Raw genomic sequence first — 57,671 nt, forward strand, 5'->3', positions numbered from 1 at the left:
CACGCGAGAAATATACTCTTCCGCCTCTTTGTGCGGGCCGGAGTGATCCAGCAGCGATCCCAGCTCGGACACCGAAATCGAGATATCCGACTTCATGGTATTCGGGCCGAAGAAATCGTAGAACAGGCTGCCGACCGGGCTTTTCTGGAACGCGGTGCCGCCCATGTGGCCCGGCGTACAGAAGGTGTACTTGCCTTCGCGCACGTATTTGAACAGCGCCTTGGTCAGCGGCGGCAGGATGGTGTCGATATATTCGTCGGTATTCTGTTTGATCTTGGCGGCGATGTCGGTTGCCGCGCCGAGCGCATATTCGAAGAAGCGCACCTGCATGCGCAGATCGTTCAGGCTGACGTCCAGCGTGGAATAGGTGTTGGCGAACGCGTACAGCGGCATGTACTCGTTCAGTTGGCTGATCTCTTCGCACAGCTCCAGGTTGTATTTGTCCCAGTCGAAGATCACCCCACACAAGCGGGCATTGTTCTCGATCAGTTTCAGCAAGTCTTCGCGATCGTTAGGGTAAACGATGCGGAAATCCAGACTTTCCAGCGCCTGATGCAGTTCACGGATAGGCTCTTCTTTGAAGTAGACACCCATGTGATTCATGATGGCGATAACGTTCATATACATTTCTCCTGGCAAAGCAAGCCCCTTCCCGTCGCGGCTGACAGGTCGGAAAGAAAGGGGCTGGGTAAATTCAGTCGGTCAGCGGACGCGAATCAGTGCGCTTTGGCCGTGGTGTTTTCATCGACCGCCGCTGCGCTGGCAGCCTGGCGGGTATTCATTTTCCGGGCGTAGAACATCAGGATAATCAGGCTGATGATAAAGGTGCCGGACAGTTCGAAAGAGTTGGCGCCCATCAGCGCGATGAAGCAGAAGCCGCAGCCGCACACTGAAGCGATCAGGCTCAGCAGGTTGCGTACGTTGACCCCTTCAAAGCGGATCAGGTCTACGCAGGAGTAGAAGTAAGGCAGCATGGTCAGCAGCACCGCGATACCGGTCAGCTCGCCGAACAGGTCGGACGCTTTGCCGCCGGCGGAGCTCATCAGGGTGATCAGCACCATCAGCGCGGTCATTTTGCAACCGGCCAGCAGCAGGCCTTTCTTCGGAATGCCGTTTTTATCCAGCTCGCCGTACACTTTCGGGAAATTGCCGTCGTTGGCGGCGCGTACCCCGGCCTGGCCGACCAGCATCATCCACGAACCGAGCGAGGTCAGGCAGGCGAAGGCGGTGAAGGCAGAAACCATCGGCGCCGCCCAGTTACCCATAATCGCCGAGGCGCTGATGGCGAACGGCGCGCCGCTGGCGGCCATTTCAGACGCCGGGAACATGCCGCTGATCACCTGGGTGGCGGCGATATAGATGATGCCCGCCAGACCGGTGCCGAGCATGGTCGCCAGCGGTACGGTGCGTTTCGGGTTTTTCACCATGCCGGTGCTGACCGCCGCGGATTCCACGCCGATGAACGCCCACAGGCACAGCAGGATACTTTTGATGACCGCATGGCTGTCGGTGGTGCCGGAGGTGTTCCAGTTAGCCTGGTAGGTAGCGGCGTCAAACCAGTGCCAGCCGATGGTGGCGGTCACGATCACCGGGATCAGCACCAACACCAGGCCCAGGGTGGTCAAACGGCTGACCCAGGTCCCGCCCAGCATGTTCACGAAGGTGAAGATCCACACGATGGCGATACAGGCAATACCGGCGGGCACCGGGTTGTTCAGCGCCGGGAAGAAGGTGGAGAGATAAGAAACGGCGGTAATGCCGATGGCCAGGTTACCGATCCAGTTGGCATGGTAATAAAGCACGCCGGTCTGGAAACCGAAGGCCGGAGAAATTTCACCGGCATAGGCGATAGGGCCGCCCTGCTGCGGGTTTTTGGTGGCGAGGCGGGCATACACATAGGCCAACGACATCGCCCCGATAATCGAGATCACCCATCCCCAGATGGCGATGGATCCGAGACTCGCCAGGTTGGCGGGCAATAAGGCAATCCCGCTCCCCATCATATTACCGGCGACGACGCCGGTGCAGGCAATAAGCCCTATTTTCTTGGGTGAAGCCATGGTCAGTTTCTCCTGATTTACGTTTCTTATAAGCCACACCCATAAATAAAATATTTTAATGAGCCGGCTTGATAGTCAGGATGCTAACCATCGACGGGAATAAAGTCCTAAAGATAAAGTGAGATTACGCTCATGATCATACAAATGATAATTTGAGGTTTTTCATTAACACATCAAGATAAAAATGTAAGCTAAAGAAAAGATAAACATCATTTCAAAACAATAAGATGCAAAGGTTAAAAACGAATAACAAACGGCAAAAAAGAGATAATATCGCGCAGCAAAATAATACATTCATGCAACATGCCTTCACCAATAAATAACGCCGCCATGATCCCCAAAGAATAATGGCGGCGTGATATCGGTTAATTATTGGCGCTGATAGTTATTTAAATAAGGCACGACGTTGGTCAATGACGTCTGGAATACGCCGTTGGTAATCCAATGCAATGTATCTTCGCCGGGACGCAGGTTGAAGGCAGTGATATAAGAGTCCGCCGCCAAATGGTTCTGCCCCTGCATTTCATACACCTTGCCCAACAGCACATAGTTCAGCCACGACATTTGCAGCTCAATCCCCAGATCGATAGCCCGGTGCGCTTCGTCAATGCGCCCCTGCGTCAAGGCATCTACCGCCAGAACCTGCTGCATAATCGGCGTGTTCTTCAATTCGGGGAGCGTCGCCAGATGGCTGATATCGGCCCGCAATTGCGCCAATGCCTGGCTGTCGAACGGTTGATAAGAATTGCGCAGCACATCCACCAGCGCTTTTTCCGCCAGCAGGTAGTGGAAATTCGGCGCGCTTTTAATCAGATCGCTCAACTGAACGCTGGCGCGGGTCAACGAATCGGCGTCGCCGTGGATCAACAATTGATGTGCCTGGTAGAAACGCTGCAGCAGCGGTCCGTTGTCGGGCAACAGCTGCGCCAGACGCTGCTCCAGCTGCGGTGGCCAGGGCTGTTTCAGCGCCGCGGACAGGCTGGAGAGGAAGTCGCTTTGGATCTTCAGCTGGTTATCGGCGGTGATGAAGTAACGCTTGTCCAACATGATCGAACTGTCGGCGTTATCCACCAGCCGCACGGACAGGAAACACTGCTGGGCGCGGTAGTGGCGCTGATTAACGAACTCGATATACAGCGACTTACCCGAGTTGCTGGGGCCGGAATAGTTGTAGTTGGTCTGGTCGTGCACCAGGAAGGTCGAGTAAGTGTTCAACGAATCGGTAATCAGCTCGCTGACGCCCACCACATAAGAGAGCTGCGGCATCCAGTTGCTGCAGCTCTCGCCGCCCTGAATGCGGATATCGATATCGCGCGGGTTGAGCAGCACCGGCATGCTGGAGACCGGCACGCGCTGCGACAGCGTGGCGATGCCGACAAACGCCACGCAGACGCTCAGCGCACTCAGAAACGCCAGCCACACCCAGAACGTCGAGCGGCGATAAAAACGCGGCTTCTTCTCGCCGGGCGCAGCAGCCGGCGCGCTCATCCGGCGCGGCGGCACATACGGCGTATCCTCTTCATCATCGCTGCCGTCTTCCGGCTCATGCATGATCACCGCGATCTGCGGCGCCTGAGCCAAAGCGGGCTGCGGCTCCCCTTCTTCACACCAGATCACCGAAGCCGCCAACTTATAACCGCGTTTGGGCACGGTAATAATGTATTCCTGACTGTCGCTGTCGCCGTCTTTCAGGTATTTGCGCAGTTCTGAAATGCATTGGGTCACCACGTGGTTGGTGACGATATTGCGCGTCCAGACATTGTCGATCAGCTCGTCGCGGCTCAGCACCACGTCAGGATGCCGGGCGAAATAGCACAGCATGTCGATCAGGCGCGGTTCCAGCGTTTTTTGGCGGCCGTCGCGGCTGATAGTGTTGTCGGCAGGGGTAACCAGCCACTCCCCGACGCGAAAAGCAGGCTCTTGCATGGCGGAAATAACTCTGTAGGCATGTAGGGCAAGGGCGCGATCATAGCATAACCGCCCCCGGCTGTGGCCGCCGGGAGGCGATTAAGCCGTTAACTCTCGTATAATTCTAACGGTAAACCATCGGGATCGCTGAAAAAGGTAAAGCGAGATTGGGTGTAAGGATCGACGCGCAGCGGTTCACAAGCGACGCCGGCCGCCTGCAGATGGGCGATGGCCTGCTCGATATCGTCGACGCTGAACGCCAGATGGCGCAGGCCGCAAGCCTCCGGGCGGCTGACCCTGGCCGGCGGCGAAGGGAAAGAAAACAGCTCGATGGTGTATTGCCCGTTGAGCGCCAGATCCGCTTTCCAGGAGTCGCGCTCCGCACGGTAGACTTCGCTCAGCAGGGTAAACCCGAGAATGTCGCAGTAAAAACGCTTGCTGGCGGCGTAGTCCGCGCCAATGATCGCGATGTGATGCACCTGACGTAACGCCAGCATAGAAACCCTCTTCTGTTCGTTTTGGTGGGGCACGGTATCCGGCGGCGGCAATGCCGTCAATGAGAAAGCCCGGCGCATCTTGCCAAACCGCCGGGCGCATTATGCCATTATGGCTGCGGCGCTTTCAGCACCTTCACCAGATAACGCCCGTCTTCCGTCAGTTTGGCACCGTGGATGTCGGTTTCAAAGCCGGGGTAACGCTCGCCGATCGAACACAGCATCAGCAGGAAATCGAGTACCGCCCTGCTCTCTTCGGTGATCATTTCCCCCGGCATCACCAGCGGCACGCCCGGCGGATAAGGCAGGATCATATTGGCCGCCACCTTGCCCACCAACTGATCCAGCTCGCAAGTTTCCACATTGCCGCGCACCTGCTCCTGGAACATCTGGTGCGGCGTCAGCTTCATTTCCGGCAGCACGTCGAACGCCCGCTGCATCAGGCGTGGCAGATCGTGTTGGCAGATCAGGCGATGGATGCCGGCGGCCAGATCCTGAATGCGCATATGGCGATAAAAATCCGGATCTTCGGCATACAGATCCGGCAGCATGTTCTTCACCCGCAGGTTGAGATCGTAGGCGCGCTTGAAATCGGTCAGCCCGCGCAGCAGGCTCATCGCCTTGGTTTTATCGATGCCGATGCTGAACAGGAACAGCAGGTTGTAAGGCCCGGTCTTCTCCACCACGATGCCGCGCTCGTCGAGGTACTTCGCCACCAGCGCCGCCGGGATCCCCTCCTCCTCCAGCGCGCCCAGCTCGTTCATGCCCGGCGTGAGGATCGTCACCTTGATCGGATCAAGATACATATGATCGCGATCGGTCTGGCCGAAACCGTGCCAGTTGTCGTCGGGATCCAGCGGCCAGCACTGCGCCTCATCGATCTCTTCCGGCTGCCAGATATCGAAGAACCAGCTGTCGCTCTCCTCGCGCAGCCGCTGTACTTCACGGCGGAAATGCAACGCGCGCTCCACCGAACGGTTGATCAAACGCCGCCCCGGGTTGCCGCGCAGCATGGCGGCAGCGGTCTCCATCGACGCCACGATGCCGTAGTGCGGCGAAGTGGTGGTGTGCATCATGTAGGCTTCGTTGAAAGTGCTTTCGTTGTAGTCGCCCTTGATATGAATCATCGAAGCCTGCGAGAAGGCCGCCAGCAGCTTGTGCGTCGACTGGGTTTCGTAAATCACCTTACCGGGCACCCGCTCGCCGCTCATGCCGCTTTTGCCGTCGTAAATCGGGTGGAAGTTGGTGTAAGGCACCCAAGCGGAATCGAAGTGGATCGACGGCACCTCCAGCGTCTGCTTGATGTAGTCGGTGTTGTACAGCAGGCCGTCATAGGTGGAATTGGTGATCACCGCGTGTACCGGCCAGGTGGCGTTCTGGGTCTCCTGCACCCGGGCGGCGATGCTGGCGCGGGTGAACTCGCGCTGCGGAATACCGCCGAGGATGCCGTAGGCGTTGCGCAGCGGGCGCAGGTAGATCGGCACGATATCGCTCATCATCAGCAGGTGGCACAGCGATTTGTGGCAGTTACGGTCGATCAGCACCGTGCTGCCCGCCGGCGCCGAATACATGCCGACGATCTTGTTGGCGGTGGAGGTGCCGTTGGTGACCAGATAGCTCTGCTCGGCGTTGAAGGTGCGCGCGATATACTCTTCGGCCTCGAGGTGCGGGCCGGTGTGATCCAGCAGCGAGCCGAGCTCGGTGACCGAAATCGAAATGTCGGCCTTCAGGGTATTGGCGCCGAAGAAGTCATAGAACAGGCAGCCCACTGGGCTTTTCTGGAACGCGGTGCCGGCCATGTGGCCCGGCGTGCAGAACGTGTACTTGCCTTCGCGCACGTAGTTGAACAGCGCCTTGGTCAGCGGCGGCGTAATGGTGTCGATGTATTCCGCCGTGTACTGCTGGATGCGCTGCGCGATATCGTCCGCCGCATTCAGACCGTACTCGAAGAAATAGAGCACCATGCGCATTTCATGCAGGCTGACGTCGAAGGTGGAGTGGGTATTGATAAAGGCGTACAGCGGCAGGTATTCGTTCAGCTCGTTGATCTCGCTGCACAGCTCCAGGCTGTAGTCGTCCCAGTCGAAGATCACCCCGCAGATGCGGGCGTTGGCTTCGATCAGTTTCAGCAGGTCACCGCTGTTTTTAGGATACACCAGCTGGAATCCCATGGCGGCCAGCGCAGCGTGGAGCTCGCGAATCGGCTCATCTTTGTAGTAGACGCCCGTCGGGCCCATGATGGCGATGATATTCATCGGCAGCTCCTGTCAGTTAACGGCCAAGTCTCTATAACACCACGAAAATCCGGCGGTGTGTAGCCAAAAAAAAACCGCCCGAAGGCGGTTTCTTGCAGCGAACAACAGAACTCAGCAATAGCCGTAGTTCATCAGACGCTGATAGCGACGGTTGAGCAACTCTTCGTCGTTCAGACCGTCCAGATCTTTCAGGTCGGCCAACAGCTGCGCTTTCAGCGCGGCCGCCATCGCCGGCACGTCGCGGTGCGCGGAACCCAGCGGCTCCGGGATCACCGAGTCGATCAACTTCAGTTCTTTCAGACGCGGCGCAGTGATGCCCATCGCTTCTGCGGCCAGCGGCGCCTTGTCGGCGCTCTTCCACAGGATGGAGGCGCAGCCTTCCGGCGAAATCACCGAATAGGTGCTGTACTGCAGCATGTTCACCTTGTCGCCCACGCCGATCGCCAGCGCGCCGCCGGAGCCGCCTTCGCCGATGACGGTGCAGATGACCGGGATGTTCAGGCGCGACATCTCGCGCAGGTTGCGCGCGATGGCTTCGGACTGGCCACGTTCTTCCGCACCCACGCCCGGATAAGCGCCCGGGGTATCGATAAAGGTAATGAGCGGCATCTTGAAGCGTGCGGCCATTTCCATCAGGCGCAGCGCCTTACGGTAGCCTTCCGGCGCCGGCATGCCGAAGTTGCGGCGGATCTTCTCTTTGGTTTCGCGGCCTTTCTGGTGCCCGATGATCATCACCGGGCGGCCATCCAGGCGCGCAATGCCGCCGACGATCGCTTTGTCGTCGGCGTAAGCGCGATCGCCCGCCAACTCTTCGAAGTCGGTAAAGATGTGTTTGATATAATCCAGGGTATAAGGACGGCGCGGGTGGCGTGCCAATTGGGCAATCTGCCAAGCCCCAAGATCGGCAAAAATCTTGCGCGTCAGCTCAACGCTCTTTTCACGCAGGCGCTGAACCTCTTCGTCCAGATTAATATCTAATTTTTCGTCTTGACGGCTGACTGCAGTCAGCGAGTCAATTTTCGCTTCCAGCTCTGCAATCGGCTGTTCAAAATCAAGAAAATTCAGACTCATAGCATTCCTATTTTAGTCAAATTCCAAGTCCACCTGCTCATTGCCTACCAACGTCCGCAAGTCTATCAACAAGCGGTCGGTGGGCGTCACGCGCCAGGTTGCGCCAAAACGCAGCTTGGCTCGCGCATCTTCCCGTTGATAGTAGAGATGCACTGGAATCGTCCCCGAGCGATGGGGTTCCAACGACTGACGGAGACGGTTCAAAAGCTGGTCATCAATTTGCCTGTCAGTCAGCGAGATAGCAAGCCCGCGAGCATATTTTTCCCGGGCTTCACTGATGTCCATTACCTCGCGGGCCATCATTTTAAGCCCGCCGCTAAAGTCATCAAAGCTGACCTGTCCACTGGCGATAAGGATACGGTCTTTTTCCAACAAATGCTGGTATTTTTCTAACGCTTCGGTGAATAGCATCACTTCCAGACGGCCCGAACGGTCATCCAGCGTACAGATGCCGATGCGGTTGCCGCGCTTGGTCACCATCACCCGCGCGGCGACCACCAGCCCGACGGCGGTAGTCATTTTGCCCCGGTCCGTCGGGTGCATGTCTTTCAAACGCTGGCCACCGGCGTAACGTTCGATCTCCTTCAGGTACTGGGTGATCGGGTGGCCGGTGAGGTACAGCCCCAGCGTCTCCCGTTCACCGTCCAGCACCACCTGCTCCGGCCAGGGCGCGATATTGGCGTAGGATTGCTCCACCTGCTCCGGCGCTTCCGCCAGCACGCCAAACATATCCACCTGGCCGATAGCTTCGGCTTTCGCATGCTGATCCGCCGCTTTCAACGCATCGCCAAGCGAATTCATCAGCGCGGCGCGGTGCGGCCCAAGGCGATCGAACGCCCCGGACATGATCAGTTTTTCCAGAATGCGGCGGTTCAGTTTCTTGATGTCGGAGCGCGCGCACAGGTCGAACAGGTCTTTGAAGTAACCTTGCTCACCGCTGTTGCGCGCCTCGATAATCGCCTCGATCGGCCCTTCCCCCACGCCCTTGATGGCGCCGATGCCGTAAACGATCTCGCCGTCGTCGTTAACGTGGAAGTGATAAAGGCCGCTGTTGATGTCCGGCGGCAGGATCTTCAGCCCCATACGCCAACATTCGTCCACCAGCCCCACCACTTTGTCGGTGTTGTCCATATCGGCGGTCATTACCGCCGCCATAAACTCGGCTGGGTAGTGCGCCTTCAGCCACAGCGTCTGGTAAGAGACCAGCGCATAGGCGGCGGAGTGCGATTTGTTAAAGCCGTAACCGGCGAATTTCTCCACCAGATCGAAGATTTTCACCGACAGTTCGCCGTCGATGCCGCGCGATTTCGCGCCGTCTTCAAAGCCGCCGCGCTGCTTGGCCATTTCGACCGGGTTCTTTTTACCCATCGCACGACGCAGCATGTCTGCGCCGCCCAAGGTATAGCCCGCCAGCACCTGGGCAATCTGCATCACCTGCTCCTGATACAGGATGATGCCGTAGGTCGGTTCCAGTACCGGCTTGAGCGACTCGTGCTGCCACTGGATATCCGGGTAGGAGATCTCTTCGCGGCCGTGCTTGCGGTCGATGAAGTTATCTACCATGCCCGACTGCAGCGGCCCCGGGCGGAACAGCGCTACCAGTGCGATCATGTCTTCGAAGCAGTCGGGCTTCAGACGTTTGATCAGGTCTTTCATGCCGCGCGATTCAAGCTGGAACACCGCCGTGGTTTCCGAGCGCTGCAGCATGTCGAAGCTTTTCTTGTCGTCGAGCGGAATGGCGGCGATGTCGATCGGTTCCAGCCCGGTCTTGGCGCGCCGGGCGTTGATCATCTCCAGCGCCCAGTCGATGATGGTCAGGGTACGCAGACCGAGGAAGTCGAACTTCACCAGCCCAGCGTATTCCACGTCGTTCTTGTCGAACTGGGTCACCGGGTGGTGCCCTTCGGCGTCGCAGTACAGCGGCGCGAAGTCGGTGATCTTGGTCGGCGCGATCACCACGCCACCGGCGTGTTTACCAGCGTTGCGCGTTACCCCTTCCAGCTTGCGCGCCATGTCGATCAGCGCCTTGACCTCTTCGTCGGCCTCGTAAATTTCAGGCAGCTGCGGTTCGGCGGCGAAGGCTTTTTCCAGCGTCATGCCCGGATCCGGCGGCACCAGCTTGGAGATGCGATCGACGAAACCGTACGGGTGCCCCAGCACCCGGCCCACGTCGCGGATAACCGCTTTCGCCGCCATGGTACCGAAGGTGATGATCTGCGATACCGCTTCGCGGCCGTACATCTCCGCCACGTGCTCTATCACCTGATCGCGCTTCTCCATGCAGAAGTCGACGTCGAAGTCGGGCATCGAAACACGTTCCGGGTTCAGAAAGCGTTCAAACAGCAGGTCGAACTCCAACGGATCGAGGTCGGTGATTTTCAACGCATAGGCCACCAGCGAACCGGCGCCGGAGCCGCGCCCCGGGCCAACCGGCACATTGTTGTCCTTCGACCACTGGATAAACTCCATCACGATCAGGAAGTAGCCGGGGAACCCCATCTGGTTGATCACCTTCAGCTCGACGTCCAGACGCTCGTCGTATTCCGGGCGGCGCTGCGCGCGCACTTCAGGATCGGGGAACAGGAACTCCAGACGCTCTTCCAGCCCCTCTTTCGATTTGAGCACCAGGAAGTCCTCGGTGCTCATATCGCCGGTCGGGAACTGCGGCAGGAAGTATTCGCCAAGGCGAATGGTGACGTTGCAGCGCTTGGCGATTTCGACGCTGTTCAGCAGCGCTTCCGGGATGTCGGCGAACAGTTCGCACATCTCGTCTTCGCTGCGCATGTATTGCTGCGGGCTGTAGTTGCGCGGCCGCTTGGGATCGTCCAGCGTGAAGCCGTCGTGGATGGCGACGCGAATCTCATGGGCGTCGAAGTCATCTTCCACCAGGAAGCGCACGTCGTTGGTGGCCACCACCGGCAAACCGCGCTCGGTGGCCAGCGCCACCGCCGCATGCAGGTAGTTCTCTTCGTCCGGGCGGCCGGTACGGATCAGTTCCAGGTAGTAACAGTCAGGGAAGTGCTGCTGGTAGAAGTCCAGGCACTGATCCACCTGCGCCTGGTTGCCGCGCAGCAGAAACTTGCCGACGTCGCCCTGGCGCGCACCGGAGAGCAGGATCAGCCCTTCGCGGTGTTCGATCAGCCAGTCGCGATCGATGGTCGGGCCGGCGGCGCCATAGCCACGCTGATAGGCGCGGGAAATCAGCAGCGTCAGGTTCTGGTAGCCTTCATTGTTGCTGGCCAGCACCGTCAACTGAGCCAGTTCATCGCCCAGCTCTTCGCTTTGCACATGGAAATCCGCACCGATGATCGGTTTGATCCCGGCGCCGTGCGCGCTGCCGTAAAATTTCACCAGCCCGCACAGGTTGGTGAAATCGGTGATTGCCAGAGCAGGCATGGCTAACGCGGCAGCTCTTTTCACCAGCGGCGCCGTCTTGGCCAATCCATCAATCATGGAGTAGTCGCTGTGGACGCGCAGGTGAATAAAACGAGGTTCGGCCATCTCCAGATACCTGATTGAAGGGGTTCAGCAGGCTGAACCCGGGTTAATGCTATCGTCGGGCCTGGTCAATCAGGCCCGCAGACTACAGCGCCAGCGCCCTTTTCACCGGCGCGAAGCTGCGGCGGTGATGCTCGGTGGCGCCCAGCGCGGCCAGCCGCTCCAGGTGGAAGGCGGTCGGGTAGCCTTTATGTTGCGCGAAACCGTAATCCGGGAACTCGCTGTCCAGCTCGGCCATTTCGCGATCGCGCGTGACCTTCGCCAGAATGGACGCCGCGCTGATCTCCGCCACCCGGCTGTCGCCCTTCACCACCGCCTGCGAACGCATCGGCAGACTCGGGCAACGGTTACCGTCGATTAAAACCATGTCCGGCGCGATATGCAACCCTGCCACCGCGCGCTGCATCGCCAGCATCGTCGCATGCAAAATATTCAACTGGTCGATTTCCGCCGGCTCGGCGCGGCCCAGGCTCCAGGAGAGCGCTTTGGCGACGATTTCGTCATACAGCGCCAAACGGCGTTTTTCACTGAGTTTCTTGGAGTCCGCCAGACCGACGATCGGCTGCGCCGGATCGAGGATCACGGCGGCGGTGACCACCGCGCCGACCAACGGGCCGCGGCCCACTTCGTCCACACCGGCAATCAGCGTGGCAGCGGGATAGATAAAGGGTTCAATCATGCTTTCGCCAGCTCCAACACAGCCTGAGCGGCCTGTTCGTCCGCACCGCAACGGATGCTTTGGTGCAAGGTAAGGAAAGTCTGTTTCAGCGCTTCGGTTTGCGGGCTCTCTTCCAGCAGCGGCATCACGGCGGCGGCCAGTTTGTCCGGCACGCAGTCATGCTGCAGCAGCTCGGTGACGATCTCGCGCCCCGCCAACAGATTCGGCAGCGAAACGTAAGGCGTTTTCACCAGCTTCTGCGCCAGCCAGAAAGTGAACGGTTTCATGCGATACCCCACCACCATCGGACACTTGGCCAGCATGCACTCCAGCGCCGCGGTGCCGGACGCCAGCAGCGCCGCGTCGCTGGCGATCATCGCTTCACGTCCCTGGCCGTTCAGCAGGTGTACGGTCAGATCCGGCGCTACTTCGGCCTTAATGCGCTCAAACTGCTCGCGCCGTTTGGCATTGACCAGCGGCACCACCACTTCCAGCTCGGGATAACGCGTGCGCAGCAGCTGCGCGGTTTTGAGGAAGTCGGCGCTCAGCATCTCGACTTCGGCGCCGCGGCTGCCCGGCAACAAGGCCAGACAGCGCGCCTGCGGAGCGATGCCAAGCTGGGCGCGTGCCGCCAGCCGATCCGGCTGCAACGGCATGGCGTCCGCCATGGTGTGGCCGATAAAGCGGCAAGGCACGTTGAAACGATCGTAAAACGCTTTTTCGAAAGGGAGAAAGGCCAGCACCAGATCGGTGGCTTTGCCAATTTTGAAAACGCGCTTTTGCCGCCAGGCCCATACGGATGGGCTGACGTAATGGATGGTGCGAATGCCGCGCTGCTTGAGGCGGCCTTCCAGCGTGATGTTGAAGTCCGGCGCGTCGATGCCGACAAACACGTCCGGCCGCAGCTCGCTGAAGCGGCGAGTGAGATCTTTGCGGATCTTCAACAGGCGTGGCAAGCGCTCGAGCACTTCCACCACGCCCATAACCGCCAGCTCTTCCATTTCGTACCAGGCTTCACACCCTTCGGCCTGCATCAGCGGGCCGGCGACGCCAACGAAACGCGCGTCGGGGATCTGCGCCTTGAGCGCGCGGATCAAGCCGGCGCCGAGAATGTCACCGGAGGTTTCTCCGGCGACCAATCCGATAGTCAATGGACGATTCGACATAACTCAGCGAATGATGCCACGGGTGGAACGGGTGAAGAAATCGAGGTACTGCTGCACCACCGGCTGCTCTTTAGCCAGGGCTTCAATTTCCGCTTTCGCTTCATCCAGCGTTTTCTCGCTGCGGTAAAGGATTTTGTAGGCGTTGCGAATCGCCTGCATTTCATCCTTGTCAAAACCGCGACGCTTCAGGCCGACCGCGTTGACGCCAAATGGCGTTGCGTGGTTGCCCTGAGCGATGACGAACGGAGGCACATCCTGAGCGACGCCGGAACAACCGCCTACCATCACATGCGCACCGATAATGCAGAACTGGTGGATCGCGGTCATGCCGCCGATGATGGCGTGATCGTCGATTTCCACATGCCCTGCCAGCGTGGCGTTGTTGGCCAGCACGCAAGAATTGCCGACCACGCAGTCGTGGGCGACGTGCACGTTGACCATCAGCAGGTTGTCATTACCCACTTTGGTCAGGCCGGTGCCCTGCGCGGTGCCGCGGTGAATGGTGACGCTTTCGCGGATGCGGTTGCGATCGCCCACTTCCACACGCGTCGGCTCGCCCGCGTATTTCAGATCCTGATTCACTTCGCCGATGGAGGCGAACTGATAAATCTGATTATCGCGGCCAATCTTGGTAATGCCGTTTACCACCACGTGGGATTTCAACACCGTGCCGGCGCCGATTTCCACCTGGGAGCCGACGTAGCAGAAAGGGCCGATATGCACGTTGGCGCCGATCACGGCGCCTTCTTCGACTATCGCGCTTGGATGGATAAAGGCGGTTTGGTCAATCACGGATTAAGCCTCCCGGCTGCGGGCACACATCATGGTTGCTTCGCAGACAATTTTACCGTCAACGGTCGCCACGCCTTTGAAGCGAGTCAGACCGCGGCGCGTTTTCTCGAAGGTGACTTCCATGACCATCTGATCGCCTGGCACCACAGGGCGCTTGAAGCGTGCTTCGTCGATACCGGCGAAGTAATACAGCTCGCCCGGCTCCAGTTTGCCGACGCTTTTAAACGCCAGGATACCGGTGGCCTGCGCCATGGCTTCCAGGATCAATACGCCTGGGAAAATCGGTTTGCCAGGGAAGTGGCCCTGGAAAAACGGTTCATTCACCGATACGTTCTTCACCGCACGCAGATATTTGTGCTCTTCAAACTCGAGGACGCGGTCGACCAGCAAGAACGGGTAACGGTGAGGAAGCAGATCCAAAATTTCTGCAATATCCAGAGTATGAGTGTCAGTAGTCAAAATACTCTTCCTGTCTCTAAAAACTGATGGCATCAACAACACGGCCTGCGCTGACCCCAAAAGGAGATCATCATGCAGGCCGCAAATTAACATCTCTTTGCGCTTTTGGTCTCACGACCAACGCGTTTCGTTTTGTACCCGCCGGGGCGGGCGGCAATGACTAGTCTTTTCCGACTTTACGTTCGACAGCTTTCAAGCGCTTGCTGATCTCATCGATATTCATTACCAACGCAGCGGTTTTACGCCAAACCTTGTTAGGCTGCAACGGAATGCCCGAAGAGTATACCCCAGGTTCGGTGATTGGTCGCATAACCATTCCCATTCCGGTAACAACAACCTTGTCGGCAATCTCCATGTGACCGTTGATCACGCTGGCGCCGCCGATCTGGCAGTAGCGGCCGATTTTCAGACTGCCGGCCATGATCACACCGCCGGCGACGGCGGTATTGTCGCCAATCACGACGTTATGTGCAATCTGGCATTGGTTGTCGATGATAACACCATTCCCGATTTGGGTGTTATCCAAAGCGCCGCGGTCAATGGTGGTGCAAGCGCCGATTTCGACGCGATCGCCGATAATCACCGTGCCCAACTGAGGAATTTTGATCCACTCGCCGCGCTCGTTCGCATAGCCGAAACCGTCTGCGCCGATCACCGTTCCGGACTGGATCAGGCAGCGCTGGCCGATTTCGACCGCATGATAAATCGTGACGTTCGCCCACAGACGCGTTCCCGCACCGATGCGTGCGTGTTTGCCGATGAAGCAGCCCGGGCCGATAACCACGTTATCGCCAAGCACCGCACCCGACTCGATCACCGCGTTCGCCCCAATGGCGACGTTCTGCCCCAGCTGCGCTTCAGGCGAGATAACCGCGCTTGGCGCGATATCCTGGGCCGGCGACGGCGTGGTGTCCATCAGCTGCGCCATGCGCGCATAGGTCAGGTAAGGGTTCTTAACCACCAGCGCCGCACTGCGGCAGTGTGGTAAATCCGCTTCGGTAAGCACCACGGCGCTTGCCTGGCAGGAAGACAGCTGCTCTTGGTAGCGGCTGTTTGACAAAAACGTGATTTGGCCAGGCTGTGCCGAATGCATAGAAGCAATGCCGGTGATGACGAGATCGCCATCACCGTGCAATTGTGCATCCAACTGCTGCGCTAAATCAGCCAGTCGAATTGAAAGCATGTGTTATTTAACCTGTTTCAGCACGTCAGCAGTGATGTCTTTGGAAGAGTCTGCATAGGCAACGGCGTTGGCGTCGATCACCACGTCATAACCGCCTTTGCTCGCGACAGACTTCACCGCGTCCTGGATGCGGCTCAGGATCTTGTTACGCTCTTCCATCTGGCGACGACGGTTGTCCTGCTCGAAAGCCTGAGCTTTCTGAGAGAACTGCTCGCGCTGCGCCATCACGTCTTTTTCCAACTTGCTGCGGTCGCTGGCTTTCATGGTAGCGCCGTCACGCTGCAGACGTTGCATTTTGGTCTGCAGGCTACGTTCCATGTTCTGGAGTTCGCTTGCACGGCCTTTAAACTCGTTTTCCAGCTGTTTAGCGACCGCTTCGCGGGCCGGCAGCTGTTGGAAAATGCTGGAGACGTTAACGACAGCGATCTTATCTGCTGCCTGAACGCCAGCTGAAGCAGCCATTGCTAAACCGAGGCCTGCGGCACACAACCACTTTTTCACTATAAACTCCTTACCATCACCCATTTGTGTCATATGACACTGAAGTACACAATTTGCCAGACTTGTCCCACCAAACAATGAGAATCATCTCCCTCTGCCGGCGGGCGCCTGGCCATTGCGATTCTTAATAACTGTTATGCCCAGAGGCGAGACCCGTTACCAGGTCTTACCGATGTTAAACTGGAACTGTTCGGACTTGTCGCCTTCGTATTTCTTGATCGGGTTGGCGTAAGAGAACACCAACGGCCCCAGCGGCGACATCCACTGCAGCGCGATACCGGCTGAGGAACGAATATTGCTGGCCTTGCTGTAGTCCGGCACGCCATACATCAGCGTTTCGTTGGTATTCTTCCACTTGGTATCCCACACGGTACCCGCATCGATGAACAGCGACGTGCGCACCGAGTTGGCGTACTTCTCGCTGATGAACGGCGTCGGGGTGATCAGCTCCAGGCTGGCGACCGCCATGGCGTTACCGCCCACCGCGTCATCCGAGCTACAGATGCTCTGACGATCGGTCGTGCTGCCGGCGTTGAACTGGCACTGGTACGAGTTGGAGTTGTAATACACCGCCTTCGGACCGATGGTATTGGACTGGAAGCCGCGCACGGTGCTTGAACCACCGGCGTAGAAGTTCTCATAGAACGGCATTTCCTTGCCGCCCAGCCCATCCGCGTAACCCAGACGTCCGCGACCCAACAGCACCCAGGTGCGGTCGTCGTTGATCGGCACGTACTGTACGCTGTCCAGCGTCACCTTGTAGTATTCGTTGTCCGAACCCGGAATGGTGACCTTGCCGTTCAACGTGGTGCGGTTGCCCGAGGTCGGGAAGTAGCCGCGGTCCAGGTTGTTGTAGGTCCAACCCAGGTTCAGGGTGAAGTCGTCCGTCGAGTAGCTGGCGCGGTCGGTTTTGTTCGCATCCACGCCCATCGAGTCGAGATAACGCCACATGGCGATCTGCGGCTGCATGTTCGACAGGCCGTTGTGGACATAGCCCAGACCGGTGCGCAACGAGTTGTTTTCGTTGATCGGGAAGCCCAGCGTGCCGTCAACACCATAACTCTTGTTGGTGTAGTCGGACAGGTCCGCGTTATCCGCTTTAAAGTCGTTGTAGAATACGCGGCCACCCAGGCTCACACCGTCAACGGTGAAGTACGGGTTGGTGACCGAGAATTCGGTATAGGTCTGGTAGTCGTTCTTGGTGCCGCTGATGCCGACCGAGTAGCCGGTACCCAACCAGTTGTCCTGCTGCACGCCGGCCTGGAAGCTGACGCCGCTCTCGGTGCCGTAACCGACGCCGAAGTTAAAGGTACCGGTGTTGCGCTCTTTCACCTTGTAGGTCACGTCAACCTGATCGGCGGTGCCCGGCACGCGCTGGGTTTCCACGTCAACCGTTTCGAAGTAACCCAAGCGGTTCAGACGCTCTTTACCCTGCTCGACCTGCTCGTTGCCGAGCCAGGCACCTTCCATCTGGCGCATTTCGCGGCGCAGTACGGAATCCTTGCTGGTGTCGTTGCCTTCGAACTTGATGCGGCGCACGTAGAAGCGGTTGCCCGCGTCGACGTTGACGTGCAGCTTGACAGTTTTATCCGCGTCGTTGATCTCCGGCTGAGTGCCGACGCGCGGGTAGGCGTAACCATAACGGCCCAACATCGTTTTGATGTTGTCTTCCATTTTGGTCACCTTGCTGCCGTTGTACAGCTCGCCCGGTTCGATTTTGGTGATCTGCGCGACTTCCGCCGAGTGACCGGCCAGGTTGCCGTTTACCACGACATCGGAAAGCTTGTACTGATCGCCTTCGGTGATGTTGATGGTGATGTAGATGCCTTTTTTATCCGGCGTCAGACTCACCTGGGTAGAATCGATGTTGAAACGGGCATAGCCGCGATCCAGATAGAAGCTGCGCAGGGTTTCGAGATCGCCCGCCAGTTTCTGCTTCTGGTATTTGCGATCGCCGACCAGGTTCCACCACGGCACTTCGTCACGCAGCTGGAAGCGCGAGATCAGTTCGTCATTGGTGAAGGCATGGTTGCCGACGATATTGATTTGTTGAATCTTGGCGGAGACCCCTTCCGTGAACACCAGTTTCAGGTCGACACGGTTACGCGGCAACGGCGTGACCACGGCTTTCACCGAGGCGCTGTATTTACCGACGCTGTAGTAGAAGTCTTCCAGCCCTTTTTCAATGCTGGAGATCGTGGTGCGGTCGAGCGCCTCGCCCACCCGGACGCCGGAGGCTTCCAGGTTCTGCTTGAGCATGTCATCCTTCACCGACTTGTTGCCGGAGAAAGTGATGCTGGCGATGGTAGGACGTTCCTTCACCTGAACGATCAGGGTATTACCATCGCGCAGTACGCGCACGTCCTCGAAGTTGCCGGTGGCAAACAAGGCACGGATGGTATTACTGATGTCATCGTCAGTGACGGTATCGCCGACGCGAACCGGCATGTTGAGTAACGCCGCACCGACGGCGACTCGCTGCAGGCCTTCGAAATGAATGTCTTTCACTACGAACCCGTCTGCACCGTATACGGTGGCGCTGCCAAACAGCAGCGACGCTATGAGCAACTTTTTCATCGCCATCGTTGTTATGCGTTCTTCCTAACCTATCCCCGCCCCTAGAGGCGGGAAAAATCATTGAAAAGTGCAAGACCCATCAACAACACCAGCACGATCGAACCTATGCGGTAGCTGTAGTCCTGTACTCGCTCGGAAACCGGCCCACCCTTCAGCTTTTCTATCGCCAGGAAGAGGAGATGCCCACCATCTAACACCGGTAATGGGAACAGGTTGATGATACCCAGGTTGACGCTAATCAACGCCAGGAACATCAGATAATACACGAACCCGACTCCGGCTGATGCCCCTGCTCCCTGTGCAATCGAGATCGGGCCACTCAGGTTGTTCAGCTTTACATCACCGGTTATTAATTTGCCCAGCATGTTGACCGTCAGCCGCATCAGCTGCCAGGTCTTGTCGCCGGCCTGATACAGCGCCGAGAACGGTCCATACTGACGAATCGTCTTATACTCGTCCGGCAGCGGCAGCACTTTTGGAATGATGCCTGCAAACCCCACCGATTTGTCTTTTCCCACCGGCTTTGTATCCGGTATCAGCGTCAAAGACAAGGGGGCGCCGTTTCTTTCAATCTCCAAAGCCAACGGTTGGCCCGGGCCATCGTGAATACGCTTCACCAGCGTCTGCCAACGACCCAGCGGCTGACCATCGACTTTAACGATCCTGTCCCCCGCTTGTAAACCCGCCTTTTGCGCCGCCGAGTTCGACTGCACTTCCGCCAGCACGGATTCAATCTGCGGGCCGCGCGGCATAATGCCCAGCGCGACAACGGGATCCTGCTTGTCCGGTTCAAAGTTCCACTGGCGCAGATCCAGAGTTTTGGTCACCACCTGCGACGAGCCGAACGGCGCGACGCCGACTTCGGTTTGCGCATCGCCAATCTTCGCCACCAGCGCCAGGCGAACTGACTCCCAATCAGGCGTTTCGATGCCGTCAACCGACTTTAGTTCCATGCCAGACGAAATTTCGGCCCTGGCGGCGATCGACTGCGGCGCGATTTCGCCTATCACCGGACGGAAACTCGGCACGCCGATGATGAACACCAGCCAGTAGGCAAGGATAGCAAACAGGAAGTTGGCGATGGGGCCGGCGCTGATGATAGCCGCGCGCTGCCAGACGGTTTTGTTGTTGAAGGCCTGGTGGCGCATTTCCGGCGCCACCGACTCCACGCGCTCGTCCAGCATCTTCACGTAACCGCCGAGCGGAATCAGCGCGATAACGTACTCGGTGCCCTGACGATCGGTGCGGCGCCACAGCGCCCGGCCGAAACCGATGGAGAAGCGTTCAACGCGCACGCCGCAACGACGGGCAACCCAAAAGTGTCCGAACTCGTGCACGGTAATCAAGATACCGAGCGCAATCAGAAACGCCACCAGGTTCCAAAGCACGCTGACCATCATCCCTCACTTTCCGTCATCGACGGATTAAAACACCAACAGCATCAGGCAGGCAAACACCGGCACCGCCGCAGTCAGGCTATCGATACGATCCAGTATGCCGCCATGACCGGGGATCAAATGACCGCTGTCCTTGATGCCCGCTTCGCGTTTGAACATGCTTTCGGTCAAATCGCCCAGCACCGAAGCCAACGCGGCAAGCACCGAGCAGGCAAGCAAGGTGGTCGGCACCACGTTCAACGGCGCATAGCGGCCGAACAGCCAGGAAATGACCGCCGACGTCAACAGCCCGCCGATCAGCCCCTCCCAGGTTTTGCCCGGCGAGACCTTAGGCGCCAGCTTGTGCTTGCCGAACAGTTTGCCGAACATGTAGGCACCGGAATCCGCGCCCCACACCAGCAGCATCACGTACAGCAGCCACCAGGCGCCGGTAAACGGGTTTTGCTCGTAGCCGAACTGGCGCAGCGCCAGCATGCCCCAGAAGAAAGGCACGATGGTCAGCAGGCCAAACAACAGGCGCAGCGGGCGCGAATTGCGCCAGATAGCGGCCGAGCCGGGATAGAACAGCACCAGCAGCAGCGCCGCCAGCCACCAGGCCAGCGACAACCACAGCGAGCCGCTTATCTGCGGCACGGATTGGTGGTAAGCGGGGACGCTGATCATCATCAGCGCCAGCAGAAAACCGCACAGCATCGCCAACCAGATACGCTGCGAACGGGAGGTAAAACCGGCCAGTTGGCCCCACTCCCAGGCTGCTAACATGCACACGACGAGCGTTACCAGCGCAAAGGCCAGCGGCGGCAGCAGGAACAGCGCCGCGATAACGATCGGGATTAAAATCAGAGCAGTTATGAGGCGATACTTCAGCAAAAGTTCTCCCTAGGACGCATCGGCGCCGATAGGTGTGGTTCCCCCGAAGCGGCGCTCACGTTGTGCAAATGCATTCAGCGCACCTTCAAAGACAAGTTCATCGAAATCAGGCCAGAGTACATCAGTAAAGTAAAGTTCAGCATAGGCGATTTGCCACAGCAGGAAGTTACTGATGCGATGTTCACCGCCGGTGCGGATAACCAGATCCACCGGCGCCAGGTCGCTCATGCAAACCCGATCGCTCAATAATTCCTCGCTGATCTGATCCGGGCGCAACTCCCCTACCCGCACCTGTTCGGCCAGCTCTCTTACTCCCTGAATGATATCCCAACGGCCACCGTAGTTGGCAGCGATATTGAGCGTCAGGCCATCGTTATTTTCCGTCAGTGCTTCAGAGCGGCGGATCCGCTCTTGCAAACGCGCGCTGAACCGGCTGATATCGCCGATCACCCGCAGCCTGACGTTATGTTTATGCAGGCTTTTTACTTCACTATCCAAGGCGCGGACAAAAAGCTCCATCAGTGCGGAGACTTCCTGCACCGGACGGTTCCAGTTTTCGCTGCTGAAGGCATAAAGCGTGAGTGCATCTAAATGGTTGCTGGCGGCAAAGCTGACCGCGCGGCGAACCGATTTCACCCCTGCTTTATGACCGAAGACACGTAACTTGCCCTGACGTTTGGCCCAGCGTCCGTTACCGTCCATGATAATGGCGACATGGCGCGGCCCCGGGGAAGATGGATTAGCCTCTTGTTGGTTTGCGGACGACATAACTCGTACTTATTTCCTCAATAGAAATATAACTGCCTTTCCGGAACATCAGGCCCTTGCGCGCAAAAAAAGCCGTGTGCCCGACACGGCTTTCAGCCTGCCCTCGCGATGCCCGGCGCGGCCGGGCCGCTATTGACGCACAGGGCGCCAATCGGGCCATAATTCAACGGTATAACCGCTGACAGGTGGCGCAGACTATACCACCTCAGCGGGGCATGAACAAACGGCCCCGCTGCGGCACACGTGAATTACGAGCAAAATCGGATAATCGCCGTGCTCAGTTGCACAACGCGCGAACACGTTCCTCGGCGGCGGCGCGCGCCTGACGGTCAATGTCTAAGACCGCTTCGATGCACGTCGGTTCCTGCAACGCCAGACGCTCGACCACCTGGCGGTTGACCGCCGCGATGTCGGTAAAGCGAATCTGCTGCTGCAAAAATGCCGCCACGGCGATTTCGTTGGCCGCGTTCAGCGCGGTAGTCGCCGCCTGGCCGGCGTCGAACGCTTCGACAGCCAGGTACAGACAAGGATAACGTTCACGCTCCGGTTCGGAGAAGGTCAGCGAACCGATACGGCAGAAGTCCAGCGCTTCCACGCCGGAGTTCACGCGCTGCGGATACGCCATCGCATGGGCGATCGGCGTGCGCATATCCGGCGTACCCAACTGCGCCAGCACGCTGCCGTCGGCATAACGCACCATCGAGTGAATCACCGACTGCGGGTGCAGGATCACTTCCATTTGCTCGGCCGAGGCGTTAAACAGCCAGCGGGCCTCAATGTATTCCAGACCTTTGTTCATCATGGTGGCGGAATCCACCGAGATCTTGCGGCCCATCGACCAGTTCGGGTGGGCGCAGGCTTGATCCGGGGTCATCGCGGCGAACTGCTCCAGCGGCGTGGTGCGGAACGGGCCGCCGGAGCCGGTAAGCACGATGCGCGACACACCATGACTGTCCAGTGAAGAGTATCCCAACTGACGCTGAATGCTCTCAGGCAAACTCTGAAAAATCGCGTTGTGCTCGCTGTCGAGCGGCAGCAGTTGCGCCTGGCTTTGCCGCACCGCGTCCATAAACAGACGGCCGCAGGTGACCAGCGACTCCTTGTTGGCCAGCAGTACCTGCTTGCCCGCGCGGATCGCCGCCAGCGTCGGCAGCAGCCCCGCGGCGCCAACGATCGCCGCCGTCACTTGATCGACGTCATCCAACGCGGCCAGTTCGCAGGCCGCTTGTTCTCCGGCCAAGACTTCGGTAGCGACGCCGTTTTCCGCCAGGATGACGCGCAGCTCGCGCGCAGCGCTTTCATCCGCCATCGCGGCAAAGGCGGGCCGGAATTCCATGCATTGCTGCGCCATGACCGCAACGTTGCGGCCGGCCACCAGTGCTTTGATCGCAAAACGGTCGGGATTCGCCCTGACCACGGCCAGGGTGCTGGTCCCTACCGAGCCGGTCGAGCCAAGAATGGTCAGTTGCTTCATGAGTTCACTCTGAATAACTGTCTGATGAGATCGGAGGTGCTCCAGTGTGGAACCTTGGACAACGCTTGTCCATGATCTTTCAGTACGATGAAACGGGATCTGCGCCACAAAAAACAAAGCGCCGCCCAGGCGACGCTTTTTTTCTGCGCGATGCTGATTAGAATTCCATCAGCTCTTTTTCTTTCTCCGCCAGCGCGGCGTCGACCAGTTTGATGTAAGCGTCGGTCATTTTCTGAATCTCGTCTTGCGAACGACGCTCTTCGTCTTCGCTGATCTCTTTGTCTTTCAGCAGCGCCTTGACCTTGTCGTTGGCGTCGCGGCGCACGTTGCGCACCGCCACACGGCCCTGCTCGGCTTCGCCGCGCACGATCTTGATCAGATCCTTACGACGCTCTTCGGTCAGCGGAGGCAACGGAACGCGAATGTCGGAACCGGCGGAAGACGGGTTGAGGCCCAGATCGGAACTCATGATCGCTTTTTCAACCGCCTGGCTCAGGCTGCGATCGAACACGTTGATTTTCAGCGTGCGGGAGTCTTCCACGGTCACGTTGGCCAGCTGACGCAGCGGGGTAGCGGCGCCGTAGTATTCCACCATGATGCCGTCCAGAATGCTTGGAGAAGCGCGGCCGGTGCGGATCTTGCTGATTTGGTTTTTGAATGCTTCTACGCTTTTTTCCATGCGTGAATCAGCATCTTTTCTGATTTCATTAGTCACGTTGCAAACCCTTGGAAGCTGGTTACTTGGCAGGCGATACTCAAGTATAGCCCGTAATCGTACTCGGAGAGCGCGCGGCGCCTGGCGTCACGCGCTCCGAAAAAGGGGTGTGAACAGCCTTATTTGCTGATCAGCGTACCTTCGTTCTCACCCATCACCACGCGGCGCAGCGCGCCAGGCTTGTTCATGTTGAACACGCGGATCGGCAGACCGTGATCGCGGGCCAGCGTAAACGCCGCCAGATCCATCACTTTCAGCTCGCGCTCCAGCACGTCCTGATAGGTTAATTGTTCATACAGCGTCGCATCCGGGTTCTTCACCGGATCGGCGGAGTATACGCCATCCACTTTGGTGGCTTTCAGCACCACGTCCGCTTCGATCTCGATGCCGCGCAGGCAAGCGGCGGAGTCGGTGGTGAAGAACGGGTTGCCGGTACCGGCGGAGAAGATCACCACGCGGTTGTTGCGCAGCAGGCTGATAGCCTCTGCCCAGCTGTAATTATCACATACGCCGTTCAGCGGGATCGCTGACATCAGGCGGGCGTTCACATAGGCACGGTGCAGTGCATCACGCATAGCCAGGCCGTTCATCACGGTAGCCAGCATTCCCATGTGGTCGCCCACTACGCGGTTCATGCCGGCCTGCGCCAGGCCCGCGCCGCGGAACAAGTTCCCGCCGCCAATAACTACACCTACCTGAATTCCCAGTTCGACCAGCTCTTTCACTTCCTGAGCCATGCGATCCAAAACGCTGGCGTCGATACCAAAACCTTCTGCACCTTGCAGGGCTTCGCCACTCAGTTTAAGCAGAATACGCTGATATACGGGTTTTGCATTGGTTGCCATGGTGTTCTGTCCTAAGAAGCAGTATTAGTATTGGGGATTTCAGCCGATGAAACGCGCCTGGGGTGAATATCACGCCGCAGGGCCTGCCACCGGTGTAATTCTGGCTGGATAGTATGGAACCGCCAGACGGCGGTTCCATCGACAGTCATTAAGACTGTTTGCTCATCGCGGCAACTTCAGCAGCGAAGTCGGTTTCGACTTTCTCGATGCCTTCGCCCACTTCGAAGCGAATGAAGTTGGTCACGTCAGCGTTGTGCTCTTTCAGCACCTGAGCAACAGACTTGCTCGGATCCATAACGAAAGGCTGACCGGTCAGAGAAACTTCGCCGGTGAATTTCTTCATGCGGCCTTCAACCATTTTCTCTGCGATTTCTTTCGGCTTGCCGGACTGCATGGCGATGTCCAACTGAACCTGGTACTCTTTTTCTACCACTTCAGCAGACACGTCTTCTGGCTTCACGAACTCTGGCTTGCTCGCCGCAACGTGCATTGCGATTTGCTTAACCAGCTCTTCGTCAGCGCCTTTAGCCGCAACCAGAACGCCGATACGCGCGCCGTGCAGGTAGCTGCCCAGCACTTCGCCTTCCAGGGAAGCAACGCGACGAATGTTGATGTTTTCGCCGATTTTTGCCACCAGCGCTACGCGCTCTTCTTCGAACTGTGCTTTCAGCACGTCAACGTCAGTGATTTTGCCGGCCATAGCGGCATCCAGCACTTTGTCGGCGAACGCCTGGAAACCGGCGTCTTTTGCTACGAAGTCAGTCTGGCAGTTAACTTCCAGAATGATGCCGTAGTTGCCTTCGATCTTGGTTTTGATCACGCCGTCAGCAGCCACGTTGCCTGCTTTTTTAGCGGCTTTGATCGCACCGGACTTACGCATGTTTTCGATTGCCAGCTCGATGTCGCCGTTGGATTCAACCAGCGCCTTCTTGCAATCCATCATGCCAGCGCCGGTACGCTCGCGCAGTTCTTTTACCAGGGCAGCGGTAATATCAGCCATTTATTTTTCCTCGGTTATCTCGCGTGGAGACAGTTCTCATTCAGATAAGCAAAGGGGGCCTTTACAGGCCCCCCTAACCAACATATGTCAATACCTGGTTAATAAGGGCTCAGTGACGAGCTTGCCTTATTATTCAGCTTCTACGAAGCCTTCTTCCGCCTGAACGGCCAGATCTTGAGAACGACCTTCACGCACAGCGGCAGCAACGGCAGTCAGGTACAGGTTTACTGCACGGATTGCATCGTCGTTACCAGGGATGATGAAGTCAACGCCGTCTGGGTTAGAGTTGGTATCAACGATAGAGAATACCGGGATACCCAGGTTGTTGGCTTCTTTGATCGCGATGTGTTCGTGATCGGCATCGATAACGAACAGTGCGTCTGGCAGGCCGCCCATGTCTTTGATACCGCCCAGGGAGTTTTCCAGCTTGGCCAGTTCACGAGTGCGCATCAGCGCTTCTTTCTTGGTCAGCTTGTCCAGGGTGCCGTCTTGAGACTGGATTTCCAGATCTTTCAAACGTTTGATGGACTGACGAACGGTTTTCCAGTTAGTCAGCATGCCGCCCAACCAGCGGTGGTTCACGAAGAACTGGTCACAGCTGTTAGCAGCGTCTTTTACCGCTTCGCTTGCTGCGCGCTTGGTACCAACGAACAGGATCTTGCCTTTACGGGAAGAGATCTTGGTCAGTTCAGCCAGAGCGGCGTTGAACATTGGTACGGTCTGCTCCAGGTTGATGATGTGAACCTTGTTACGAGCGCCGAAGATGAAAGGCTTCATTTTCGGGTTCCAGTAACGGGTCTGGTGACCGAAGTGAACACCAGCCTTGAGCATGTCGCGCATGGAAACAGTTGCCATGATTAAACCTCTATAGATTAATTGGGGTTATGCCTCCACGTATCCCATAACGCCGACCCTGGCGGCGACAAGTCACCTCAGGGCACCCCGGCGGATGTGCCGATACGTGTGTGTTATTTACACAAAATGAGTGCAGTTAAAGTATTTTCGGCCAATTCCTGCCTGGTCACAAGAACCAAGACACGGATCGCCGGCGCGCTTTATACCATAAACCCGCTGCCGACACCAACTTTTGTTGCTTTGCGCCGCGCGCCGGGAAATGAAATTTGGCAGCCCCCGGCCGGGCTGATACCATAAGTCACTGCTTCTTATTGTCGACGATAACGACACCTGCGGACGAATTTCATGGCAATCTCAATTAAAACACCTGATGACATCCAAAAAATGCGCGTGGCAGGCCGCCTGGCCGCCGAAGTGCTGGAGATCATCGAGCCGCACGTCAAACCTGGCGTGACCACCGGCGAACTGGACCGTATCTGTCACGAGTACATCACCAACGAACAGCAGGCCATTTCCGCCTGCCTCGGCTACCACGGCTTCCCGAAATCCGTGTGCATCTCGGTGAACGAAGTGGTGTGCCACGGCATCCCGAGCGACGACAAAACGCTGAAAGACGGCGACATCGTCAACATCGACGTGACCGTAATTAAAGACGGTTTCCACGGCGACACCTCGAAGATGTTCATCGTCGGCAAACCGACAATTCTGGGCGAGCGTCTGTGCCGCGTCACGCAAGAGAGCCTGTACCTGGCGCTGAAGATGGTCAAGCCGGGCATCCGCCTGCGCACCCTGGGCAAGGCTATCCAGCAATTCGTCGAAGCCGAGAAATTCTCGGTGGTGCGCGAGTACTGCGGCCACGGCATCGGTGAAGTGTTCCACGAAGAGCCGCAGGTGCTGCACTATGACGCCGACGACGGCGGTGTGGTGCTGCAGGCGGGCATGGCCTTCACCATCGAACCGATGGTCAACGCCGGCGATTACCGCATCCGCACCATGAAAGACGGTTGGACGGTAAAAACCAAAGATCGCAGCTTGTCGGCGCAGTATGAGCATACTATTGTGGTCACTGATAACGGCTGCGAGATAATGACGTTGCGCAAGGATGACACCATCCCCAACATCATTACGCACGAGATGTAAGCACCGCGGCGCACGCCGCGTGCAGAATGTCACCAGGCCGGCTTATGCCGGCCTTTTTTATGGGCTGCGCACTATGTCTGACAATCTCCTTCAAACGGCCGCGCCGATGCCGCCCGCCTCTCCCAGCGTCTACGGCGACGACGATCTCACCTGCCTGGTGCTGAAACAGCGGCTGGAGCAGTTCCAGCTGTGGCTGGCGGCGGCGTTCGACGCCGGCTCCAGCGCCGAAAGCCTGGTGGCGGCGCGCAGCGACTTCATCGATCGCCTGCTGCGCCGGCTGTGGACGTTTTACGGCTTCGAAGATATCCCGGAAACCGCGCTGGTGGCGGTCGGCGGCTATGGCCGCGGCGAGCTGCATCCGCTGTCGGATATCGACGTGCTGGTGCTCAGCCAGCGCCGACTGACGGAGCAACAGTCGCAACGGGTCGGCGAGTTCATCACCCTGCTGTGGGATCTCAAGCTGGAAGTGGGCCACAGCGTGCGCACCCTGGAAGAGTGCCTGTTGGAAGGGCTGGCGGATCTGACCGTGGCCACCAACCTGATCGAATCGCGCATGATCTGCGGCGACGTCGCGCTGTTCCTGCAGATGCAAAAGCATATCTTCAGCGACGGCTTCTGGCCTTCGCCGCAGTTTTTCCACGCCAAGATCAACGAACAGCAAGAGCGCCACCAGCGCTACCACGGCACCAGCTATAACCTGGAGCCGGATATCAAAAGCAGCCCCGGCGGCCTGCGCGATATCCACACGCTGCTGTGGGTGGCGCGTCGTCACTTCGGCGCCACCTCGCTGGACGAAATGGTCGGCTTCGGTTTCCTCACCCAGGCCGAGCGCAACGAGCTGAACGAGTGCCAAAGCTTCCTGTGGCGCATCCGTTTCGCGCTGCACCTGGTGCTGCCGCGTTACGACAACCGTCTGCTGTTCGATCGTCAGCTCAGCGTAGCGCAGCTGCTGCGCTACGAAGGTGAAGGCAACGAGCCGGTCGAGCGCATGATGAAAGACTTCTACCGCATGACGCGCCGCGTCAGCGAGTTGAACCACATGCTGCTGCAGCTGTTCGACGAAGCCATCCTGGCGCTGGACGCCACCGAAAAGCCGCGCCCGCTGAACGACGATTTCCAGCTGCGCGGCGATCTGATCGACCTGCGCGACGAAACGCTGTTTATCCGTGAGCCGCAAGCCATCATGCGCATGTTCTACCTGATGGTACGCAACCGCGAGATCAAGGGCATTTATTCCACCACCGTGCGCCAGTTGCGCCACGCGCGCCGCCACCTGAAACAGCCGCTGTGCACCATCCCGGAAGCGCGCGATCTGTTTATGGCCATCCTGCGCCATCCCGGCGCGGTGTCGCGCGCGCTGGTGCCGATGCACCGTCACAGCGTGCTGTGGGCCTACATGCCGCAATGGGGCAAGATTGTCGGGCAGATGCAGTTCGACCTGTTCCATGCCTATACCGTCGACGAACACACCATCCGCGTGCTGCAGAAGCTGGAGAGCTTCGCCGAGCCTGAAACCCGGCCGCGCCATCCGCTGTGCGTGGAGCTGTACCCGCGCCTGCCGCACCCGGAACTGCTGCTGCTGGCGGCCTTGTTCCACGATATCGCCAAAGGGCGCGGCGGCGATCACTCGATCCTCGGCGCGGAAGACGTGGTGGAGTTCGCCGAACTGCACGGCCTCAACTCGCGCGAAACTCAGCTGGTGGCCTGGCTGGTGCGCTGCCACCTGCTGATGTCAGTCACCGCGCAGCGCCGCGATATTCAGGATCCGACGGTGATCCAGCAGTTCAGCAGCGAAGTGCAGAGCGAGACCCGCCTGCGCTATCTGGTGTGTCTGACGGTGGCGGATATCTGCGCCACCAACGAAACCCTGTGGAACAGCTGGAAACAGAGCCTGTTGCGCGAGCTGTATTTCGCCACCGAGAAGCAGCTGCGCCGCGGCATGCAAAACAGCCCGGATCTACGCGAACGCGTGCGCCACCACCGCCTGCAGGCGCTGGCGCTGCTGCGCATGGACAACATCGACGAAGAGGCGCTGCACCGTATCTGGAGCCGCTGCCGCGCCGACTATTTCCTGCGTCACTCGCCGAATCAGCTGGCCTGGCACGCCCGCCATCTTCTGGCCCACGACTCCACCCAGCCGCTGGTGCTAGTCAGCCGCCAGGCGACGCGCGGCGGCACCGAGATCTTCATCTGGAGCCCGGATCGCCCTTACCTGTTCGCCGCCGTCGCCGGAGAGATGGATCGCCGTAACCTGAGCGTGCACGACGCGCAGATCTTCACCAACCGCGACGGCATGGCGATGGACACCTTTATCGTGCTGGAGCCGGACGGCAGCCCGCTGGCGCAAGATCGCCACGCGGCGATCCGCCAGGCGCTGCTGCAGGCCATCACCCAGCGGGAGTACCAGCCGCCGCGCGTGCGCCGGCCATCTTCCAAGCTGCGCCACTTCAGCGTGCCGACCGAAGTCACCTTCCTGCCGACCCACACCGATCGCCGCAGCTACCTGGAGCTGACCGCGCTCGACCAACCCGGCCTGTTGGCGCGGGTGGGCGAAGTGTTCGCCGATCTGGGGCTGTCGCTGCACGGCGCGCGCATTTCAACCATCGGCGAGCGGGTCGAGGATTTGTTTATCCTGGCCGACGGCGAGCGGCGCGCACTCGACCAAGAAACGCGCAGAAAGTTGGAGCAACGGTTGACAGAGGCCCTCACCCCAAACGATAAAATGTGATACAAGTAACTTTTTACCGACAACATCAGGAAAGAGAACAGCATGCAGCAATTACAGAACGTTATTGAAAGCGCCTTCGAACGCCGTGCGGACATCACCCCGGCGAACGTAGACACCGTAACGCGCGAAGCGGTAAACCAGGTGATCGGCCTGCTGGACAGCGGCGCCCTGCGCGTCGCCGAGAAGATTGACGGTCAATGGGTCACCCATCAGTGGCTGAAGAAAGCCGTGCTGCTCTCTTTCCGCATCAACGACAACAAGGTGATGGACGGCGCGGAAACCCGTTACTACGACAAGGTGCCGATGAAGTTCGCCGACTACGACGAAGCGCGCTTCCAGAAGGAAGGTTTCCGCGTCGTTCCGCCGGCCACCGTGCGCCAGGGCGCGTTCATCGCACGCAACACCGTGCTGATGCCGTCTTACGTTAACATCGGCGCCTACGTCGACGAAGGCACCATGGTCGACACCTGGGCAACCGTCGGTTCTTGCGCGCAGATCGGCAAAAACGTCCACCTGTCCGGCGGCGTCGGCATCGGTGGCGTGCTGGAGCCGCTGCAGGCCAACCCGACCATCATCGAAGACAACTGCTTCATCGGCGCGCGCTCCGAAGTGGTGGAAGGCGTGATCGTGGAAGAAGGCTCGGTGATCTCGATGGGCGTGTATCTCGGCCAGAGCACCCGCATCTATGACCGCGAGACCGGCGAAATCCATTACGGCCGCGTGCCGGCGGGTTCGGTGGTGGTTTCCGGCAACCTGCCGTCGAAAGACGGTTCTTACAGCCTGTACTGCGCGGTGATCGTCAAGAAAGTCGACGCCAAAACGCGCGGTAAAGTCGGCATTAATGAGTTATTGCGCACTATCGACTAAATTGAAATAGCGGGTGATTCACCCGCTATTTTTTTGTCTGCGTTTCGCTGGCAGTCACAGTCGCAGATCTCGCTTTCCGCCATAATCGCAGTCGTGGAATATAACGATCACATCTAAAGAGGGCGCAGTATGTACGATAACTTGAAGAGTTTGGGCATCAATCAACCGGAAGACGTCGATCGCTATAGCCTGCGTCAAGAGGCCAACAACGACATCCTCAAGATCTATTTCCGCAAGGATAAGGGCGAGTTCTTCGCCAAGAGCGTGAAATTCAAGTACCCGCGCCAGCGTAAAACCGTGGTGGCGGACAACGCCGGTCAGGGCTACAAGGAAATTCACGAGATCAACCCGAACCTGCGTTATGTGATCGACGAGCTGGATCAGCTGTGCCAACGCGATCAGGTGGAAGTGGATCTGAAGCGTAAAATCCTCGACGACCTGCGCCATCTCGAAGGCGTGGTGTCGCACAAGATTGCCGAGATCGAAGCCGATCTGGAAAAACTCACCCGCGGCAAATAATGCGGATCGGTTGACCCGCATCATCGCCAAGGCGCCCTTTCGCGGCGCCTTTTTACTTTACGATTGCAGCAGCGTGCCCCACTGCTCGACCCACGGGCAGGCGGCCACTTCCGGCTCCGGCTGTTCCATCGCATCGATCTCCAGCACTTCGCCAACGCGGGTGGCACCCTGCTCCTGCAGCAGCGCATCGAACGCGCGCCCGGCGCCGCAGAAGTTGTCATAGCTGCTGTCGCCCAGGGCAATCAGCCCATAGCGCAGCTCCGGCTGGTAGCCAACCTGGTCGCGAATGGCGTGGAACAGCGGTGCGATGCTGTCCGGCAGATCGCCCTGCCCGGTGGTGGAGGTGATCACCAGCGCGTAGTGCTGACGGTAAAACTGCCAGGCCTCCAGCGTGCCCTCTTCGAACAGTTTGACCTCATGGCCCTGCTCGCTGAGGATGTTTTGCGCTTCTTCCGCCACCAGCAGCGAATTGCCGTAGACCGTTCCCACGAAGATACCAACCTGAGCCATGGCTCCTACTCCCTTCATTACCTTTAAAAATTGTCAGCTATCCTGACCGTTAGCCGCGCTAAACTCAACCCCGCCGAGTTCAGGGAATAGCCCCGCCCAGCCGAACTGCGTCATCACCCCCTGCCAGTCTTCGTCCCAGCGCGCCGTCACCTGCAGCGGTTCGCCGGTCACTGGGTGCGTCAACTGCAGGTGGCTGGCGTGCAGCATCAGGCGCGGGCGGCCGAAATGTTGCGCCATACCGCGGTTCTGCCGCAGATCGCCATGCTTGCTGTCGCCGATGATCGGATGGCGCAGGTGCGCCATATGGCGCCGCAGTTGGTGCTTGCGGCCGGTTTCCGGCTGCAGCTCCACCAGGCTGTAACGCGCGCTGTCGTAGCGGCCGACGGCCACCGGCATCTCCACCTGCGCCAACGGCCGGTAGTGCGTCACCGCCGGCTGCGGCCCCTTATCGGCATCGGCATGTTTATCGGCGATTTTGTCCAGTTCCGCCGTCAGCGGATAATCGAGGGTCGCCCCCTCCTGCACGTAACCCCGTACCACCGCATGGTAGGTTTTCTGCACCTGATGTTGCTCGAACTGTTGCGACAGCAGGCGTGCCACCTCGCTGGACAGCGCCATCAGCAGCACCCCGGAGGTCGGGCGATCGAGACGGTGCACGGTAAAAACGTGCTGCCCGAGCTGATCGCGCACCGTCTGCATCATAAAGCGGGTTTCATGACGATCCAGCCAACTGCGGTGCACCAACCAACCCGACGGCTTGTTCACCGCCACCAGATGCTCATCCTGATATAAAACCTCAATCACATCGCTTTCCTCGCGTTAAAATTAATGGCTGCAGTAAAGTCAATGTGGCCTGAAGCTAGTGAAACCGCAGTGAAATCAACCTGATAGTGGTGCCATGCATTTACTACCGAGGTATCATAATTGACCTCATGCCGGATAACCACTCTATTCCACCCAGCCATTTGGCGGGTTTGCGCATTGAACATCGGTGCCGGAGGCATGAATAAAACAATGTCGAAAAGGGAAGTTCCCGACAGTGGGAACCTCCCGTTATAACGCCAACGCTCGGCGAGGCGCTGCATCTAATGCCGCATGAAATTACTGAGGGCAGACGTATTTTTTCGATAAATTGTTTATATCAAAAATCCCTTTATCGGAAAACTCAATGGCCATCATATGTTCGGTATTAAACTCGGTCCATTTTTCTCTCACCGGTGCTCCCTGATTAGGATCGCCGTTCTTAATAAAGTTACTTAAATAAGAAACAATATTATCTGATAGGCGTTGCTGTTCTTTGGTTAAGGCCTGCTTCACGCCGGTGGCGCCATGAAATCCGTCAAAGAAATAGATTAGCTCACTGGTGTGCGCCGCCAGATAAGGCCTCGACATCTTTGGTATGTATTGAGGCGCGGTCTTATCGTTAAACACGTAGGCATATAGCCTGTTTTTCTTGGCCATCTCGGCGTTGAACTGAAGGGATGGACAAATAAATTTATACTTTGTCAGATCGTCGCTCAGTTTTGCCGTAAAATCGGTGTTATCATCCGTTTCCTCTACGGAGGAGAATGATTTTCCGTATAAGGTCATCATCGACGCTGTATAGATTTGCTTGTCGATTTTCTTGCCGGCATCGTTTTCTATCACGCCAGCAAAGAAAGTCCCTTCATTATTCTGAAAACCATTGATAATATCAACCTTATTGACTTTTCCTTTCGCGATCGCCTCATTAAACGTATACGGAATGATATCGCCATCAATAGTAAATTGATCGTTATACAAATTGGATATTGCCGTTGTCGCTAGTTTGGCGACGGGCGTTTTCTTTAAGCAAGCCAGCTGCCCGTCCGGCGTGCCATCATCGCAGCCCACCGCTTTTGCCACCTCCAGACCGACCGCGTTGGCCTGCGCGATATTTTTTTGGTCCAGGTTATAAGAACCGCTTGAGATTATCGCTTTCTTAAATAACCCTGAGGACAGAGGGGAAACGATGTTTGCAAGCACGCTATGCCCTCCCGCTGATTCACCGAACAACGTGACATTGTCAGGATCCCCGCCAAAGCTGGCTATGTTGCGTTGAACCCATGACAAGGCTTTTTGTTGATCCAAAAGGCCATAGTTGATTTTCTTACTCTCATGGTTAAGCGCTGGGTGCGAGAAAAAACCAAAAACGCCCAATCTATAGTTTATTGTTACGACTACGATATCTTTCTTGATAAAATTAGACACGTCGTACTCATCACCCGACCCGGTTCTTAAGCCACCGCCGGGTATCCAAACCAAAACCGGCCGCTTTTTACCCTCATTGTCTTTTGGCGCGTAAACATTCAGGTAGAGGCAATCTTCCGACTGGCTTATTTTACTGAATCCGGCCAGGCTAACCGTCGTCGCACAGCTGTTGCCAAACTTACCGGCAAAATACACGCCCTCCATGACGCTTTTATTTTCCGGCGCTTGCCAGCGTTTTTCACCCACCGGCGGCTCCGCATAGGGAATGCCTTTGAATTGTAAATAACCCTCTTGCTCCAGGCCTTGGTACTTCCCGCTCGGGCTATTGACTATTTCGGTAAGCTTATACTCTATACCGGCATAGGAGGATACGGATAAAAACAACAATGACAAAGGAATGAGTTTCATATAATAACCTTGACACATAGACATTGGGTTATTCCCAGAGGAATTATGGCGCAGCATGTTCAACGCGGAGCATTCACCCCTCGCGCTACGATTTTTAAAATTCAATTGAAAATTTTGCTATTACGCGTCATCTACCCGAGAGATAAATGTCGCTGTATATAAAACTATTTATCATAGACACTAAGACGATAGATACCGCGCTCAATCATCATCTCTATTTGTTTGCTCAGAACGTTTTCCTTGTATTCCTTATGATTTCCTTGCGCATGGTTAAGGTAAATATTTTTGGGATACACTGGCTTTTCATAAATCAATTGCGCGCATTCGGTTCTGATATCTTTTAACCAATTGGTTACTGATGAATGCGTTCGATGATAACGCTGCGCCTCGATATCAATGACGGCATGCACGTAGCTTGAACCGTTGGTATCTTTTTGTTTACCAATAATCTTGCCTTTGTAATCAACGATCAATGAACTCCCACCACCGCAATCTATTGGGGCCAAAGAGTGGGGAAAGGTGTACACAGGGGCGATGTTCGGCGCGACGATATACAGGTTGTTTTCCAGTGCGCGAGCCCTGTTGGAGATTTCGAACATATCATTTTCGGTAAATGGCGTGGGCAGTGAAGCGCGATACACGACCTCTGCCCCATTCATCGCCAAACCGCGCCCATTTTCCGGGAAGTTCCCCTCCATCGCCATCATCACGCCCAGACGGCCAATTTCGGTATCGACAACAGGCCAGAAAGATTGCAGCGTGCGGCCATATTTCTCGACCCATTTGTCAAATAAGTCATGCGGTGATGCGGAACGCTCGCTCGGCAGCAACGCTGACATTTTATGGTGTCTGAGTATAATGTCGCCCTGAGGATTGATAACAAAGCCGACGTTGAACATGATGTCCGGCCAATCAGGCTCCCTGACTTTGGCCTGCGCCATAATGAAGAGATTATGACGTTGCGCCAATTGGCCGAGTCTTTCGGTCTCAGGCCCTGGAATATCAATAGCCCCATCTTTTAAAAACTCAACCATCGGCATATCCAATACTTCATCGGTGAATCCCTGAAGTGCGCCCTCAGGTAAAACCAGCAGGCGAACCGGGATATCCAATGCGCAAAGTGACAAGGCGCCGTTGGTCAATTCTTCGATATGGTCCAGATTCTTCGAAATATCCGCTCTTTTCTGAATGCCCCATGCGGTAGGGCTTAGTCCAATGACGCCATAAGGTTCTATCATAATCAACCACCTATGCATTATTGAGAAACTGCGAATGTTGCAGAACAAGGCCTATCCAGTATTGAAAAGCAGAGCGATTCACATAATCATACGGGATAGCTCACTTGCCATGTTATCAGCACACTGATAACTCACAAGGATTGAAAATGAAAAAGAACGTAAAAAACAGTAATGATATGTTTGATTGCGAAGCGGGAATTCTCGGCTACCTGCTGCGTAAAGCATCCGGCGCTTATAAACAAAAAATGGAAAAGGAATTAAGCCAATATCAAATAACCGCACCTCAATTCGTTATCATGAGCATTATTTCTAATTTTGAAGGGTGCTCTAATGCCGATTTAGCCCGATTGGCACTACTGACCCCTCAGACCGTCAGCTTAATACTCGTCAGATTGGAAAAACTCGAGCTCATCGAGCGTCTGCCGCACCCTCGTTATAAACGCGTTCAAATCATTAAGCTTTCCACACATGGCGAAACGCTTTTTGCATCCTGTGACAAGGTAATCAACAAGTTAGAGTCAACGCTGGAAGATGAATTTTCTGCAGACGAGATAAAAGTCATTCGCCGCTGGTTAGGGAAAATAATCAGTGAATAATGCCTAAGCGTTCCCTGTTAAACATTACCGGATTAGGTCGCAGCACGCTGGGTTGTTTTTATTTCCAGTGAAAGGGCGGGAAATATTGTTTCTCGAATCCCGGCATCAAAAAGGTAAAAATACCCACGGCGTGCTTATTCTTATCCATGATCCCCGCTGCCGTTCTCCCCGGTTATACAGGCATAACCGAGGCGCCCCAACCTCAGTTAACCCACTCGATGGTCACCAGCCGCGTATCGGCGCGGCCGCGATCGTCCACCGCCCGGATGCGGTAGCGCCCGTTGTTGATCGGCCGCCAGTCGATCGGCTTTTTGCTGGCGCTGCTGCCGAGATAGATATCGTCGACGAACCAGTACACCGTTTTGCTGTCGGCGTCCGTCACCGCGCTGAAGGCGATTTTATCCCGACCCTGCTGCGACTGACGCAGGGTATAGGTGGTGTTTTTCAGCGGTGAGGTGATGCGCGGCGCGTTGCCGCCGACGGCGATGCCGTTATCCTTGCAGCGATTAACCGGCGGCGTGCGTTTCGGTAGACCGGCCTGGGCGAACACGTTGGCCAGATCGGATGGCCAGAACTCAAAGACTTCGGTGCGGGTCTGCGCCGCATCATACGGCGGGCAAACGACCTCGCCGCTGTGAATATCCAGCACCACCGGCCGGTAAACGCTGTCGACTTTGATCGGCGACTTGCCGGGAATGAACCAGGTCTTGCCTTTTTGCTGGCACCACGGCGTCGGCAGATCGCCGCTGGCGAGGCAGATCTCCACCCGCCGCAGCCGTTTAGGGAACGGATGTTTCGGTTCTCGCAGGCCGGGGTAGCTGGCATTAACGCTGTCGATGATGTTGAAAAACAGCGGCGCGGCCGCTTCGGCGCCGACCAACGCATTGTTGCCACGCCCGTCGAAGTTGCCCTCCCACACCACCAACACGTAAGGGCCGAAAATCCCGACGCTCCAGGCGTCGCGGAACCCCCAGGAGGTGCCGGTCTTCCAATACACCGGCAACGCCGAAGAGCGCTGCGCCAGCGTGTCGCCCGGCCGCCGGTGCTGGCGCAGCATATCCAGCGTGATGAAACTGGCCTCCTCGCTCAACAGCCGCACCGGCGCCGATTCAGCCGCGTTAACCTGCATACGCAGCGGCCGCAGCTCACCGCGGTTCGCCAGCAATGCATACAGCTTCGCCAATTCCTGCGCCGTCACCTCGCCGCCGCCCAGCACCAACGACAGCCCGTAGTGGCTTTCGTTGGCCATATTGGCGACGCCGGTCAGGCGCAAAAACTGATAAAAGGTCGGCTGACGCAGCTGTGAAGCGACATACACCGCCGGAATATTGCGGCTGAAATTCAGCGCGTCGGTGGCGGTCACCGGGCCGAGAAAGCGCCGGTCGAAATTCTCCGGCGCATAGGCCCCGAACGACGAAGGCACGTCTTTCAGAATAGTCATCGGATGCAGCACGCCCTGCTCCATGCCCAGCGCATAGATGAACGGCTTCAGCGTCGACCCCGGCGAGCGTTTGGCGTTGGTGCCGTTCACCTGCCCCTGAATAGGGCGATTGTAGTAGTCCGCCGATCCCACCAACGCACGCACCCCCATATCGCGGCTGTCCACCAGCAGCACTGCGGCGTTCTGAATGCCGCGGCTGCGGTTGCGGGCGATAAAGGCATTGACCTGCCGCTCGACCAGCCGCTGCAACCCGGCGTCCAACGTGGTATCGACGCGGGTATCGCGCTGCACCAGTTGCTGCGTCTGCAGGCGCAGCTGTTCGATAAAGTGCGGCGCGATATAGGGTACTTGCTCAGGCTGGCGCAGCGCCAATGGCAGGCGGAACAGCGTTTGCTGGCTGGCGTCGGTCGGGTAAACCTGCTGCCAGCGCTGGAACAGACGATTGCGCGCCTGAGTCAATGCGGCGCCGAGCACGCCGGTTTTCGGCTCCAGACGGTAGCTGGGCGACTGCGGCAACACCGCCAGCGTCAGCGCCTCCGGCAGGGTCAAATCCTTCGGCGACTTGGCGAAATAGATCAGGCTGGCGGCGCCGATGCTTTCGATGTTGCGGCCGTAGGGAGCGTAATTCAGATAGGCTTCCAGGATATCGCGCTTGGAATAGCTGAGCTCCAGCTGCACCGCACGCAGCACCTGCAGCAGCTTGCCACCCGGCGTGCGGGTATTGAGATGCCAGCGCATACGCGCCAGCTGCATGCTGATGGTCGAACCGCCCTGCATCTTGCCGCCGGCGACATAGCTGCGCCAGAAGCCGCGCATCAGGCTGACGGGGTTAAAACCGGGGTTGTAGTAGAACCAGCGATCTTCGTGCAACAGCAGCCCGCGCACCGCCAACGGCGACACCTGCTCCAGCGGGGTCCACAGCCGGTAGCGATCGTCGTTGGCCAGCGTAATGCGCAGCAGCGCGCCGTGCCTGTCGTAATAGACGGAAGACTGCGGCAGCCCCTGCCACAAAGGCGGATGCGGCCACAGCCGAATCGCGCCCAACAGCAGCGTCAGTAAAAACACCGCCATCAAGCCGTTTTGCAGCACGCGCCCGGTCAGGATCTTCATACGCTCTCAGCATCCCGGCACCAGGCGTTGGCCTGGCGCCGGATACGGCCTAATCGTTGCTCGCCGGCACGACCACCAGCTTGCCGCCGCCTGCCGACATGGCCTGCACTTCACGGTCGTACATGGCTTCACCGTAGGCCGGTGGAACAATAAAGCTGCCGGTATTGGTGGCCTTGATTTGATAAACGAACTCCTGCACTTCGGTGCCGGCGCTACCGTAGATAATCACCCGATCTTCGCGGATATCGCTGTAGTCCGGCGCCCAGGTGGAGCCGGACGCGGCCAGCGGCGACTGCCAGCCGCCGCGATCGTCGCTCTCTTCACCGGCATCGGCCGGCTCCGGCGGCGTCTGCTGCACCACTTCGAACCCGCCCGGCAGCAGATCGACGATCGCCAGGTTGCTCTGCCCCTCTTTCGAGTTGGCGCGCACCTTCAGATGGACGTTGATCTTCTGCCCCAGCGTCACCTGCGTTACCGGCTTGCCCTGTTCGTCGGTGTAATCGCGAACGATCTCAATCCCGCGCGACAGCGCTTTTTGCGGCGCATTCAGGTCGTAACCGGCCTGCGTCACCACATACCAGGCCGGCGCGCTGCCGCCGTTGGTGAAGCGCACCGCGGTGGCATCGGCGTTGAATTGCCCCTGAACGAACAGCCCCTGCAGCTCGCTGATGCGCTGCGGCTCGCCGCCGGCTTTGCCTACCTGCACGATGCCTAATGCATCCGCATTGGCGGACTGCGCCGCCACCTGGGCCGAATAGCTTTCCAGCGCCAGAATGCTCATCGCGGAGGAGTAGGTGGTGTAACGCTCTTCTTTCAGCGCCTTGACCATATTCTCCAGCACCTGCGGTGGGATCGACGCCACCTTCTCCGGGAAGTGGCGGGTAATCAGATACAGCCGCGTCGCATCCTGCACCAGCGGATCAAAATAGTTCTGCGTCCACCAGGCGCTGTCATACGCCTTGCTCAGCTGCTGCCAGCTCGGTTGCAGCAGCGCGGCGGCTTCGTCGTCCATCTTCAACAGGCGATAGGAAGAAGCCAGATACAGCGCGCTCAGATCGGTTTTCCACCCCTCGCCATAGCGTTTTTGCAGCGTATCCTGCACCGCCGCCAGCGAGTTGGTGGTCACTTCGCCCTGCAGCGTCAGCAGGTAAACCGCCCAGCTGCGCAGACGCAGCAGATACAGATCGTCGAATCCGCTGGCCGCCAGCTCGCGCAACGCACCGTTGGCCTCGTCCAGCATGCCGTCCGGCAGGGCATAGCCCGCCGCTTTGGCTTCGAGCAGATACTGCACCACATAAGGCGTGACGAAAGGATCGGCATCCGGCGACGAACGCCAGGCGCCGATCGCCCCGCTGTCGTTCTGGCGGGCGCGCAGCACGCCCAGCAGGTTGCGCAGCTGCTTGCTGACTTCCGTCTGGCTCAGGCTGCTTTTCATCTCCGGATGACGGCTCTGCAGCATCAGCGGAATAGAGCGGCTGACGATCTGCTCGGAACAGTAATACGGATAATCCGCCAGGTATTGCGCCAGCCCGCTGGTCAGCACCAGCGGTGAATGAGATACCGTCGCCCGACGCTGGGCGAAAGCGTCGAACATCTGGCGCAGGCCGTCGACGTTCTGGCTGCCGCCGCTCATGCGCCCCATCACCGACTGGGTGCGGTACGGCGCCGCCGGCCGCACCGAGGTGCTGACGGTGCGGCGGCTGGCCTGGTCACCGTAACGGGCATCGAACACCAGTGGCGCATCGCCCAGCACGGCTTTGGCGCGCAGGCGGAAGGTGATCACGCCTTCGCGTTTTTCCGCCAGCGTCAGGCTTTGCGTCGCGTTGCCCACCACTTCCAGCTGCGGCGGCGGCGTCAACAGAACATTGACGGCCACCGACTGGCCGTTCAGCCCTTCAAGATTGTTGCTGACGCCCACGCTGACGTCGAACTCGTCGCCCGGCGCCACCATCGCCGGCACGTTTGGCGTCATGATGAAGTTGTCGCGCACCGTGGCGGCGGTTTGCGCCTTGCCGATTTTTTCCGGCGTCACCGAAATCGCCATGACGCGGATCTTGCCGTTGAAGTAATCAGGCACCGGATAGACGAACTGCTTCTCGCCGCTGACTTCGGTAATGCCGGACCAATAGGCCACCGGCTTGTCGCGCTTGCGCTTGAACGGGTTGAGATTGAGATCCAGCCCTTCGCCCGCATCGCCGCCCGGCGCCGCGGTCAGCGCCATCAGCTTGCTGAATTCCGGCAGGATCAGATCGAGGATCTGCGAGCTGCTCACGTTCAGTTCGCGTTTGCTGAAGAAGAACTCCAGCGGATCCTTCAGACGGTAACGCGCCACCTGCAGAATGCCCTCATCGACGGCGAACAGCGCCACCTGCTGCGGCGCATCGGTCTTGACCGTCATCGTCAGGTTTTCACCCGGCTTGATGACCTCCGGCGCCGTCACCTCGAGGCCGTTCTGGCGCGCCTTGGTGCTGATCTTGAACGGCATCACGCCATAGCTCAGCGGGCTCATGAAGATCTCGCTGGAGTTGATGTCGCGCACGAACTGCACGTTGATGTAGCCGTTGCCCTCCATGCCGGCCGGCACGCGGATCTTCTGCACCGAACTGGTGGTGTCGGTGTGGAACCACTGCCAGGCGTAAACCTTGTCCTTTTCGATGGTGATAAGCCCGCTGCCGGTATAAGGCGCGTTGATCGCCACCTCAATCTCCTCGCCGGGCTGGTACTCCGCCTGGTTCAGTTTCAGCTTCAGTTCGGCGTTGCGATCCAACGAACGGCTCAGGTTGGCGTTGCCGGCTACGCTGTAGGCGACGCGGTTAAGCGTCTTGCCCTGCGCATCCTCGATCACCAACACGAAGTCGCCCGGCTTATCGGTCGCCAGCCGCAGATCCGCGCCCTGCTCGCTCAGCGCCAGCGGCTGTTCCGACAGCTGCACTTCCTTCATCTTCGACTGGTATTTGTAAACGCCCGAATCCTGCTTGGTCAGTACCGAAATGTATTTTTGCTCTATCAGCACCTGTTTCAGGTTCGGCATGGCGATCTGTTTCAGGGCCGGATCGATGGCGATCACATTCAGATGCCGCTCCGCGTCGCGGTTGATATAGCCCAGATCGCCATCCGCCTTCACGCCGACCAGGTAATCGTAAGGCGAAACCAACGTGCGGGCGGTGGCCGCCACGGAACGCCCGCCGCCGGCGACGAACGCTTCCGACAACAGCTGTAGCTGATAAGTGGCATCGGCGTAGGATTTCAGATCGAGCGGAATATCGGCCGCGCCTTGTTCATCGGTGGTGCGATCTTCCAGCTCGGTTTCGAACCCGTCGCTGTTTTGCCGGTTTTCGTAAAACGCATAATCCGGGAAGCGATCGAAGTTCGGATACATCGGCCGCAGCGTCAGCCTGGTCGTCACGCGGCGATCTTGCGCCGGGGTGCCGAACAGGTTCTGCACATCGATGCTGGCCTTCAGCTCAGACGGCTTGACCCAGCCTTGCTGGCGATTCGGCGTCAACGCCAGCTTCACCTTCAGCTGATCCGGTTCGAACTCCTTCACATTGACCGCAGTGTGGCCGAGCAGCGTGGAGGTGTCGTTGTTTTTGCCGATCAGATACAGATAGACGTTCCACTCGCCGGTAGGCGAATTTTCATCGGTGGTATAGCTCAGCTCGTTAAAACCGCTGGCGCCCAGCGTCAGCGGCACAGTAGACATCAGCTTGTCGCGCGGATCGCGAATTTCGGCGCGCACCGGCACGCCGGCCAGCCCGATGCGCCAGTCGGCGGCGCGGGTGATCAAGCCGATGTTGAAGGTATCTCCCGGCCGATAGACGCCGCGATCGGAGAACAGGTAACTGCTGAGCGTGCGCGGATCGGTCGGCGTTTGTTCACCGGCAACGTCGAAGCGCGAGAAGTCCAGCCCGCGATCGTTATAGCTGCCGGTCGGCAGGAAGGAGACATCCCCCTCTTTCTCCACCAGGAACATCACCGGCTGGCGCTCATTGGTGTACACGTCGAGCGCCGGGAAGCGCACGTGGCCGTCGGCGCCGGTGGTTTGGCTGAGCAGCGTCACGCCGTTTTTAGCCACCACCGACACGGTAGCGCCGCTGACGGGCGCACCGCTTTGAATCGACTGCACGAAGACGTCGCGCGTCTTATCCTGCGAACTCTTGGCGACGATGCCCAAATCGGTCACCACCACAAAGCGCGAATCGCCGACGTCGGGCTGATCTTCTCCGGTGCTCTCCTCCGGTTCCTGCTCCTGCTCGTCGCCCGCCTCTGTCGCCGCCGGTTTCCGGTTCGGTTGCCATTCGGACAGCGTCAACAGGAACACTCCGCGATGGGAGCTGGCGTTGGTGGAGAGATAACGGGAGAGATCGATGCCCTGATAGTTCACTTCCCCCGGCCGCTCGTTGTTAAGCGCGGTCTGGTATTTGAAGTGTTCGGTAAAATATTCGTCGTTGAGCCGGTTGAATTCCGTGGACGAGTACTCCCGGCTTTTGAAGGAGACAATGTGCTGCAGCTGGCTCGGGATCACCCGCTTGATGTCCAGCCGCAGGCCCGCCACGTTGCGCGCCGCCACGCTGATCTGCTTGTCGCCGTTGACCGACAGCAGCGAGCCTTGCGACATGAACTGCAGCGATTTCGGGAACTCCGGCACTTCGACCACCCGGTAAACCTTCTTCGGCATCTTGTAACCGCCGACGGAGACCAGCTTGTTGTCGATTTCCAGCAGCACAAAGCGATGCGCCGGGGCTTCAAAACGGAAGCTGAACTGCGGTTGGTAGGCCTCCTCCGCCTCATTAAGCGTCAGCGGCAATGCTGTCGCCTGCGCCAGCACGTTTTTGCCGACGCTGTCGACCGTCCATTGATAGAAGTCTTCGGCATCATTGGCCGTCTCGGCATCGCTCGGATCGTGCTGCGGCAGCAGCCACGCCTTGGTGGCCTTCGCCAGCTCGGCATCCTTCACCGCATCGCTGAAACCGACCACCAGCGCACGCTGGCCTTTACCGCTGTCGGTGTCCACCACCTGAGCGCTGGCGTCGTTCAGCGCCAGGCTGTACAGCGTCGGTACCTGGACCCAGTTGCTTTTCGCCTCTTCGACCGCGTTGCCGGCCACCGTCGATTTAATGCCCTTGCCGACCGTCAGATGCACCGCACCGCCCTGATCCAGCGCCTGCAACGGCTCGGAATGCACCCAGGCGTTCAGTTTTTTCTCGTCATAGACCAGAGAGAAATTCAGCTTCTTCTCGGAGGTGGTGCCGCCTTCCTTCAGTCCCAGTGAAATCTGTTTTTCAAAGCTGGCGACATCGACCGGCGCATTGAACTGCAAATTGAAAATCGCGCTGCGTTTCTGCGCATCCTGCGGATCGCGGTAATATTCGGCCTGCCCCAGACGGTAGTCGAACGCAGGCACGGTGAAGGCATAGCGGGTTTTAGCGAGCTTGGTCTGCGGCGCCAGCAAGGTGGCGGGCTCGAGCGTCACGTCATATTTTGCGCCCATCGGCAGCGGTTTCTTCGGCGTGAACACCAGCGTCGACTCATTGTTCCACGCCCACTGCCCTTCCGCCGCCGGCTTGAGGGTGATGCCGGCGCTCACGGCTTTACTCACTGCGGTTATCGGCGCGACCGAGCCGCTGAAGCTCAGGCTCACCGTTTGCGGCGCCTGCCGGGCGGCGGCGTAATCTATCGGCGCGGGATTAGCCAGCTCGGCGCTGACCTCTTGAACCACCATTGGCGCCGGTTCGATGGGCTGGGGGCGGTTTTGCCACCAGTGCCAACCGTAAAACGCGCCGCCCGCGGCACCTGCCAGCAGCAGCAGGCCCAGACCGATCGCCTTCGGGTGTTTATCCACGCCGCTTTCGAGCCGCAGAAAACCGCGCGGCAACGCAGCCCACCAGGCCGGAGCGCGCCAGCTGAGGTTGCCGACCAGCGGTCTCAGCAGCCGCCCCAACAACGACAACACGCCCCCCAGCAGGCGGCACACGCCCTTAACCAGGGTAAAAGGTAAACGCAGGATAAACCTTAATAAATCCATTATTGCAGCACCTCATCATCCTAATGCAGCCCCCGGTCAACCGCCGCGGTTCAACCGAGCCGAAAGACGCCGTCGGCTCTCCTGCCCGGCATCCGCGCGAGTACTCTACACTGCCGGGCGGCAAAAATCTGCGCGCCGCCGGCGAATTACGGCTCTTTATTCAACATCAAATCCAGCTGCTGCAGCAGCACCAACAGCGGCAGGCTGCTCGGCTCACGCTCCTTCAACGCCTCTTCAAAATAAGGCGTGATGGCGAAGCGCGTCGGCAATGGCGCTGCGGCGTCCAGCAGCGCATACATGCGCGGCAGAAACACCCACTGCAACCAGGCTTCGGCCGACATGCTGTCAATGCAGAACGGCTCGGTGCTGGAGAAAGCCTCAGGCTCGGGCGGAGCGGCCTGCCACAAAGCCAGATCGCGCATGGATTGTTCAATCGCCTGCAAACTGCGGCGAACCTGATTATGTATACTCATCTGCATTCCCGATCTCTTTTCATCATGGTATCCAGCACGCTGGCTGAAAGGCGGCAAAGCATAGCATTTTTATAGCCCAAATTCGGCGCGCCTGAGGCCGGCCGCCGTTTTTATCTGGTGGCGCTCGCCGCCGCGCGGCACAATAGGCCCACCGAACTCACCACACAGATAAAGATTCATGTCCGTAATAACAGAGAAAAAAAACCACGCGACGCCCGGTAAGGCCATGCTGGCCTCGGTCACCGGTTATGCCATGGACGGGTTTGACCTGCTGATCCTCGGCTTTATGCTGCCGGCCATCAGCATCGAATTAGGATTAACCTCATCGGCCGCCGGTTCGCTGGTCACCTGGACGCTGATCGGCGCGGTGCTGGGCGGCGTGATCTTCGGCCACCTCAGCGATCGCTTTGGCCGCATCCGGGTGCTCACCCTCACCATCCTGATGTTTTCGCTGTTCACGGGCCTGTGCGCCGTGGCGCAGGGGTATTGGGATCTGCTGGCCTACCGCACCTTGGCGGGCATCGGGCTGGGCGGTGAGTTCGGCATCGGCATGGCGCTGATCGCCGAAGCCTGGCCGGCGGAAAAACGTAACCGCGCCTCGGCTTACGTCGGCATGGGCTGGCAGTTGGGCGTGCTAGCGGCCGCCTTCCTGACGCCGCTGCTGCTGGAACATATCGGCTGGCGCGGCATGTTTTTGGTCGGCCTGCTGCCGGCGCTGGCGTCATTCCTGATCCGCCGTACGCTGGGCGAGCCAGAGGAGTTCGTGCGGCAGAAAGACGCCGGACAGCCGCTCTCTTTTCTGCAGCGTTTGCGTCTGTTGTTTAAGGATCGCGCCACCAGCAAGGCCAGCATCGGCATCTTCATTCTCTGTTCGGTGCAGAACTTCGGCTACTACGGGCTGATGATCTGGATGCCGACTTACCTGGCGAAAAACTTCGGCTTTTCGCTCACCAAGTCCGGTCTGTGGACGGCGGTGACGGTCGTCGGCATGACCTTCGGCATCTGGCTGTTTGGCGTCCTGGCCGACCGCTTCGCCCGCTGGAAGATCTTCGTGCTTTATCAGGTAGGTGCCGTGGTGATGGTGATAGGTTACGCCCAGTTGAGCGATCCGATGCTGATGCTGTTCGCCGGCGCGCTGATGGGCCTGTTCGTCAACGGCATGATCGGCGGCTACGGCGCACTGATTTCCGATACCTATCCGGTACAGGCGCGCGCCACCGCGCAAAACATCCTGTTCAATCTGGGGCGCGGCGTCGGCGGGCTGGGGCCATTGGTGATCGGTGCGCTGGTGACGCAGGTGTCGTTTACCGCCGCCATCAGCCTGCTGGCGGCGATTTACCTGCTGGATATCTACGCCACGCTGTTCCTGCTGCCGAAAAAGCAGAGTGCAGGCGATACGCTGGGTGCAATTGGTTAGCGCTGGCGATAGATTAAGGCGGGGCGCACGCGCGGCGGGATAGAACAAAAAGTTGGGGGCACTGCGTTAACAGTGCCCCCGGTTCGTTTTATAGCTATCCCGCTACACAGCGTGCTCCCTGCTCAATCCTTGAAAACTTTTCCTGCGGCCATCCTGACCAAGTGGTCCTTGCATCATCCTGCAGCATCGTCCTGACGCGGTTCCTCAGCCTTCCTGACCCACCGACAGTCCTGTGCCGGCTCTCAATCTCCGTCCTGGAGGTGTCCCTGGTTTCTATCCTGAAACATCCTGGGCATCTCCTGACGCCATCCTTCGCTCTTGCCTGAGCGCATCCCTTTCTTCTTCCTGAAGCTGCATCATCCTGATGCTTTCCTGCTCCGCCGGTTCCATGCCGGTAACGATAAGATCGCTTAAATTCCCCGGAATCACAAGGGTTTGGGAGACATCTCACACTAAATTAACACTAAGAGTTATCCTAAAGAAATTCTAACCAATTGATCTGGATAACAATAATCTCATTGTTCGAAGCGAGGTGAAAAAAATTAAGAGCGATCTCTCACAGCCCGTGTGAGAGATCTCTTACACGATCGGCGGTGAATCCGACGCGCTTCAGTCCAGCACGGGGCGCAGCGCATCGAGGAAATTCCCCAGCGTCGCCGCCAACAGGGTGCGCTTATCGCTACCGAATTGTTCCAGCACGACGTTGCCGCTGACGTTGCACAGCGACACCATCGTCATCTCGGATTCGGTGGTCGCCAGGAAAAGGGTCGGCGACAGCTTGAGGCGCTTTTGCGTCACCAGATGACCGATCAGGTTCTCCTGCAGGCGGATGAAATCATCCTCGCTCCAGACCTGCAGCAGGCTCAGGCGATGCTCGCCAAACTGGGCGCTCATGTCGCCCGCGTATTGTTGCGTGTAGAAACGGTGCGCGTCCGGCTGCAAACGCAGCTCCAGCGCGGCCTCGACCTTCTCCAGCGTCGCCGCCGGCTCGAAAGGCTGCGGCAACCACAGCACTTCGTCCTCGCGGTTCTCCACGATGCAGGGCGACGGCACGCCGTACAGCGCCTGGCTGGCCGGCGCGTGGCCGCGCGCTTGCTGCCACAACTCGACATAACGTTGAGTGAATTCACGCAGAGCGTGCGATACATCATGGTCCATATTCTTTCTCGCATACGTTAAACTGGCGGCCATTGTACCTATCTCTGACCAAGGTGACAGCAGATGCGAAGCGCTGTTGCGCCACCTGGTCTCCTTTCGCCACCACAACGAGTTCCACGAGCAGTGCGTCGAGCGCATCTTCAACGATCTGATGCGCTATTGTCGGCCGCAAAGCCTGACGGTGTACGCCCGCTATACTCGCCGCGGCGGGCTGGATATCAACCCGTGGCGCAGCAATGTCGAGTTCACTCCCGGGCATGGCCGCCTGGCGCGCCAATAAGTGCGAAACATTGCTCAACAACTGAGCTAACGAGCGGTTTGTGTTGGTAAAAGCGCGGGGACGGCGGTAAGGTTAAAACGAGGCTGCGGCCGGGCACAGCGCCCGCTGCGCCGCAGCACGCCAACCATAACGAGATGCTGTTTTGCTGCGTATGGATTACTACCGCCCCGCACCGGGTGCAAAGGAGTTACCTTGATTACACACATCAGCCCGCTTGGCTCTATGGATTTATTGTCGCAGCTGGAAGTAGACATGCTGAAGCGCACCGCCAGCAGCGACCTGTACCGCCTGTTCCGCAACTGTTCGCTGGCCGTGTTGAACTCCGGCAGCCAGACCGACAACAGCAAACAGCTGCTGTCGCGCTATGAAACCTTCGACATCAACGTGCTGCGCCGCGAACGCGGGGTGAAGCTGGAGCTGGTCAACCCGCCGGAAGAGGCGTTCGTCGACGGCCGTATCATCCGCTCGCTGCAGGCCAACCTGTTCGCCGTACTGCGCGACATCCTGTTCGTGCACGGCCAAATCGCCAGCGCCGGCCGTTTCCAGCACCTGAACCTGGAAAACTCGGCCCACATCACCAACCTGGTGTTCTCGATCCTGCGCAATGCACGCACGCTGCACCTGGATGAAGATCCCAATATGGTGGTGTGCTGGGGCGGCCACTCGATCAACGAGAACGAATACCTCTACGCGCGCAAGGTCGGCAGCCAGCTGGGCCTGCGCGAGTTGAACATCTGCACCGGCTGCGGGCCGGGCGCCATGGAAGCGCCGATGAAAGGCGCTGCGGTCGGCCACGCGCAGCAGCGTTACCGCAACAGCCGCTTCATCGGCATGACCGAACCGTCGATCATCGCCGCCGAGCCGCCTAACCCGCTGGTCAACGAGCTGGTGATCATGCCGGACATCGAAAAACGCCTGGAAGCCTTCGTGCGCATCGCGCACGGCATCATCATCTTCCCGGGCGGCGTCGGCACCGCCGAAGAGCTGCTGTACCTGCTGGGTATCCTGATGAACCCGGAGAACAGCGAACAGGTGCTGCCGCTGATCCTGACCGGGCCGAAAGAGAGCGCCGACTACTTCCGCGTGCTGGACGAGTTCATCATGAACACGCTGGGCGACGCTGCGCGCCGCCACTACACCATCATCATCGACGATCCGGCGGAAGTGGCGCGGCAAATGAAGAAAGCCATGCCGCTGGTGAAGGAAAACCGCCGCAACACTGGCGACGCCTACAGCTTTAACTGGTCGATCCGCATCGCGCCGGATCTGCAGCTGCCGTTCGAGCCGACTCACGAGAACATGGCAAACCTCAACCTGTATCCGAACCAGCCGCCGGAGCAATTGGCCGCCGCGCTGCGCCGTGCGTTCTCCGGCATCGTCGCCGGCAACGTGAAGGAAAACGGTATCCACGCCATCGAGCAGTTCGGCCCGTACAAGCTGCACGGCGAACCGCAAATGATGAAGCAAATGGACAGCCTGCTGCAGGGCTTTGTCGCCCAGCACCGCATGAAGCTGCCGGGCAGCGCCTATGTGCCCTGCTACGAAATCGTAGCCTGACCCTCAATCCCGGGCGGCGTAACAGCCGCCCTGTTTTTTTCCGACCTGACAGCCCATGATGATACACCTACTGATTGTCGACGCCCTGAACCTCATCCGCCGCATTCACGCCGTGCAGGGCTCCCCTTGCGTCAGCGCCTGCCGCCATGCGCTGCAGCAGCTGATCCAGCACAGCCGCCCGACCCACGCGGTGGCGGTATTCGACGAGGACGACCGCAGCGACAGCTGGCGTCACCAAATTCTGCCGGACTACAAGGCCGGGCGTTCACCGATGCCGGAAAACCTGCAGCAGGAGATGCCGCAGCTGCGCGAGGCCTTCGCCGAGTTGGGCGTCGCCAGCTGGCATTCCCCCGGCAATGAAGCGGACGATCTGGCGGCTACGCTGGCGGCGAAGGTCGCCGGCGGCGGCCATCAGGTGACCATCGTCTCCACCGACAAAGGCTACTGCCAGCTGCTGGCGCCGAACGTGCAAATTCGCGATTATTTCCAGAAACGCTGGCTGGATATGCCCTTCGTGCAGCAGGAATTCGGCGTGCAGCCGCAGCAGCTGCCGGACTATTGGGGGCTGGCGGGAATTGGCAGCAGCAAGATCCCCGGCGTGGCCGGCATCGGGCCGAAAACCGCCGTGCTGCTGTTGCAACAATCGGGCAGCCTGGACGGGCTGTATCAGCACCTGGAGCAGGTGCCGGAGAAATGGCGCGGCAAGCTGGAACAGCACCGCGAGCTGGCCTACGTCAGCAAACGAGTCGCCACGCTGCGCACCGATCTGTCGCTGGACGGCAACCTGCAGCAACTGCGCCTGCCGATACAATAAGGGCGCTGCAAGCAGCGCCCTTCATCAAGCTTAACGCGATTAATCGCGCTCGTCGCGCCGGCCCGGCACCGCCGACCACATGCGGCGCACGTGCACGGTGATCTCTTCGCGGTCGTGATACAGCTGCTTGGCATGCACTTCGACGCTGATGCCGGCGGCGCCCAGCGCTTCGCGGATGCTCATCAGGTTTTGCGACACTTCCTCATAGCGCTTTTTCATCGGCAGCTTAAGGTTAAAGATCGCTTCGCGGCACCAACCTTTCACCAGCCACTGAATCATCAGGCTGGTCACCTTCGCCGGTTTCTCCACCATGTCGCACACCAGCCAGTAGATCTTGCTGCTGTTCGGCTCGAACTTAAAGCCGTCGGCGCGGTGATGCGTCACCTGGCCGGTTTCCATCAGGCTCGGCGCCATCGGGCCGTTATCCACCGAGTGTACCATCATGCTGCGTTTCACCAGCTGATAGGTCCAGCCGCCCGGGCAGGCGCCCAGATCGACCGCGTGCATGCCGCTGGCCAGGCGTTCGTCCCACTCGTCGGCGGGGATGAACACATGGAACGCTTCTTCCAGCTTCAGCGTCGAACGGCTCGGCGCATCGGCCGGGAAGCGCAGACGCGGAATGCCCATATAGAACGGCGAGTTGTTATTGCTGTAGGAGTAACCGACGTAGCAGCAGCCCGGCGCGATGAAGAACACGTGCACCACCGGGCGGGTCGGGTTCTCGCGCGCCATCAGCACCTTCTGCTCGCGCATCGCGGCGCGCAGCGGCACCGTCAGCTTGCGGCAGAATTTCATCAGCTCTTTGCTTTCGTTGGTGTCCGGCACTTCCACCCGCAGCTCGCCGCCGCGATCAACCACGCCGATCAGCATGCCGACGATCGGCGATACCCGATCTTCCGGCGGCAGATCGCGCAGCAGCTCGCCCACCACGATCATCTGACGGGCGAAAATCAGTTCGCGGAACGGAATTTCCCGCGCCAGCCGGTCGGCGTCATCCGGCTGGTAGCATTCGAACAGCACGTAGCCGCTGTGCTCTTTTACCCGCGCAAAGCCGTAAATCTCCAGTTGGGCGGCCTTGTCGGTGATCTCCGCCGCACACTCTTTCTCAAAACCGGGACGGCAGTACAACGCAATCTTATTCATGGCGCTCGGCCTTTTTCCTCAGACGCAAAGCGCCAATCAACATCAATATCCAGCCGATCAGGAAGCACACGCCGCCAACCGGCGTGATGTATACCCAAACCTTCAGGTGCGACAGCGCCAGACAATAGAGGCTGCCGCTAAACAACACGGTGCCGAGCGCCAGCAGCGCCCCGCTCCAGTAAAACCACAGGCTCACGCGGCGCTGCATCGCGACCGCCAGCGCCAGGATGGCCAGAGTGTGGAACCCCTGATACTCCAACCCGGTGCGGATCCAGGCCATTTCGTTGGCACCGAGCGTACCGCTCAGCACATGCGCGCCGAATGCGCCCAACGCGACAAACACAAAGCCGCTGATAGCGGCGAAAACCAGCATGGAACGGCTGCTCATCGTGATCTATCCCATTAAAAATCACCGGCCGCGGCAAGGCGGCGGCCGGCCTTATTGTTCGTAGCGGAAGCGGAACTTTTCTTGTTCGCTGGCGGCGCGCGCCAGGATCCACTGCCGGAAGGCGGCTATTTTACCCAGTTCTGCCTGGCTGTCATGACATACCAGATAAAAAGCGTTTTTGCTGACCAACACATCGTTGAACGGGCACACCAGGCGACCGGCTTCGATCTCGGTTTGCGCCATCACGTTGTTCACCAGCGCCACACCCTGGCCGTGCACCGCCGCCTGCACCACCATGGCGCTGTGGCTGAAGATCGGCCCCTGCTGCACGTTGATGTGCTGCAACCCCAGTTGGCGCGTATACGCCAGCCAGTCGCGGCGTGAAACGTCATGCAGCAAGGTATGATAAGCCAGATCGTCCGCGGTTTTCAGCGGATGATCGCCGGTCAGCAGGCTCGGCGAACAAACCGGCAGCAAATATTCCGCATACAGACGCTCGGCGCGCAGCCCCGGCCAGTTGCCGCGGCCGTAGAAAATCGCCACGTCGACATCGTCCGCCAGCTTGTCCTCTTCGCGGTCCACCGCCTGGATACGCACGTCGATGCCCGGATAAGCTGAGTTAAAGCCGGACAGGCGCGGCACCAGCCACTGAATGGCGAAGCTCGGCGGCAGACTGACGGTCAATGCCCCCTTGGCGCTGCGCGCCTGCAGCTTGCGTGTCGCCTCGTTGATCGAAGAGAAGATCTCCTTGATATCGAGGTAGTAACTTTGCCCCTCTTCGGTCAGCAACAGCGAGCGGTTGCGCCGACGGAACAGCTTCAGCCCGAGGAAGTCCTCCAGCGACTTGATCTGGTGGCTCACCGCGGCCTGAGTCACGAACAGCTCTTCCGCCGCCTTGGTGAAACTCAGGTGGCGAGCGGCCGCATCGAACACGCGCAGCGCATTGAGGGGAGGTAAGCGTTTAGACATTAAATTAGCTACTTTTGTGTAACATTAATCCGAATGATTCGGTGCCGAAAATCGGGCGGCTTTGTGTGGCAAGCCATCGGTAAACGCTAACGGCGTATTGCCATTAGTTTTTTTAATCCGAGCCATTATAATTTGTCCGTTGAGGATGCGCCAGCAAATACCTATAGTGGCGGCACTTCCCGGGCCGGAACGAAAAGGGAGTGGGTGTCGAGGACGCCGATGAACTTTTGGCTTGTGGTTGTGATGTTGTGTTTGCAAATTGTCCGGCGATTCCGGACATGGTAGCTAGGCTACTGTTTTTTCACTTCCTGTACATTTACCCTGTCTGTCCATAGTGATTTTATGCAGCACCGCAAAACTTGCGGTGCTTTTTTTTTTGCCTGACGATTACTGGTTGCTTTCAACCATCTCTTTCACATCGGCGCGGTTGATCTGCTGCTCGACGCCGTTAGCGTCTTTATAGCTGATCATGCCGGTGTCGTTGTCCACTTTAGGCTTACCGTCAGCGACAATGGTGCGTCCGTCATTGGTATGCATCACGTAGTTGCTGGAACAGGCGGCCAGGGTGAACGTAAGCATCAGGGCAGAGATAACTGCGGCTGTTTTCTTCATTGAGGACTCCTTTGTAGTTTTAAATGCTGATAAATACCTTTTATCTGTATAGATGCGATTAATTAGCGCACATTTAATAGCATAACAAACTTTCCCAATTTTGCCAGGCGATAACTCCTAATGGACGGGATCGCTTGTCTCAGACGGCAAAATAGGACAGGATCACCCATCGACTCAAGCCAGTGACAATCAGGGTATGACGCCTTTTAACCCCAGCCTTTTTCGCCAACAGTTTCCCGCGCTCGCGCAGGACGGCATCTATCTGGACAGCGCCGCCACCGCGTTGAAACCCCAGGCGGTGATCGACGCCACGCAGCAGTTTTATCGCGATGACGCCGCCACCGTGCACCGCAGCCAACATCGGGCGGCGCAGGATCTGACCGCCCGCTTCGAGCTGGCGCGCGGCCAGGTCGCACGGCTGCTCAATGCGCCGTCGGCCGATGACATCATCTGGGCGCGCGGCACCACCGAGGCGATCAACCTGGTGGCGCAGAGCTACCTGCGCCCGCGCCTGCAGCCGGGCGATGAAATCCTGGTGAGCGAGGCGGAACACCACGCCAACCTGATCCCCTGGCTGATGGTGGCGGAGCAAACCGGCGCGCACGTGGTGAAACTGCCGATCGGCGCCGACCGGCTGCCGGACCTGACGCAGCTGCCCGCCCTGCTCAACGAGAAAACCCGCCTGTTGGCACTGGGGCAAATGTCCAACGTCACCGGCGGTTGCCCGGATCTGGCGCCGGCAATCGCGCTGGCGCATGCCGCCGGCGCGCGCGTGATGATCGACGGCGCACAGGGCGTGGTGCACGGCCCGGCCGACGTACAGCGGCTCGACATCGATTTCTACGCCTTCTCAGGCCACAAATTGTATGGCCCGACCGGCATCGGCGCACTGTACGGCAAAGCCGAGCTGTTGGCGCAAATGGCGCCCTGGCAAGGCGGCGGCAAGATGCTGACCCAGGCGTCGTTCGACGGTTTTACCCCGCAAAAACCGCCGCACTGCTTCGAGGCCGGCACGCCAAACATCGCCGGCGTGCTGGGATTGGCCGCAGCGCTCACCTGGCTCAGCGAACAGGACATGGCGGCGGCGGAGCGCTACAGCCGCGAGCTGGCGGATCGAGCGGAACAGCGCCTGGCGCAGCTGCCGGGTTTTCGCAGCTTCCGCAGTTCCGGCTCCAGCCTGCTGGCGTTCGACATCGCCGGCGTACACCACAGCGACATCGTCACGCTGCTGGCGGAACAAGGCATTGCGCTGCGCGCGGGCCAACACTGCGCGCAGCCGCTGATGGCGGCGTTAGGCGTCAGCGGCACGCTGCGCGCGTCGTTCGCCCCCTACAATACGCAGCAGGACGTCGATACGCTGGTCAGCGCGTTGACTCACGCCCTCGATCTGCTGGCCGACTAACTTGACTCCCGGAGACGCTATGCTCGCCCCCCATCCTTTTGGCCGAGAGGTCACCGCCGACGCGTTGATCGCCACCTTCAGCGCGCTGAAACAGTGGGAGGACCGCTACCGCCAGCTGATCATGCTCGCGAAACGGCTGCCGCCGCTGCCGGAAACCTTACGCAGTGAAGAAATGGAATTGAGCGGTTGTGAAAACCGCGTCTGGCTGGGACACCAGTTGCTGGAAGACGGCACGCTGCATTTCTATGGCGACAGCGAAGGGCGCATCGTGCGCGGCCTGCTGGCGGTGCTGCTGACCGAAGTGGAAGGGAAAACGCCGCAGCAGATCGCCGCATTGGATCCGCTGGCGCTGTTCGACCGGTTGGCGTTGCGCGCTCAGCTTAGCGCCACGCGCGCCAGCGGCCTGGCGGCGTTGGCCGCCGCCGTGCAGGCGATCGCCGCCCGTTACGCCTGACGCGCCGCCTTCGCCAGCATCTTTTTCAGCGCGTGCGATACGGCGACGAAGCCGAAGGTGGCGGTGACCATGGTCGCCGCGCCGAAACCCGCGCTGCAATCCATCCTTTTTGGCCCTTCCGCCGTGCTGCGCGAAGCGCACACCGAGCCGTCCGGCTGCGGATAAACCAGCGGCTCGCTGGAGAAGACGCAGTCGATGCCCAGCTTGCCCTTGCCGTTCTTCACCACGTTGAAATCGTGTTTCAGCCGCTCGCGCAGTTTGGCGGCCAGCGGATCCTGAATGGTCTTCGCCAGATCGGCCACGTCGATTTTAGTCGGGTCTATTTGCCCGCCGGCGCCGCCGGTGGTCACCACCGGGATCTTGAAACGGCGGCAGTAGGACAGCAGCGCCGCCTTCGGCCGCACGCTGTCGATCGCGTCGATGACATAGCTGAAGTTATGGTCCAGCAGCTCGGCGACGTTGTCCGGGGTGATGAAATCATCGATGCAGGTCACCCGGCATTCCGGGTTAATCGCCAGGATGCGCTCCGCCATCACCTCGGTTTTGGATTGCCCGACATGCTGACGCAATGCGTGGATTTGACGATTGGTATTAGTGACGCAGACATCATCCATGTCGATCAGGGTGATGGCGCCGATGCCGGTGCGCGCCAGCGCCTCAGCCGCCCAGGAACCCACGCCGCCGATGCCGATCACGCAGACGTGCGCCTGCGCGAACACCGCCAGCGCCTGCTGGCCGTACAACCGCGCCGTGCCGCCGAAACGCTGCAGATAGGCTTCCGAATAAGCTGTGCTCATAACGCTTTAATTACCTTCGTAATGCAAATGATAAGGGCCGGAAAATCCGGCCCTTGCGGGTCAATCTTTTCACGCCGCGTGCGTTTACCGGGTGGCCAACAACGAACCGCCGCCGTTTGACTGATTGGCGCTGAACAGCTGGCCGCCGCCATTGTTCTTCAGCACCCAAACGCGGCCGTAGTGGTTGTAGTATCCCGCCGAGTGGCCGGCTTCCGGCCCGATGCCCTGATACATGTCAAAATGCTGGCCCTTGATGGCACCGCCAACATCGAGCGCGACCATCAGGCGCATCTCGTATTTTCCCGTGAATTTACCCTTGTTGTCCAGCAGCGGCACTTCGGCCAGCAGCGTGGTGCCCGCCGGAATCAGCGAACGATCGGACGCTACCGAGGCTTTGGCAACCAACGGCACCGCGCTGGCGCCCTTCACCGGCGCAAAAGCTTCTGGACGGAAGAACACGAACGACGGGTTTTGTTCCAGCAGCTCACGCACCTCTGCGGCGCTGTGGGTATCCGCCCACTGACGGATCGCCTGCATCGACATGTCCGCCTTGGCCACTTCGCCGCGATCGATCAGCACCTTGCCGATGCTGCGATAGGCGTGGCCGTTTTTGCCGCCGTAGCCGAAGAACACCAGCGGCTGACCATTGCCATAGTCGACGTAGCCGCTGCCCTGGACTTCCATCATGAAGTTGTCCATCAGCGAGTTGGTGTAAGCGATGATATAGCGATCGTCGAGCGCGCCGGAATAGATGCCCGCGCGATCCGGCAGGCGCCCCCTGCCCTTCGGCGGCATGCGGTACAGCGGATAGCGGAACTCGCCCTGCTGGGTATAGCGCGCCTGCACCACC

The 57,671-nt window shown here is 58.8% G+C and carries 46 protein-coding genes and 1 pseudogene (2 of these 47 only partly in view); 11 read left to right on the forward strand and 36 right to left on the reverse strand.

Annotation, left to right across the window (positions count from 1 at the left end; translation table 11 throughout):
• From cadA to rpsB, 22 genes are all read right to left on the reverse strand, one after another.
• Positions 1-621, reverse strand: the 5' end (the start) of a protein-coding gene (cadA, locus tag ATE40_RS16110) for a lysine decarboxylase CadA (protein WP_063917927.1). It extends 1,518 nt beyond the left edge of the window; 621 of the gene's 2,139 nt are visible here — the first part of the coding sequence; the start codon lies at positions 619-621; its stop codon lies off the left edge, out of view.
• 95 nt (positions 622-716) lie between these two features.
• Positions 717-2,060, reverse strand: a complete 1,344-nt coding sequence (gene cadB / locus ATE40_RS16115) for a cadaverine/lysine antiporter (RefSeq protein WP_019455769.1) — start codon at positions 2,058-2,060, stop codon at positions 717-719.
• A gap of 369 nt (positions 2,061-2,429) precedes the next feature.
• Positions 2,430-3,986: a lysine decarboxylation/transport transcriptional activator CadC gene (cadC, locus tag ATE40_RS16120; RefSeq protein ID WP_019455768.1), complete on the reverse strand. Its 1,557-nt coding sequence runs from the start codon at positions 3,984-3,986 to the stop codon at positions 2,430-2,432.
• A gap of 89 nt (positions 3,987-4,075) precedes the next feature.
• Positions 4,076-4,465 (reverse strand): VOC family protein, encoded by a 390-nt coding sequence (locus ATE40_RS16125; RefSeq protein ID WP_019455767.1) that lies wholly within the window; start codon positions 4,463-4,465, stop codon positions 4,076-4,078.
• A gap of 107 nt (positions 4,466-4,572) precedes the next feature.
• On the reverse strand, positions 4,573-6,717 hold the full coding sequence (locus ATE40_RS16130) for a lysine decarboxylase LdcC (RefSeq protein ID WP_063917928.1): 2,145 nt from the start codon (positions 6,715-6,717) through the stop codon (positions 4,573-4,575).
• Between the two features lie 111 nt (positions 6,718-6,828).
• Positions 6,829-7,788 carry an acetyl-CoA carboxylase carboxyl transferase subunit alpha gene (gene accA, locus ATE40_RS16135; RefSeq protein ID WP_019455765.1) on the reverse strand — a complete coding sequence of 320 codons (960 nt, stop codon included), beginning with the start codon at positions 7,786-7,788 and terminating at the stop codon, positions 6,829-6,831.
• A 12-nt stretch (positions 7,789-7,800) separates the two neighbouring features.
• Positions 7,801-11,289, reverse strand: a complete 3,489-nt coding sequence (gene dnaE, locus ATE40_RS16140) for a DNA polymerase III subunit alpha (RefSeq protein WP_019455764.1) — start codon at positions 11,287-11,289, stop codon at positions 7,801-7,803.
• An 82-nt stretch (positions 11,290-11,371) separates the two neighbouring features.
• Positions 11,372-11,965: a ribonuclease HII gene (gene rnhB, locus ATE40_RS16145; RefSeq protein ID WP_019455763.1), complete on the reverse strand. Its 594-nt coding sequence runs from the start codon at positions 11,963-11,965 to the stop codon at positions 11,372-11,374.
• Complete coding sequence (gene lpxB, locus ATE40_RS16150) at positions 11,962-13,110, reverse strand: lipid-A-disaccharide synthase (protein ID WP_063917929.1); 1,149 nt, start codon at positions 13,108-13,110, stop codon at positions 11,962-11,964. Before lpxB ends, rnhB begins: the two co-directional genes overlap by 4 nt.
• Positions 13,111-13,113: 3 nt before the next feature.
• Complete coding sequence (gene lpxA / locus ATE40_RS16155) at positions 13,114-13,902, reverse strand: acyl-ACP--UDP-N-acetylglucosamine O-acyltransferase (protein ID WP_063917930.1); 789 nt, start codon at positions 13,900-13,902, stop codon at positions 13,114-13,116.
• A gap of 3 nt (positions 13,903-13,905) precedes the next feature.
• Positions 13,906-14,361 carry a 3-hydroxyacyl-ACP dehydratase FabZ gene (gene fabZ, locus ATE40_RS16160; RefSeq protein WP_004931962.1) on the reverse strand — a complete coding sequence of 152 codons (456 nt, stop codon included), beginning with the start codon at positions 14,359-14,361 and terminating at the stop codon, positions 13,906-13,908.
• Between the two features lie 160 nt (positions 14,362-14,521).
• Positions 14,522-15,544: a UDP-3-O-(3-hydroxymyristoyl)glucosamine N-acyltransferase gene (lpxD, locus tag ATE40_RS16165; RefSeq protein ID WP_025160243.1), complete on the reverse strand. Its 1,023-nt coding sequence runs from the start codon at positions 15,542-15,544 to the stop codon at positions 14,522-14,524.
• 3 nt (positions 15,545-15,547) lie between these two features.
• On the reverse strand, positions 15,548-16,045 hold the full coding sequence (skp, locus tag ATE40_RS16170) for a molecular chaperone Skp (protein ID WP_004931958.1): 498 nt from the start codon (positions 16,043-16,045) through the stop codon (positions 15,548-15,550).
• Between the two features lie 156 nt (positions 16,046-16,201).
• Positions 16,202-18,628 (reverse strand): outer membrane protein assembly factor BamA, encoded by a 2,427-nt coding sequence (gene bamA, locus ATE40_RS16175; RefSeq protein ID WP_019455759.1) that lies wholly within the window; start codon positions 18,626-18,628, stop codon positions 16,202-16,204.
• 35 nt (positions 18,629-18,663) lie between these two features.
• Positions 18,664-20,019 carry a sigma E protease regulator RseP gene (rseP, locus tag ATE40_RS16180; RefSeq protein ID WP_063917999.1) on the reverse strand — a complete coding sequence of 452 codons (1,356 nt, stop codon included), beginning with the start codon at positions 20,017-20,019 and terminating at the stop codon, positions 18,664-18,666.
• Between the two features lie 27 nt (positions 20,020-20,046).
• Positions 20,047-20,889 (reverse strand): phosphatidate cytidylyltransferase, encoded by an 843-nt coding sequence (cdsA, locus tag ATE40_RS16185; protein WP_019455757.1) that lies wholly within the window; start codon positions 20,887-20,889, stop codon positions 20,047-20,049.
• Positions 20,890-20,898: 9 nt separating this feature from the next.
• A complete protein-coding gene (gene ispU / locus ATE40_RS16190; protein WP_063917931.1) occupies positions 20,899-21,657 on the reverse strand; it encodes a (2E,6E)-farnesyl-diphosphate-specific ditrans,polycis-undecaprenyl-diphosphate synthase in 759 nt (252 codons plus the stop codon).
• Between the two features lie 277 nt (positions 21,658-21,934).
• Positions 21,935-23,131 (reverse strand): 1-deoxy-D-xylulose-5-phosphate reductoisomerase, encoded by a 1,197-nt coding sequence (gene ispC / locus ATE40_RS16195; RefSeq protein ID WP_063917932.1) that lies wholly within the window; start codon positions 23,129-23,131, stop codon positions 21,935-21,937.
• Between the two features lie 157 nt (positions 23,132-23,288).
• The gene (gene frr / locus ATE40_RS16200) at positions 23,289-23,846 is read right to left on the reverse strand and encodes a ribosome recycling factor (RefSeq protein ID WP_025160240.1); all 558 of its coding nucleotides are present in this window, start codon (positions 23,844-23,846) and stop codon (positions 23,289-23,291) included.
• Between the two features lie 119 nt (positions 23,847-23,965).
• Positions 23,966-24,691 carry a UMP kinase gene (gene pyrH / locus ATE40_RS16205; protein ID WP_004931940.1) on the reverse strand — a complete coding sequence of 242 codons (726 nt, stop codon included), beginning with the start codon at positions 24,689-24,691 and terminating at the stop codon, positions 23,966-23,968.
• A gap of 148 nt (positions 24,692-24,839) precedes the next feature.
• Positions 24,840-25,691 carry a translation elongation factor Ts gene (gene tsf / locus ATE40_RS16210; protein ID WP_004931939.1) on the reverse strand — a complete coding sequence of 284 codons (852 nt, stop codon included), beginning with the start codon at positions 25,689-25,691 and terminating at the stop codon, positions 24,840-24,842.
• 129 nt (positions 25,692-25,820) lie between these two features.
• A complete protein-coding gene (gene rpsB / locus ATE40_RS16215) occupies positions 25,821-26,546 on the reverse strand; it encodes a 30S ribosomal protein S2 (RefSeq protein ID WP_004931937.1) in 726 nt (241 codons plus the stop codon).
• Between the two features lie 345 nt (positions 26,547-26,891).
• Between rpsB and map the strand changes: the two genes are divergently transcribed.
• From map to ATE40_RS16235, 4 genes are all read left to right on the forward strand, one after another.
• Positions 26,892-27,686 (forward strand): type I methionyl aminopeptidase, encoded by a 795-nt coding sequence (gene map, locus ATE40_RS16220; RefSeq protein ID WP_004931936.1) that lies wholly within the window; start codon positions 26,892-26,894, stop codon positions 27,684-27,686.
• Positions 27,687-27,759: 73 nt separating this feature from the next.
• Positions 27,760-30,414 (forward strand): bifunctional uridylyltransferase/uridylyl-removing protein GlnD, encoded by a 2,655-nt coding sequence (glnD, locus tag ATE40_RS16225; protein ID WP_063917933.1) that lies wholly within the window; start codon positions 27,760-27,762, stop codon positions 30,412-30,414.
• Between the two features lie 42 nt (positions 30,415-30,456).
• On the forward strand, positions 30,457-31,281 hold the full coding sequence (dapD, locus tag ATE40_RS16230; RefSeq protein ID WP_004931932.1) for a 2,3,4,5-tetrahydropyridine-2,6-dicarboxylate N-succinyltransferase: 825 nt from the start codon (positions 30,457-30,459) through the stop codon (positions 31,279-31,281).
• 129 nt (positions 31,282-31,410) lie between these two features.
• Positions 31,411-31,800 carry a DUF3461 family protein gene (locus tag ATE40_RS16235; protein WP_004931929.1) on the forward strand — a complete coding sequence of 130 codons (390 nt, stop codon included), beginning with the start codon at positions 31,411-31,413 and terminating at the stop codon, positions 31,798-31,800.
• Positions 31,801-31,857: 57 nt separating this feature from the next.
• Here ATE40_RS16235 and ATE40_RS16240 read toward each other — a convergent pair whose 3' ends face one another.
• From ATE40_RS16240 to ATE40_RS16260, 4 genes are all read right to left on the reverse strand, one after another.
• Complete coding sequence (locus ATE40_RS16240) at positions 31,858-32,310, reverse strand: flavodoxin (protein ID WP_004931927.1); 453 nt, start codon at positions 32,308-32,310, stop codon at positions 31,858-31,860.
• 33 nt (positions 32,311-32,343) lie between these two features.
• Positions 32,344-33,114, reverse strand: coding sequence for a tRNA pseudouridine(65) synthase TruC (gene truC / locus ATE40_RS16245; protein WP_063917934.1), 771 nt, complete (start codon positions 33,112-33,114; stop codon positions 32,344-32,346).
• A 297-nt stretch (positions 33,115-33,411) separates the two neighbouring features.
• Positions 33,412-34,947 carry a carboxylesterase/lipase family protein gene (locus ATE40_RS16255; RefSeq protein ID WP_232807605.1) on the reverse strand — a complete coding sequence of 512 codons (1,536 nt, stop codon included), beginning with the start codon at positions 34,945-34,947 and terminating at the stop codon, positions 33,412-33,414.
• Positions 34,948-35,111: 164 nt separating this feature from the next.
• The gene (locus ATE40_RS16260; protein ID WP_025160238.1) at positions 35,112-36,185 is read right to left on the reverse strand and encodes a nitrilase-related carbon-nitrogen hydrolase; all 1,074 of its coding nucleotides are present in this window, start codon (positions 36,183-36,185) and stop codon (positions 35,112-35,114) included.
• Positions 36,186-36,331: 146 nt separating this feature from the next.
• Between ATE40_RS16260 and ATE40_RS16265 the strand changes: the two genes are divergently transcribed.
• Positions 36,332-36,781, forward strand: a complete 450-nt coding sequence (locus tag ATE40_RS16265; protein WP_019455746.1) for a MarR family winged helix-turn-helix transcriptional regulator — start codon at positions 36,332-36,334, stop codon at positions 36,779-36,781.
• Between the two features lie 202 nt (positions 36,782-36,983).
• On the opposite strand, the gene pbpC is transcribed toward ATE40_RS16265, so the two are convergent.
• The 3 genes from pbpC to ATE40_RS16280 all read right to left on the reverse strand — a co-directional run bounded on the left by pbpC (position 36,984) and on the right by ATE40_RS16280 (position 45,830).
• Positions 36,984-39,332, reverse strand: coding sequence for a penicillin-binding protein 1C (gene pbpC, locus ATE40_RS16270; RefSeq protein WP_063917936.1), 2,349 nt, complete (start codon positions 39,330-39,332; stop codon positions 36,984-36,986).
• Between the two features lie 49 nt (positions 39,333-39,381).
• Positions 39,382-45,357 (reverse strand): alpha-2-macroglobulin, encoded by a 5,976-nt coding sequence (locus ATE40_RS16275; protein WP_063917937.1) that lies wholly within the window; start codon positions 45,355-45,357, stop codon positions 39,382-39,384.
• Positions 45,358-45,503: 146 nt separating this feature from the next.
• Positions 45,504-45,830, reverse strand: a complete 327-nt coding sequence (locus ATE40_RS16280) for a YqcC family protein (RefSeq protein WP_025160237.1) — start codon at positions 45,828-45,830, stop codon at positions 45,504-45,506.
• Positions 45,831-46,008: 178 nt separating this feature from the next.
• Here ATE40_RS16280 and ATE40_RS16285 point away from each other — a divergent pair, with 178 nt between their 5' ends.
• Positions 46,009-47,247 carry an MFS transporter gene (locus ATE40_RS16285; RefSeq protein WP_025160236.1) on the forward strand — a complete coding sequence of 413 codons (1,239 nt, stop codon included), beginning with the start codon at positions 46,009-46,011 and terminating at the stop codon, positions 47,245-47,247.
• A gap of 609 nt (positions 47,248-47,856) precedes the next feature.
• On the opposite strand, the gene syd is transcribed toward ATE40_RS16285, so the two are convergent.
• On the reverse strand, positions 47,857-48,405 hold the full coding sequence (gene syd / locus ATE40_RS16290; protein WP_063917938.1) for a SecY-interacting protein: 549 nt from the start codon (positions 48,403-48,405) through the stop codon (positions 47,857-47,859).
• Positions 48,406-48,472: 67 nt separating this feature from the next.
• On the opposite strand from syd, the pseudogene queF reads away from it, so the two are divergent.
• The 3 genes and pseudogenes from queF to xni all read left to right on the forward strand — a co-directional run.
• Positions 48,473-48,685, forward strand: a pseudogene (gene queF, locus ATE40_RS16295) (NADPH-dependent 7-cyano-7-deazaguanine reductase QueF); the annotation flags it as partial.
• 192 nt (positions 48,686-48,877) lie between these two features.
• Positions 48,878-50,242 (forward strand): nucleotide 5'-monophosphate nucleosidase PpnN, encoded by a 1,365-nt coding sequence (ppnN, locus tag ATE40_RS16300; protein ID WP_019455737.1) that lies wholly within the window; start codon positions 48,878-48,880, stop codon positions 50,240-50,242.
• A gap of 55 nt (positions 50,243-50,297) precedes the next feature.
• Entirely contained in the window at positions 50,298-51,056 is a 759-nt protein-coding gene (gene xni, locus ATE40_RS16305; RefSeq protein ID WP_063917940.1) for a flap endonuclease Xni, read from the forward strand.
• Between the two features lie 39 nt (positions 51,057-51,095).
• On the opposite strand, the gene rlmM is transcribed toward xni, so the two are convergent.
• The 4 genes from rlmM to ATE40_RS16325 form a co-directional block, all read right to left on the reverse strand.
• Positions 51,096-52,199, reverse strand: coding sequence for a 23S rRNA (cytidine(2498)-2'-O)-methyltransferase RlmM (gene rlmM / locus ATE40_RS16310; RefSeq protein WP_019455735.1), 1,104 nt, complete (start codon positions 52,197-52,199; stop codon positions 51,096-51,098).
• Positions 52,192-52,587 (reverse strand): DUF423 domain-containing protein, encoded by a 396-nt coding sequence (locus ATE40_RS16315; protein WP_025160235.1) that lies wholly within the window; start codon positions 52,585-52,587, stop codon positions 52,192-52,194. Before ATE40_RS16315 ends, rlmM begins: the two co-directional genes overlap by 8 nt.
• Before the next feature lie 51 nt (positions 52,588-52,638).
• Positions 52,639-53,556 carry a transcriptional regulator GcvA gene (locus tag ATE40_RS16320; RefSeq protein WP_004931894.1) on the reverse strand — a complete coding sequence of 306 codons (918 nt, stop codon included), beginning with the start codon at positions 53,554-53,556 and terminating at the stop codon, positions 52,639-52,641.
• A 387-nt stretch (positions 53,557-53,943) separates the two neighbouring features.
• Positions 53,944-54,168, reverse strand: coding sequence for a YgdI/YgdR family lipoprotein (locus tag ATE40_RS16325; protein WP_004931891.1), 225 nt, complete (start codon positions 54,166-54,168; stop codon positions 53,944-53,946).
• A 196-nt stretch (positions 54,169-54,364) separates the two neighbouring features.
• Between ATE40_RS16325 and csdA the strand changes: the two genes are divergently transcribed.
• Positions 54,365-55,570, forward strand: coding sequence for a cysteine desulfurase CsdA (gene csdA, locus ATE40_RS16330; protein ID WP_063917941.1), 1,206 nt, complete (start codon positions 54,365-54,367; stop codon positions 55,568-55,570).
• Between the two features lie 19 nt (positions 55,571-55,589).
• Positions 55,590-56,024, forward strand: coding sequence for a cysteine desulfurase sulfur acceptor subunit CsdE (gene csdE, locus ATE40_RS16335; protein ID WP_019455732.1), 435 nt, complete (start codon positions 55,590-55,592; stop codon positions 56,022-56,024).
• Here csdE and tcdA read toward each other — a convergent pair.
• The gene (tcdA, locus tag ATE40_RS16340) at positions 56,015-56,821 is read right to left on the reverse strand and encodes a tRNA cyclic N6-threonylcarbamoyladenosine(37) synthase TcdA (protein ID WP_019455731.1); all 807 of its coding nucleotides are present in this window, start codon (positions 56,819-56,821) and stop codon (positions 56,015-56,017) included. The two genes, csdE and tcdA, sit on opposite strands and share 10 nt — an antisense overlap.
• 84 nt (positions 56,822-56,905) lie before the next feature.
• Positions 56,906-57,671, reverse strand: partial view of a murein transglycosylase A gene (gene mltA / locus ATE40_RS16345; protein ID WP_019455730.1) — the 3' portion only. It continues 371 nt past the right edge of the window; the window shows 766 of its 1,137 coding nt (coding positions 372-1,137); the start codon falls outside the window, past its right edge; its stop codon occupies positions 56,906-56,908.

It is taken from the genome of Serratia surfactantfaciens, assembly GCF_001642805.2.
In the GTDB taxonomy this organism is placed as follows: Bacteria; Pseudomonadota; Gammaproteobacteria; order Enterobacterales; family Enterobacteriaceae; genus Serratia; species Serratia surfactantfaciens.

Bases quoted from the DNA above. Each gene is read 5' to 3' on its own strand.
- lpxD (WP_025160243.1), bottom strand. From the start codon at position 15,544: ATGCTTTCAATTCGACTGGCTGATTTAGCGCAGCAGTTGGATGCACAA.
- ATE40_RS16325 (WP_004931891.1), bottom strand. From the start codon at position 54,168: ATGAAGAAAACAGCCGCAGTTATCTCTGCCCTGATGCTTACGTTCACC.
- ATE40_RS16320 (WP_004931894.1), bottom strand. From the start codon at position 53,556: ATGTCTAAACGCTTACCTCCCCTCAATGCGCTGCGCGTGTTCGATGCG.
- accA (WP_019455765.1), bottom strand. From the start codon at position 7,788: ATGAGTCTGAATTTTCTTGATTTTGAACAGCCGATTGCAGAGCTGGAA.
- ispC (WP_063917932.1), bottom strand. From the start codon at position 23,131: ATGAAGCAACTGACCATTCTTGGCTCGACCGGCTCGGTAGGGACCAGC.
- rseP (WP_063917999.1), bottom strand. From the start codon at position 20,019: ATGGTCAGCGTGCTTTGGAACCTGGTGGCGTTTCTGATTGCGCTCGGT.
- dapD (WP_004931932.1), top strand. From the start codon at position 30,457: ATGCAGCAATTACAGAACGTTATTGAAAGCGCCTTCGAACGCCGTGCG.
- glnD (WP_063917933.1), top strand. From the start codon at position 27,760: ATGTCTGACAATCTCCTTCAAACGGCCGCGCCGATGCCGCCCGCCTCT.
- bamA (WP_019455759.1), bottom strand. From the start codon at position 18,628: ATGGCGATGAAAAAGTTGCTCATAGCGTCGCTGCTGTTTGGCAGCGCC.
- ATE40_RS16280 (WP_025160237.1), bottom strand. From the start codon at position 45,830: ATGAGTATACATAATCAGGTTCGCCGCAGTTTGCAGGCGATTGAACAA.
- tcdA (WP_019455731.1), bottom strand. From the start codon at position 56,821: ATGAGCACAGCTTATTCGGAAGCCTATCTGCAGCGTTTCGGCGGCACG.
- pyrH (WP_004931940.1), bottom strand. From the start codon at position 24,691: ATGGCAACCAATGCAAAACCCGTATATCAGCGTATTCTGCTTAAACTG.
- ATE40_RS16240 (WP_004931927.1), bottom strand. From the start codon at position 32,310: ATGGCTCAGGTTGGTATCTTCGTGGGAACGGTCTACGGCAATTCGCTG.
- pbpC (WP_063917936.1), bottom strand. From the start codon at position 39,332: ATGAAGATCCTGACCGGGCGCGTGCTGCAAAACGGCTTGATGGCGGTG.
- xni (WP_063917940.1), top strand. From the start codon at position 50,298: ATGATGATACACCTACTGATTGTCGACGCCCTGAACCTCATCCGCCGC.
- cadB (WP_019455769.1), bottom strand. From the start codon at position 2,060: ATGGCTTCACCCAAGAAAATAGGGCTTATTGCCTGCACCGGCGTCGTC.
- ATE40_RS16125 (WP_019455767.1), bottom strand. From the start codon at position 4,465: ATGCTGGCGTTACGTCAGGTGCATCACATCGCGATCATTGGCGCGGAC.
- ATE40_RS16285 (WP_025160236.1), top strand. From the start codon at position 46,009: ATGTCCGTAATAACAGAGAAAAAAAACCACGCGACGCCCGGTAAGGCC.
- dnaE (WP_019455764.1), bottom strand. From the start codon at position 11,289: ATGGCCGAACCTCGTTTTATTCACCTGCGCGTCCACAGCGACTACTCC.
- ATE40_RS16315 (WP_025160235.1), bottom strand. From the start codon at position 52,587: ATGAGCAGCCGTTCCATGCTGGTTTTCGCCGCTATCAGCGGCTTTGTG.
- ATE40_RS16130 (WP_063917928.1), bottom strand. From the start codon at position 6,717: ATGAATATCATCGCCATCATGGGCCCGACGGGCGTCTACTACAAAGAT.
- csdA (WP_063917941.1), top strand. From the start codon at position 54,365: ATGACGCCTTTTAACCCCAGCCTTTTTCGCCAACAGTTTCCCGCGCTC.
- csdE (WP_019455732.1), top strand. From the start codon at position 55,590: ATGCTCGCCCCCCATCCTTTTGGCCGAGAGGTCACCGCCGACGCGTTG.
- lpxB (WP_063917929.1), bottom strand. From the start codon at position 13,110: ATGTCGAATCGTCCATTGACTATCGGATTGGTCGCCGGAGAAACCTCC.
- ATE40_RS16235 (WP_004931929.1), top strand. From the start codon at position 31,411: ATGTACGATAACTTGAAGAGTTTGGGCATCAATCAACCGGAAGACGTC.
- ATE40_RS16255 (WP_232807605.1), bottom strand. From the start codon at position 34,947: ATGAAACTCATTCCTTTGTCATTGTTGTTTTTATCCGTATCCTCCTAT.
- syd (WP_063917938.1), bottom strand. From the start codon at position 48,405: ATGGACCATGATGTATCGCACGCTCTGCGTGAATTCACTCAACGTTAT.
- tsf (WP_004931939.1), bottom strand. From the start codon at position 25,691: ATGGCTGATATTACCGCTGCCCTGGTAAAAGAACTGCGCGAGCGTACC.
- ATE40_RS16260 (WP_025160238.1), bottom strand. From the start codon at position 36,185: ATGATAGAACCTTATGGCGTCATTGGACTAAGCCCTACCGCATGGGGC.
- rpsB (WP_004931937.1), bottom strand. From the start codon at position 26,546: ATGGCAACTGTTTCCATGCGCGACATGCTCAAGGCTGGTGTTCACTTC.
- cadC (WP_019455768.1), bottom strand. From the start codon at position 3,986: ATGCAAGAGCCTGCTTTTCGCGTCGGGGAGTGGCTGGTTACCCCTGCC.
- ATE40_RS16275 (WP_063917937.1), bottom strand. From the start codon at position 45,357: ATGGATTTATTAAGGTTTATCCTGCGTTTACCTTTTACCCTGGTTAAG.
- ATE40_RS16265 (WP_019455746.1), top strand. From the start codon at position 36,332: ATGAAAAAGAACGTAAAAAACAGTAATGATATGTTTGATTGCGAAGCG.
- rnhB (WP_019455763.1), bottom strand. From the start codon at position 11,965: ATGATTGAACCCTTTATCTATCCCGCTGCCACGCTGATTGCCGGTGTG.
- map (WP_004931936.1), top strand. From the start codon at position 26,892: ATGGCAATCTCAATTAAAACACCTGATGACATCCAAAAAATGCGCGTG.
- ispU (WP_063917931.1), bottom strand. From the start codon at position 21,657: ATGTCGTCCGCAAACCAACAAGAGGCTAATCCATCTTCCCCGGGGCCG.
- rlmM (WP_019455735.1), bottom strand. From the start codon at position 52,199: ATGAATAAGATTGCGTTGTACTGCCGTCCCGGTTTTGAGAAAGAGTGT.